We start from the raw sequence: 50,411 nt of genomic DNA, 5'->3' as shown, positions 1-50,411 counted from the left end.
TCTTGACTATTTTGTATTGCTCGACGCACTGCCTGTGTCGTTGTGGCGCTGCTGTGTAGAACTTGTCCCATAGTGCTTCCTTCCATTTATCTGAGAATATTGCACCATTAAAATCTGGGACTAAACACCCTAGCGCGTACATAATTATCTACTGATGTGTTTACGCTGTTTGTTCTGACTTTTGGCGCTTAACCCAAAATACAGCGCTATAGTGCATGCATTATGTGACACTATTTTTAAAGTATGAATAAACTAAGTTTTCACCTTTTGCTGTGCTCGAGGATGCGTCTGATCATACACTTGAGCCAGTCTGTCAAAATCGACATGGGTATAAATTTGGGTGGTACTTAAGTTACTGTGGCCTAACATTTCCTGCACTGCGCGTAAGTCACCACTGTTTGACAGCATGTGACTAGCAAAACAATGACGGAGTAAATGCGGATGCAGATCGATATTTACGCCTGCGCGCTGTGCCTGAAACTTGACCCGATTTTCAATCTGGCGCATCCCCAAAGGATTGCCCTTTTGAGTAATAAAAACTTGTGCATCGGGCACAAAATCACCATTCCACAGCGGATAAATGCTCAGCCATTTCATTACTGCATCTTTGGCTTTAGAACCAAAAGGTACAACCCGAGTTTTATTCCCCTTACCTGTAATACGCAGTAACTGTCGGTTAAAGTCGATATCTTTAATTCTTAAGCCTTGCACTTCCGCTAAGCGTAATCCACTGGCATAAAGTAGCTCAAGCAAAGCTTTGTCTCGATACCACATTTGCTGTTCGACTTCTTTCTCAGGCAAGGCCTGATCCAAAATTTGATTGATAGTTTCAATGTCCACTAGCCCTGGTAAAGGGCGAGGTTTACGTTTGAGTTGAAAGTCATCGGCAGGATTAAAAGCCAAATGTTGCCCCTGCTCAGCCCATTTCATAAACTGACGAATAGAAGATAACATCCGCTGTAAACTACTGGAGCTCAACTGTTGATGTTCAACTTTTTGTGCAATAAATTCGCGTAAATCAGTGGCTTCAACATCGCCCAACTCAAGCTTTTTCTGTTCGCAAAATAGCAGAAAATCAGACACATCTCGTTCATAAGCCTGCAAAGTATGGGCAGACTGATTTTGTATTTCTCGTTGTTTTAACCACATCGCGAGCAGTTGCATCGGCTCAAAAGTCACAAGTCAGCCTCTATAGTTCTATTCTGTGGAAGATTGATTTTCTTTTGCATAGTAGCACTGTCTCAGCTCTTTATATGCCTATTTCATTTTTCATAAAAAAGCACTGATGAATCAGTGCTTCTTGTTTGACGCTAAACTTAGTTTTGATAGTAACTCAGATCGATACGTCCTTCGTAGACATTTGAGGTTGGTCCCGTCATCCAAACCACTTCACCTTCACGCCATTCGATATGCAACTTACCACCTGCCAATTCAATCTCAACAGATGAATCGAGTAAACCACGGCGCATACCTGAAATCGCAGCCGCACAAGCTCCTGTTCCACAGGCCAAGGTTTCGCCTACGCCGCGTTCAAACACACGTAAGCGCGCATGCTTTTCATCAATGATTTGCATAAACCCAGCATTCACACGCTGCGGAAAACGCTCATGCGATTCAACCTGAGGGCCCAGACGTGCAACATCAGCTGTAATCACGTCAGGAACGATAGTAACTGCATGAGGGTTACCCATATTCACCACATCAATAGTCAATTGCTCATTGTTCGCCAAAGCAATGTCATACAAAGCTTCAGGAGCATCCGCAATAAATGGAATTTCCTGTGGTAAGAATTTTGGATAGCCCATATTCACGCGTACCCAGCCATTTTGACCGAGTTCGGGTTCTACAATCCCTGCCTTAGTTTGCACTTTAATCTTGGTCTTTGTCGTGAGCTGACGCTCATGTACAAAGCGTGCAAAGCAGCGCACGCCATTACCACATTGTTCAACTTCAGAACCATCAGCATTAAAAATACGGTATTTGAAATCGACATTGGGTAAATCAGGTGGCTCAACAATCAATAACTGATCAAAACCGATGCCGAAATGGCGATCCGCCAAGCGCTGAATCGTAACAGTATCAAGGAATGCTCTTTGACTGATTAAATCGACCACCATAAAGTCATTGCCTAGACCATGCATTTTGGTAAATTCTAATAACATCTTGAATTATCCTTCAGGCAATAAACGTTCTTTGTCCCAAAGCGACTCAATGGTTTCACGCTCACGAATCAAATGTGCGTTTTCACCATCCACCATCACTTCAGCGGCGCGACCGCGACTGTTGTAATTTGAACTCATGACAAAACCATAAGCGCCAGCACCCAATACAGCCAGTACGTCATTTTCTTGGAGTGCAAGCACACGCTCTTTACCTAAGAAATCACCTGTTTCACAAATCGCACCAACCACATCCCATTCTTTTGCCTCGACATCCGAGCGCGGTGTAACGGGCTGAATATCCATCCATGCTTCATACAGTGCAGGACGAATCAAGTCGTTCATGGCTGCATCAATAATCGCAAAGTTACGGTGAATGGTCGGTTTGAGTAAATCAACTTTGGTCAGGAGTACTCCTGCATTTGCCGAAATACTGCGTCCCGGTTCCATATACACTTTCAAGCCCAGTTTTTCTAAAGCGGGCTTCATTGCATTGGCATATTCAAAAACGGTAGGCGGCACTTCATCTTTATAGGTCACGCCTAAACCACCACCAATATCGATGTGTTTCAACTGAATACCCATGGTTTTCAGCTGATCGATCATCAAAATCACACGATCTAGCGCATCCACAAAAGGCTGTGTTTCAGTCAGTTGGGAACCAATATGGCAGTCGATACCAATAATGTCTAAATTCGGCAGCGTTGCAGCATATTGATAGGTTTCAAACACCGTATCTGACGGAATCCCAAATTTATTTTCTTTCAAACCTGTTGAAATATAAGGATGCGTTTTCGCATCTACATCTGGATTGACACGCAATGAAATGGGTGCTTTTTTGCCGAGCTTCGCTGCAACTTTTTGAATACGATCCAGCTCTGCATGAGACTCGACATTGAAGCATGCAATACCCACTTCTAATGCTTTTTGAACATCAATCTCAGTTTTACCTAAACCCGAAAAGACAATTTTAGAAGCATCGCCACCCGCTTTTAGTACACGAGCCAATTCTCCGCCCGTCACAATATCAAAACCCGCACCGAGCTTTGCAAGGACATTCAATACCGCAATGTTTGAGTTTGACTTAACCGCAAAACAAATTTGATGATCGATAAAGTCAAAAGCACGATCCATCTCTGTAAAGTGTTTTTCAAAAGTCGCTTTTGAATAAACATACAGTGGTGTACCAAATTGCTGCGCAAGCTGTTGCAGCGAGCATTGCTCAGCGTGCAAAACCCCATGATTGCGGGTAAAACTCATGAATGTATCCTTTCTATGAAGCGTTTAAGGTATTAAGGCTGATTGGTTTCAACTGAAGGTGCAGCAAACTCTTGCTTAACGGGCGCTGTATCTTCCTTTTGTGCAGACGGCTTAGATGCTGCATCTTTATAAAGCAAATATTTCGCTCGCTTGTCATAGTTTGGATCATTTGGCATATGTAATGTACCAGACTGACCACAACCGACGAATGCAGTACTCATCACCAAGACACTGATGCAGCAAATGACAGAACGCATCTGATCACCTATTTGATATTTTGAAGAAGTATAACCTGATCAACATGCATGACCAAACCACTAAGCGCTAAAGATTATAGTGAGTTAAAAAAAAACGCCAGTTAAAGACTGGCGTTTTTTTAAATGGTATCGATTATTTATGTTTCGGTTTGTAGAAACCAAAATAACCAATAATCAAAATGATGAACCAAATCGGACTCACCATTAAAGCTTTCATGGTATCGGCTTCTAGTGATAACACATAGATCACACCAATAAAGAAAACAATCACAAACCAACAAGTAAATAGACCACCCGGTAGTTTAAAAGTCGATTTTGCATGTAACTCTGGACGTGTTTTGTAATACACAATGTAGCTCCAGATAATCATAATCCAGACGCAGATAAACAAAATCGTCGACAGTGTAGTTGCCAAAGTAAAGGCTTCAACAGTATTTGGTACAAAGTACTGTAGTGCAGCACCTAACAGTAAACAAATTGCTGAAAAGTACAATGCATTTGCAGGAACAGCACGCTTGTTTAAGTGGCCAAATGCTTTTGGCCCTTGATCTTCACGAGACAAACCAAACAACATACGCGACGTTGAAAACACACCACTATTCATTGATGACATCACAGAAGACAATACCACCAAGTTCATGATGATTGCTGCTGCTGCAATACCCGCTTGACTAAACAAGTTCACAAAAGGCGAAACCGCCGGATCAATCACGTTCCATGGTGTCACAGACATTACAATCACTAAAGACAGCACATAGAAAACAATGATACGAATTGGAATCGAGTTCACCGCTTTAGGCAAATTCTTTTCTGGGTCTTTAGTTTCAGCAGCCGTGGTACCGACTAGCTCTACACCTACAAAGGCAAAGATCGCAATTTGGAAACCAGCAAGGAAGCCCGTCACGCCTGTTGGGAACATTCCGCCATGTGACCAAAGATGACTAAATGATGCAATTTCACCCGTTGTTGAAGTGAACCCTGTAAAGATCATCCATAAACCAACGGCAATCAACACCACAATGGCAATAATCTTAATCAGTGCAAACCAGAACTCCAGCTCACCAAACAGTTTCACCGTGACCAAGTTCAAGCCCATGATGAACACAATGGCCGCAACACTGATCATCACCCCTTCCCCAGGTGTGAACGGCATACCTCCATTAAAGAACTGAAGGTAATAAATAATGGCTGATAAGTCCGCAATACCAATCGTGATCCAACATAACCAATAGGTCCAACCAACGAAATAGCCTGCCCACGGTCCGATCAAATCGGTAGAGAAATCGATAAACGATTTGTACTTCAAGTTAGACAGCAGTAATTCGCCAAGCGCGCGCATGACCAAAAACACCATAAAACCAATAATCATGTAAATGATTAAAATAGATGGCCCAGCGAGACTAATCGTCTTCCCCGACCCCATAAATAAACCTGTACCAATCGCACCGCCAATCGCAATGAGTTGTAAATGGCGGTTGGATAAACTCCGTTTTAAATCGCCTTGTTCAGAGGTCGATTCTGTATTTTCTAAACTCATTCTTGATGTCGTCTTTTATTTCCAGTCGCCAAAATTACCCGAAAAGTACAAAAAAATAAAAATAAAATTGTATTAATCTATATTTTCAACATCTTTTGAAAAGTTAATTAATTTTTCTTATATTTAATACGACAAAGGACACGTGAAAGTTCCTGTTGAAAAAATCAGCAAAACACTTGTCAAAAATAAATTTCCGTGTAACAAATACAACAAGACTAAAAATCAATAAAAAATCGTGCAGGAAGCATGACTGTGGCATATCAATTGCTTAATAAAACTCAAAATTTTTCTAGAAATTTCAAGTTTTAAAACATAGAGGACTAAAAGAAAAATGAATACACAAAGTTTACAAACTTTTATGGAAACCATCAGTGGTTGGGTCTGGGGACCCTATATGTTGGTCCTCATTGTCGGAACAGGGATATTCCTCACATTACGCTTGTTCTTCTGGCAAATCCGCATGTTGCCTCTGGCCTTTAAACAAGTATTTGGCAAACATGACCAAGCACATTCTCATGCAGGAGATATCTCCCACTTTGCATCCCTCATGACGGCACTCTCTGCCACCATTGGTACGGGTAATATCGCCGGTGTTGCAACCGCTTGTGTCCTTGGTGGCCCAGGTGCGGTGTTTTGGATGTGGATGACAGCACTGTTCGGTATGGCAACCAAATATGGTGAAGGCGTACTGGCAGTTAAATACCGAATCAAAAATGAAAAAGGTGAAATGTCTGGCGGTCCAATGTACTACATTGAACGCGGCCTAAAATGGAAGTGGTTAGCCCTGATTTTTGCACTATTTGGCACCTTGGCGTCTTTTGGGATTGGCAGTTCAGTGCAATCCAACACAGTTGCGCTCGCTGTTGAAAACAGTACGGGAGTTGCAACATGGATCACAGGTATCGTCATTACGGTATTCTCCGCTTTGGTTATTTTAGGCGGGATTAAATCGATTTCTAAAGCTGCTTCTTTCATCGTGCCGATTATGGCGATTGGCTATGTCCTCGGTGGCCTCATTATTATCTTCAACCATCTTGAACTCGTCATGCCTGCACTTGAACTGATCTTCCGTGATGCCTTTACTGGTGAAGCGGTAGCAGGTGGCGCAATTGGTGCTGTCATTCGTTACGGTGTCGCTCGTGGCGTCTTCTCAAATGAAGCTGGTATGGGTTCGGCGCCGATCGCCGCAGCTGCTGCAAAAACCGACCACCCTGCGCGTCAAGGCTTAGTCTCAATGACAGGTACGTTTATCGATACCATTATCGTCTGTAGTATCACAGGGATCGTTTTGGTCATGGGCTTTATTATGGCGGGCAATAGTTTTGGTGGCGAAACAGGCGCGGTATTAACCACCCATACTTTTAACCAATTACTGCCGGGTGTCGGAGGCTGGATCGTAACTTTTGGTATTGTGTTCTTCGCTTATTCCACCATTTTAGGTTGGTGCTATTACGGCGAAAAATGCTGTACATATTTACTCGGTGAAAAGTATGTTCTGTTGTACCGTCTCATTTACATCGCATCAGTCTTTATTGGTTGCGTGGCATCTCTTGATTTAGTCTGGCTATTTGCCGATACCTTTAATGGTTTAATGGCGGTTCCAAACTTAATTGCTTTGTTATTGCTGTCGACGGTGATTGTGAAAGAGTCACGTGATTTTGTCGAAAAGCGTAAATCAGGTGAGTTGTACTAAGGTTATTTTCAAAGCAAGTTTTTAAAATCTGCAATCGTTAAGCCACCTTCGGGTGGCTTTTTGATTCAGAGCATTCATTTCAAATCAAATCCTCTGTATGCTGTTGAACCATCGAATACTCTAAATAGTGCATCAAATAAAGCATGGCAAAAGCAAAAAGTGTTTACCGCTGTGAACAATGTGGCGCTGACCATTCAAAATGGGCGGGTCAATGTTCTGAATGTGGAGAATGGAATAGTCTAGTTGAAGTCAATATTGCACCTGCAGTCACACATCGTGCGCAGCCCAAAATGGGGGGCGGCTATGCAGGTCAAGCTGCTGCTATTAGCACCTTAAATCAAATTTCAGTTTCACATGAGACTCGACTGGCTACAGGAATTGGTGAGTTTGATCGTGTGCTTGGCGGTGGTCTCGTCACGGGTTCCGTGGTGCTGATTGGCGGTGATCCGGGCATCGGGAAATCGACCATTTTATTGCAAACGGCAACGCATATGGCCGCGGCCAACAGTGCGGCATTGTATGTCACAGGTGAAGAATCACTCTCTCAAGTGGCTTTACGTGCAAATCGTCTTGATCTGCCTACAGATAAACTCAAAGTCATGGCAGAAACCTGTGTTGAGCGGATATGTGAAATGCTTGCCCACGAGCGTCCCGCCGTGGCAATTTTAGATTCCATTCAAACCCTATATACCGAAACACTCCAGTCAGCGCCAGGCGGTGTTTCTCAAATTCGCGAGTCCGCAGCTTTACTGACACGTTTTGCTAAAAATAGTGGTACAGCCTTGTTCATTGTCGGACACGTCACCAAAGAAGGTGCACTGGCTGGCCCGCGTGTGCTTGAACATATGGTAGACTGTGTTCTGTACTTTGAAGGTCAGTCCGACTCACGTTATCGGATGATTCGTGCCGTTAAAAATCGTTTTGGTGCAGTCAATGAACTCGGGGTTTTTGGCATGACTGATAAAGGATTAAGAGAAGTGGCGAATCCTTCAGCCATTTTCCTAAGTCGTTATGATGAAGCCATTGCAGGCTCAATCGTGATGATCAGCCGTGAAGGCACACGTCCTCTGTTGGTTGAGGTTCAAGCTTTGGTTGATGATGCACATGGTCAACCGCGCCGAGTCGCCTTAGGTTTAGAACAAAACCGTTTAAATATGCTCTTGGCGGTAATGCATCGCCATGGTGGCGTGCAAACATCTGGACAAGATGTCTATGTCAACGTTGTCGGTGGTTTAAAAATCACGGAAACAGGCTCTGACTTGGCCGTCCTATTGGCCTGTGCCTCTAGCCTGCGAGGTAAAGCACTACCACAACAATTGGCTGTTTTTGGCGAGGTAGGACTCTCTGGAGAAATTCGCCCAGTCCCCAATGGACAGGAACGCTTAAAAGAAGCCATTAAACATGGTTTTAAATACATTATTCTACCGCGAGGCAACGCACCGCAAAAAGACATTGCTGGGGTGAAGGTCATCGCTGTGGCGCGCTTACATGAGGCACTCACTGAAGCCATGAGCTTAAGTGACGAACTCAACTAAGCTAAATTCCATTCAATTGGATTTCTCATAAAATAAACACGTTTTTTATTGAAATTTAGGATGAAAGACTGCATAAAGGTAGAGTTAAAATTTATTTTTTATAGAGTAGGAAAATTTGATGGAAGTTCGACAGCGTGGTTTGATTGCTGGTTTTTTAACAGCGGCTCTTTTAGTTGCACCCTTAGCCGCAGAAGCTAAACGTGCAGGTGGTGGTAAAAGCCACGGCATGAGCCGTCAAGCTGCACCAACTCAGTCTTATCAACAACCTCGTCAAGCAACTCCAGCTCAACAACCTACCGCGCCCGCTACAGCTCCAGCTAAATCTGGTCCAGGCGTCGGTGGTATGGTTGCGGCTGGTGTAGCGGGTGCTGCAATTGGAGCTGTAGCTGCAAATGCATTGGCAGATGACAACTCTGCTTCTCAAGCGCAAGCACAGGAAGAAAAAGGTGGTATTCCGAGCTGGATTTGGATTCTTCTTGCCGCTGCTGTTGCCTTCTTCATTTTCCGTAAAATGGGCGCAAAAAAAAAAGTAGCACCTAATCCATACGCGCCAAACAATGGTTCAACTCAAGCACCGTTTGGCCAACAAGCTGCACCACGTACATCAAATGACAACAGCAATATTTTTGGTCAGTCTGTAGGTGGTTCAGCTGCTACACCACAAAACAATGCACCTTTTGGCGCTGCCTATACCAATAGTGGTAGTCAGCTTCCAGACGGTACAGAACCTGCGGCTTTCTTACGTATTGCTCGTCAACGTTTCAATCATATTCAGTCGATGAACACGGCAAGTAACATTTCTGAAATTCAGCGTTACTTGACACCTGATCTTTACCAGTCTATGTATCAAGACATTATGGCAAACCAAGATCAAGATGTAGCTGAGTTTTCAAACCTGAATGCGATGGTTGCAGACTTTGCGACAGAAAATGGCCAATACGTGGTTAGCGTACGTTTTACTGGTACAGTAAGTGAAGACCTCAACAGCTTACCGCAACCTTTTGCTGAAGTTTGGCACTTTGTAAAACCTGCGGGTTCTACCCAAGACTGGCTCGTTGCGGGTATCCAGCAAGAAGCTTAATCTCTAAAGATAAAAAACAGCGACTTCGGTCGCTGTTTTTTATTGTGCAGATTCAACAATTAAATTACGGATAAATCGCTATACAACTTTTCAATACAAAATAGCATCCACAAAAACTGAACACCTATTTCAATAAATTTCCTTACCTAATAAATTATAGTATTCATATTCAGAATTCTATTTTGCGCTTAGGCTATAGCCATATCACAAATAGTTTCGCATTTTGAACACTCTGTAAATAATGTTACTGAGAAAGAAAATATGAAAAATTTAACCATGCTTTGCATTTCACTATTTATCAGCTCCCATAGTCTCGCCTGCGAGCCAGCCTCCTTAAATTGGGAACAGTTTCATAAGACCTATGATCTAAATAAAAATAAAACCTTCGAGTTAAAAGAATTTTTAAGCGTTAAAGATTTTGACCCGCTTCCTTGGCCCGATGACAAACGCTTCCAAGCTAAAGATAAAAATTTTAAATTATTTAAATATCTAGATAAAAATAAGGATGGTAAACTGGCCGATGAAGAGCTTGGAGAAATTCATAGCTTACTCCCTAATCCTTGTGCAAATTGGCCCCCACGATAATTTCTCAATCATAAAATTCTAAGCAATAAAAAACCCTGAATAATCAGGGTTTAATATTTTTAAATAATGATTAACGTTCTGGTAATGGGATAAATTGAGAGTCCTGATTTTGCTCTTTTCTTTCCCCAACAACCACAGCAACATCTAAAGGTTTGCCATCGCGCTCAAGTGAAATCTGAATGGTGCTATTTGGCGGTTGTAGAGCCACAAAATTAATCAAATGTGAGGTTGAAGCAATCACTTCATCATTCACTTTCACAATCTTGTCGCCTTTCTTTAAACCAGCTTTTGCAGCAGGTCCCGTTTTTAACACGTCCGCGACAACCACACCTGGCCCTTTAGGCTCTAAGATATTGACTTGTTCAACAGGCAATAAACTAATACCTAGCCAACCACGTACCACACGACCGTCTTTAAGAATAGAGTTCAGTACTTGTTGGCAAATTCTTGCAGGAATGGCAAAACCAATACCTAAAGACCCACCTGACTGAGAGAAAATCGCAGTATTAACCCCAATCAAATTCCCCGCCACATCAATCAAAGCACCACCAGAATTACCAGGATTAATTGCAGCATCAGTTTGAATGAAGTCTTCATAAGTGTTAATGCCCAGGTCAGAGCGTCCTGTAGCAGAGATAATACCCTGCGTAACGGTTTGACCTACGCCAAATGGGTTGCCAATGGCCAAGACCACATCACCCACTTCGTTGCCACTGAGCTTAAAGGGTAAAACAGGCAGATTTGCCAGCTCAATTTTAATCACAGCCAAATCGGTATCGGGGTCGGTACCAATCACTTTAGCCACTGCACGACGGCCATCTTGTAATGCCACAACAATTTGATCGGCTTGAGCAATCACATGATTATTCGTCAAAATATAACCATCAGGGCGAACAATCACACCTGAACCCAAACTGTTTTCATTTTTATTTTGGCTAAACTGATCTGGAATTTGATTGCCAAAAAATTCACGGAACGCAGGATCATTGAGTAATGGATGGTCAAGTTGTTTGACTTTTTGCGTGGTAAAAATATTTACTACTGCTGGTGCAGCCACTTTCACGGCAGCGCTATAAGAAACTACCCCACCGGTACGCGTGGTGTTAATTAAAGGTTCAACCTTTTCAGCAGGCATCTTAATACCATCGGACGCCACAGGCGCTTTTGGCTTTTGATACTGCTGCCAAGCAAAAAATCCAGCAATGACTAAAATGAGTAATACCCAAGGTAACCAGGAAAAGGTCCTGCGCACGATTTCACCCTCTAAAATGTTTTAATTCATTGATGACTATGTAATTTATGCCTATTGTAAAGCGAAATTCAAGCCGAAGCACAAAAATAAGCAAGAGTTTTGTCATGCTTTAGTTACAATAAACAATAGGTTCCGATGTAATCAATTTAAAAGAGTTTTTAAGTCGATATGGCAAAATTACAAGACATTATTCAGTGGTGTGATCAAACCCTCAAATCACCTGAGTTTAAGGACTATGCACCGAATGGCCTTCAAATTGAAGGAAAGACCGAAGTACGTAAAATTTTAGCTGCGGTGACAGCATCGCAAGATGCCATAGATGCCGCGATCCGAGAAAATGCGGATCTTTTACTAGTGCATCATGGTTATTTTTGGAAAGGTGAAGCCTACCCCATCACAGGTATGCGTGGTAAACGGATCAAGAGTCTGATTCAACATGACATTTCTTTGTTGGCATATCACCTCCCCCTCGACAGCCATCCGAGTCTTGGAAATAATGCAGCTATTGCAGATTTGCTCGAACTAGAACGTATTGAGGCGCTTGACCCATCTGAGCGTCATCCTATTGGCAATATTGGTTATTTAAACCAGCCTATGCCTGTGGAAGAGTTTAAAAAGTTTGTGTCTGAGAAATTAAAGTTTGATGTCACCCATCTTCCTGCGGACAAGACCATGATTGAAAAAGTCGGTTTTTGTACCGGTGGTGCACAAGATTTTATTGTAAAAGCCGCAGAACAAGGATGTGATGCCTATATTTCAGGCGAAGTCAGTGAACGTACCTTCTATGAAGCTAAAGAATTAGGCGTACATTATTTTGCTTGCGGACATCATGCGACTGAACGCTATGGCGTGCAGCGATTAGGTCAAGCCATTTCAGAACAATTTAATATTGAATATGTTTATTTCGAGTTAAACAACCCAATCTAAGCAATCACTGGGATGAGACCTCTTTCATCCCAGTCCTTTCAATGCGCTTACATCGCATGGCATCCGACATTACCTCCATTTAAGCAAATTATTACTTTCTAAAATATTATTCCTAGTCTTTCATCTTTTTAAATCAAAACATAGCATCAGTTCAAAAACGCTTTGCATTTGATCTTTGTTATACATACTGAACTTCCAACCCAATATGAACAATAAAACTTGTTATCTTCTACCTTAAAATTGCAAATAATAAACATATTGATTCTCATTAACTTTTAAGTAGATAATGAAACTGCTTTAAAAAATCCCAATAAAACAATTTTGATGATTAAAGGAATCAAACACATGGCTTATTCTTTACCCGCTCTTCCATATGCCTATGATGCACTCGAACCCAATATTGATGCGAAAACGATGGAAATTCACCACAGTAAACATCATCAAACCTACATCAATAACATTAATGGCGCGATTGCAGGCACAGAATGGGAGAAACTGTCTGTGGAAGATTTGGTTGCCAAAGTCAATGAAGTCCCTACTGATCTTAAAAATATGGTGATCAATAATGCAGGTGGTCATGCCAACCACTCACTGTTTTGGACGGTCATGAGTCCACAAGGTGGTGGCCAACCGACTGGAGCTGTGGCAAAGGCTATTGATGAGCAACTCGGTAGTTTTGATGCTTTTAAAGATGCATTTACCAAAGCCGCGATTAGCCGTTTTGGCAGTGGTTGGGCATGGCTGAGCGTGACACCTGAACGCAACCTGATTGTTGAAAGCAGTGCAAATCAGGATTCCCCACTGATGCACGGTCATACCCCTATTCTCGGTTTAGATGTATGGGAACATGCGTATTATCTAAAATACCAAAACCGCCGTCCTGAATATATTAATGCCTTTTATAATGTGGTCGATTGGGATGAAGTAAATCGACGTTACCATACTGCGTTACAAGCTAAAAATTAATCAACCACCTCAATCCATCTAGAGCTTAGAGTCTTTTAAAATGAATATATTCTGTACGAAAGGCTCTAACGATATCTTGTGTATCGTATATGTCTCCTTGCGAAGTTTTTTGCATATTTTGTGTATTAAAAGACTGCCCTATTGTCTATAGAATCATTTACAATAAATGCACTTAAAGTAAAACCCAGCAAATCTGCAAGGAATGAAACATGACAACCATTACTTTACCTGCACTTCCATATGGCTACGAAGATCTTGCTCCGCACATCAGCAAAGAAACTTTAGAATTCCACCACGACAAACACCATAATACTTATGTTGTTAACCTAAACAACCTAATCAAGGGTACTGACCTTGAAGGCAAAACTTTAGAAGAAATCATCACAGCTTCTGCTGGTGATGCAGCTAAAGCAGGTATCTTCAATAACGCAGCACAAGTTTGGAACCACACATTCTACTGGAACTGTATGGCTAAAAACGGTGGTGGTAAAGCAACAGGTGCTTTAGCTGCTAAAATTGATGAAGCGTTCGGTTCTTACGAAAAATTCGCTGAAGAATTTGCTGCTGCTGCAACAACTCAATTCGGTTCAGGTTGGGCTTGGTTAGTTGCTGACGAAGTAAATGGCAACCTTTCTATTCTTAAAACTTCAAATGCAGACACTCCACTTGCACACGGTAAAGTTGCAGTGTTAACCATTGACGTTTGGGAACATGCTTACTACATCGACTTCCGTAATGCGCGTCCTGTTTACATCAAAACTTTCCTTGAAAGCCTTGTAAACTGGGATTATGCAAACGCGAAATATGCAGGTCAAGCTGCTGGCGTTGAAAAATAAGATTCGTCTTGTTTAAAAAACCGCTCTTTTTGAGCGGTTTTTTTGTTTTTGCTGCCTAAACGCATATTTATAAAGCAAACAATTCATTTCTCAATATTTTTTGCTTGACCCATTTTCCTTTCCTCCCTAAAATGCGCATCAGATTCTCCAATAGCTCAGTCGGTAGAGCGACGGACTGTTAATCCGCAGGTCCCTGGTTCGAGCCCAGGTTGGAGAGCCACTATTCTTCCATAGCTCAGTCGGTAGAGCGACGGACTGTTAATCCGCAGGTCCCTGGTTCGAGCCCAGGTGGAAGAGCCAAGATTCTAAAAAGCCCAAGCATCGTGACTTGGGCTTTTTTTATCGCTCATTATTCTGATCCACAAACATATACCATTCTGGTATACAGCTATGACATATCAAATTGTTTATAAAAAAAACATTTAATCTAAAATTCGACTTTTTTTAGAATTGTAACTTGACCGATGTGTAATTTTCTCTATACTGCATTTCAGATTCTCCAATAGCTCAGTCGGTAGAGCGACGGACTGTTAATCCGCAGGTCCCTGGTTCGAGCCCAGGTTGGAGAGCCAAATTTTAAAAAGTCCAAGCATTATGACTTGGGCTTTTTTCTATCCATATAGATGATATTCACCTAATAAGTAAAACCAAAATCACTCCAAAGCAGCTCTCCATACAGGCCCTCCTCATCTTGACTCCCCCAAAACATCTTCATGAAAAGTGTGTGGCTGAATCAAATCGCACCAATAAAAGCTAAACCGTTTATTTTTAAATCATTTAAAGCAAATTATATAAAAATATCAGGCCAAAGACTTGACCCTTTGAGCTTTGCCACATAGAATGCGTGCAGATTCTCCAATAGCTCAGTCGGTAGAGCGACGGACTGTTAATCCGCAGGTCCCTGGTTCGAGCCCAGGTTGGAGAGCCAAAATTCTAAAAACCCACTCCATTTGAGTGGGTTTTTTCTTTGCACAAGAAAATATAGTGTTCGATCTTAGTCAAATCATCTTTTTTATCATCGGCTGCCTCGCCACTATTACGTTAGTGATGATGGTCTACCCTGACCTGTTTCGCCGTAAACAAAAGTTTTATGCCAAACACGTCATTACGCCGTTTGAACGTAAAATGTTTATTCGCTTAAAAGAAGCCTTTCCACGCCATCATGTTCTAGCTCAAGTTTCATTTAGTTCACTGATTACCAGTGATCACTATAAAATGCGGGCCAAATTTAACCGTAAAGTCACCGATTTCGTTTTATTAGATGAACAATTAGCAGTCGTGGTGATTATTGAACTTGATGATCCTTCCCATATCGGCAAGGAACAAGAAGATGCAGAACGTGATGCCATGCTCAATGAAGCAGGTTACATCGTTCTGCGTTTTACTGAAATTCCAAGCATTCGCCAACTGCACAAACACATTGGTATCACACCTGCAATGCGTGCTTGAATTATTTTGAGACCGCACTGCTCGCTTCCTGCTGTGTGAATTGCTTTTCGGCAGCCAACTTTTCTTGAATACGCTGCTGTTGTTCTTCTTTAATACGCTGATATTCCGCTTGGTTTTTTGCATCGCTTTTTACCGCTAAAAAAGCAATTCCTAAAATAAGCAATGGAATCACAATACCAAGACTCGCCAAAAACATCACTTTCGACGTTAGTTTTTTAGTTGATTTCGTCATAGCCAGCCTATTTCCAATATCTAGATTTTGATGGGCCAATACTATAACAAAAAAAGAACCTCAACCATGAGGCTCTGTCTTCAGTTTAAATGGTTAATTTTATGTCGGTGCTATACCTGTACAATTTTCATTGGTGCTGGCATCTTTTTGTGCATCAGTTAGTACAATACCCGTACCCGCAGACATATAGGTCTGAATAAAATCCACAGCCTCCTTATTTTGACATACGATTGCCTGCGTATGCGTCGCCTTCGGTACAATAGTTAGTTTATAACCATCAGCATATCCATTTTGCGGGAAGTATGTGGTCGCTTTTGCTTTCATATTCGCATATAACAGTTTCGTCATATCAGGCAGTACCGCTTGATCATTCGCACCTTGAATAATAAATACAGGGGTTTTAATGACTTTCGCAGCAGTGGCATTGGTTGCTGGTTGATTATCCGCCAAGAACTTCTGAACCACTGGATCTGTTTTAATTTTATTTAAATCAACACCATACTGAGAAGTCCAGTGTGTCGGATCTGCCAGAAACTCAACAACACCCGCTTTAAATTGTTCTTGTAAGCCATTTGCACTATTCGGTGCTGGATAACCTAAACATGCACCATCATCGCCTGTACGCCCATTGGTTTAGGTTGACCATTTGCGTCAAGATTATATTGTGGATCGAGATAAATTTGAATAATTTGTCCTAAACTGGATGCAGGTGCACCAGCCACAGCTCCTTTATAAGTCGTATCTGTATTAGCAAACTCGGCTGTACCCAATGATGCATGCCCACCTTGTGATTGACCAATCGACATCCATGCCCCATTTAACTGGGTGCCATAATGCTCTTTTACGGCCTTAACGGCCGCAATTGCTGAGTTTGCAGCACTAGATAAATTCAAATAAGGATGTACACCTGATGTACCTAGGCCTTCATAATCTGGAGCAACAATGACATAGCCTGCAGCCAATAATGTATTCGCTAAAATTTTAAAGCGTGGATGAATCACATTTTTACTTGGCGCACAATCATCTCCGCCTCCAACCGTTCCATGCTCCCAAACCACTACGCGATAACCATCTGTAGGTGGTGCTACTTTAGGGAACATCACCAGCGCCGTTGCTTTAGCGGTCTGACCTTGAACATTTTCCATGTTATACGTCATTACCTTAATAGAAGCTGCAGTGGTTAATGTGTCTTCTGAATAGGTACTTTCAGAAACATAGGTCTGTTTTTTGATTTGAAGCGGGCGAATCATCATCGTCATTACAAGCAGTTAAAGACAGCATTGAAACGGCAACTGTAAGGGCTAATGCTATTTTCGAGCGTTTCATAAAATATCCTTTTATTCGTTGTTTTTTTAAGCATGAAACTACATGCCGTTTTATTAAGACATAAAAAAGCGCCCTGTACAGGACGCTTTTTCAACCAATATATAAATTTAAATAATTAATTCTAAAAAGATTCCAGCAAAAACAATCAATCCCACCCAACGATTGTGACGGAATGCCCAAAAACAACGCTGTGGATCTCTGTCTTTGGTTTTTGACCATTGATAAATAAAATCAGCCACGACTACAAGCAATGCGATTAGACCCAATGGCATCAATAAATTTTCAAGGTAAAGCGCCGTACCGATCAAAACGACACTCATCGCCTGTAAAAGTGCAATGATTTGAATATCAAAACGACCGAATAAAATGGCTGTCGACTTCACCCCAATTTTTAAATCATATTCACGGTCGGTAATCGCATATTGAGTATCGTATGCCACAGTCCAAGCCAGATTGCCGAAATACAGCAACCAACAGGTTAAATCTAATGGTTTACCCATAGCCGTAAATGACATCGGAATTCCCCACGAAAAAGCCATGCCTAAAACAACCTGAGGCAAATGGGTATAGCGCTTCATGAAAGGATATATAAATGCGAGAACAAGCCCACCTAAAGCACAATAAAACGTTTCAATCGGTAGAAACAACAACATACAAGCACTAGCAAAGACTAGAGCTAGAAACACATAAATGGCTTCTTTGGCCGTGATAATCCCTGTTGCTAAAGGCCTTGTTTTCGTGCGCTCTACATGCGCATCGACCTTACGATCAGCAAAATCATTAATTGCACACCCAGCCGCACGCATAAATATCGTGCCAAGTACCATCGGAATCAGAATACCAATTGGCGGTATGCCCTCTGCTGCAATCCACAGTGCCCACATGGTGGGCCAGAATACCAATTCTGTGCCAACAGGCTTATCAAAACGACATAAATAATAATAGGCTTCTAAACGTTCACGCCAAGTAATTTGATGCGCAGTTGTCATGACTGTCCTTCAGATGCTGAATTCTGCTTTTGCAAAAATTGCTCAAAACTCGCTAAAAAAGTTTCTTGAACAATAAACTTGCAGCCGTGCCAAGTATAACAGCTCTGTCTAGTCCAGCCATCTTCTAGCCAAATCACACGACGTTCACATGCTGGATTGGTGCGCTGAAACAAGAACCAGCCAATCGGTTTTTTACCAATATGTTTAAAAAGCCGTGCACGGCCTTGCAAACTTAAAATCGGGAAAATGCTTTTGGCTTTAACCCAAGGCTCTACATCACTACCATATAAAAAACTTTCTCGTACCCATGACGTATGCTGAAACGGCATGCCCATCCATTTTGCATCGATAAACTGAAGACGCTGAAAATGCTCTTTGGTTGGTTGAACCCTAAATGTTCCATCAGCCAAATCCTTCAGTTGCTGAGTAAGTGAACCTGAAGCATATAACCATGTTTTCAGTTCAGCTGGAATCTGCTGCATAAGCCTACCTGTACCATTGATTTACTGTGCGCTTAAACGCTTTTTGAGTTATGCAGAATGTCATTGATTCAATTCTAAGATCAATCTTTAGCAATTATCTGTTTTTGCAATGGTTTCAAATTTACCCTGCGGAGTTTTTACCAAAATAAAACCTTCAGCACTCAAGTAAAAACTTTGAGGATAATCATAATCCAGTGCTAACTCAGGGCTTTTCAATGCAACAAATTCTGCCTGCTTGTAGCCTTCAGGGGTGCGACCAACTTCGATATAAATCACCATCGAAAAATTTAGCTTAAAACCTTTGTCGTGATCTTTAGGGTCAATCCAAGGATAAAAACTGGTGTGCTTCTTACGCTGTGCCATTGCTCTCATCAATTTTTTTCAAGTTAAACAGATGATACAAAAAAACCCGCGGCTAGCGCGGGTTTTTTGCAGCGAAATTCAGTTCAGAATTACAAGCTGTAGTACATATCAAATTCAACTGGGTGAGTTGTCGTGTTCAAACGACGCACTTCTTCAGTTTTAAGTTCGATATATGCATCAAGCATTTCTTTAGTGAATACACCACCTTTAAGAAGGAACTCGTGATCCGCTTGAAGCGCTTCAAGAGCCATATCTAGGCTGTGCGCAACTGTAGGGATTTTCGCTTCTTCTTCAGGAGGAAGGTCGTATAAGTTTTTATCAGCTGCTTCACCTGGGTGAATCTTGTTTTGGATACCGTCAAGACCCGCCATTAACAATGCAGCGAAACCTAAGTACGGGTTCATCATTGGATCTGGGAAACGAGCTTCGATACGTTTGCCTTTCGGGCTAGAAACGTAAGGAATACGGATAGAAGCAGAACGGTTACGTGCTGAGTAAGCCAACATAATCGGTGCTTCGAAGTGCGGAACTAAACGCTTGTACGAGTTTGTAGATGGGTTCGTAATTGCGTTCAATGCACGAGCGTGTTTGATTACACCACCAATGAAGTAAAGCGCCATTTCTGACAAACCAGCGTATTCATCACCAGCAAACAAGTTCTTGCCATCTTTAGAGATTGACATATGAACGTGCATACCAGAACCGTTATCACCAACCATTGGCTTAGGCATGAAAGTCGCAGTTTTTGCATATTGGTGCGCAACGTTCCAAACCGCATATTTGAACTGTTGTACTTCGTCAGCTTTACGAACCATTGTGTTGAAGCTTACACCAATTTCTAATTGGCAAGATGCAACTTCGTGGTGATGTACTTCTACACGACCTGGGCCCATGATGTCTTCAATACGCGCACACATATCAGCACGCATGTCATGTGAAGAGTCAACTGGAGGAACTGGGAAGTAACCGCCTTTAACACGTGGACGGTGACCAGAGTTTCCGCCTTCGTAGTCTTTGTTTGTTGACCAAGCAGCTTCTTCAGCAATCAATGTATGGCGCGCGCCAGACATATCAATTTCCCATTTTACTTCGTCAAATACGAAGAATTCTGGTTCTGGACCAAAGAATGCAGTATCACCAATACCTGTCGATTTTAGGTATTCTTCAGCACGGCGAGCAATCGAACGCGGGTCACGGTCATAACCTTGACCTGTTGATGGCTCAATAACGTCACAAGTAACAACTACTGTCGGCTCAGCGAAGAACGGGTCGATAAAACCAGTTGCAGCATCTGGACGTAAGATCATGTCAGATGCTTCAATGCCTTTCCAACCAGCAATAGAAGAACCATCAAACATTTTACCGTCTTCAAAAGTATCTTCGTCGATAGTATCTGCTGGGTAAGTTACGTGTTGTTCTTTACCCTTAGTATCCGTAAAACGGAAATCGACCCATTTTGCGCCACTTTCTTGGATGAGTTGTAGGACCTTGTTCGCCATGCTCATTTTGCTCCGATGAATTTTTGTTGCACTCTTTAGTGCGTGTTAGTAGTTGGTTGTTCTAAAGCAATTACCGTACCAACTTTAAAAAGCTTAGCTAAAATATTGAATTCATTATCAGAATAACAGTTTTAAGCTGTTTGCTTTGGCTCTATTATACTGAGCTAAAAAGTAAATGCACCATATTCAAGCACGCTTCTTCACATTTAATCTAAAAGATTTTGAGTGTGGATCATAATGGTGCATTTTTAAATATTACGGGTCGATTTACACCCGTTTTTTATAAATTAGAGCACTTTTTAAGCTGTTATTTTCGTCTTGATTTGACTTCCACACCTCATATCACGGCGAGCGATATACCTGAAATCAAATATAAGCAGCGTAATCAACTGTTTTTATTTGATTTTTAAAAAACAAAAAACCTCTCCTTTCAAACTAAATATAAAGCCGACATCTCAGATGTGAGCAAGCAAAAAAATATGCTCTGTTTTGGTGACATTAGGGGAGTTTTTGGCTCACAACATCAGAAGATATTCTTTTTATATTCATTGAATATGCATGCTTCATGACATTTATACATAGTCCACGAGGCTTCTCGTTAGGATTTGAATCTGAGATATTCATAAACTCTATATCAGTTAGTAACAAAACCCATTGTAATTTTTAGACCCACAAAAAAATGTCGCGCCCTAGCTGTGTATTTTTTGCTATGATAATTTCGGTTTTGTGCCTCCATTCAAGTCATTGAATGAGAAAAATAATTTACTTATAGCTTTATAATGTAAACGCACGAATACCATAGGACTCTTCAAGCACATTTATGTGCATAAATTTCAATAGGTTAAGCTCATGCTTTTAATGATCGACAACTATGACTCTTTTACCTACAACATCGTCCAGTATTTTGGCGAGTTAAATCAAGAAGTAAAAGTAGTACGTAATGATGCCGTGACATTGGAAGATATTGAGCGATGGCAACCTAAGTATCTTGTGATTGGCCCTGGTCCATGCTCACCTTCGGAAGCAGGAATTTCTATTCCAGCCATTCAGCATTTTGCTGGAAAAATTCCATTATTAGGGGTGTGCTTAGGACATCAGGCTATTGGTCAAGCATTTGGCGGTGAAATCATTCGTGCCAAAAAAGTGATGCATGGGCGTTTGTCTGACATGCACCACTCGAATAAAGGCATTTTTAGCAACCTCCCTTCTCCGTTTTCAGCAACGCGTTATCACTCACTGGTGATTGATCAAGAAAGCTTGCCTGAATGCTTAGAAGTGACTTGCTGGACCAATGAAGCAGATGGCTCAATTGAAGAAATCATGGGTGTAAAGCATAAGACGCTTGCCGTTGAAGGCGTGCAATTTCACCCTGAATCAATCTTGAGTCAGCATGGCCATCAAATCTTTAAGAACTTTTTAGAAATTTACGCATAAATGAGTGCAGTGAAAAATGAATATGCAACAAGCTTTAAATAACATCACTAAAAATATTGAGTTGACGCAGCCGCAAATGGAAGACGTCATGCGTACCATCATGAATGGTGAAGCAACAGATGCCCAAATTGGTGCACTGATGATGGGTCTTCGCTTAAAAGGTGAAAGTATTGATGAAATTACCGCAGCAGCTCGTGTCATGCGCGAGTTTGCCATCAAAATTGATGTCAGTGATGTGCCTTATTTAGTCGATATCGTCGGTACAGGTGGTGACGGTCAGAACTTATTTAACGTCTCGACTGCGTCTGCTTTTGTGATTGCTGCGGCAGGTGCAACCATTGCTAAACATGGTAACCGTGGTGTTTCAACCAAATCGGGTTCCTCGGACCTGTTAGAACAAGCAGGCATCCAACTTGACTTAAACATGCAACAAACTGAACGCTGTATTCGCGAAATGGGTGTCGGTTTCTTGTTTGCCCCGAATCATCACAAAGCGATGAAGTATGCGGTTGGCCCACGTCGTGAATTAGGCATTCGCAGTATTTTTAATTTACTTGGCCCGCTTACGAATCCGGCTGGAGTAAAACGTCTAGTGATTGGGGTGTTTTCGACTGAATTGTGCCGTCCTATTGCAGAAGTGATGAAACAACTGGGCGCAGAACATGTCATGGTGGTTCATTCTAAAGATGGTTTAGATGAAATTAGCCTTGCATCAAGCACTTATGTGGCTGAACTTAAAAATGGCGAAGTCACCGAGTGGGAAATTCAACCTGAAGATGTCGGAATCGAATCGCAAACTTTAACAGGTTTAATCATTCAAGATTCTGCTGAAAGTTTAAGCTTAATCAAAGATGCCTTAGGCAAAAATAAATCCGATAAAGGCGAAAAAGCAGCCAACATGATTGCTTTAAATGCAGGTGCTGGTCTGTATGTCTCTGGACTTTGTACTAGCTATAAACAAGGCGTGGCTTTAGCACATGACATCATCTACGGCGGACAAGCCTTAGAAAAGATGAGCATCCTTGCTGAATTCAGCAAAACCCTTAAACAATACGACGCTTGATAGACAGGACTTTGTCATGGTAGATATCGCAAATACGATTTTAGGCAAAATTGTGGATCGCAAGCAGGAAGAGTTTGCTGCACGCCTCAAACAACGTAGCTATAAAGATGTTGAAGAATGGGCACTTGAGGCAACTCCTGTACGTGGTTTTGCAAAGTCTTTACTGAGCAAACAACCGGGTGTAATTGCTGAAATTAAGAAAGCATCACCATCTAAAGGCATTATTCGTGAAAACTTTGATCCTGCTGAAATCGCGCAGCAATATGAAGCCGCAGGTGCAGCATGTTTATCGGTTTTAACCGATGTCGATTTTTTCCAAGGTGCCGATGAAAATATTCAAATTGCACGTTCTCACTGTGCCCTGCCTGCATTACGTAAAGACTTTCTGATTGACCCTTATGGGGTGATTGAAGCACGTGCTTTACATGCGGACTGTATTCTTCTGATTGTGGCATGCTTGTCCGATCAGCAACTCGAAGAAATGTCGAAAACGGCTTTTGAGCAGAATTTAGATGTCTTGGTTGAAGTACACGATGAAGCAGAACTTGAACGTGCTTTACGTCTATCTGAGCGTTGCGTATTGGGTGTCAATAACCGCAATTTAAAAACCTTTGATGTGGACTTAAACACCTCGATTCGACTGAAAAAACTGCTTGAACCATCTCGTCTACTGGTGACTGAAAGCGGCATTGCGACCCCAGCGGATGTTGCAATGATGCAAGAGCATGACATTCATGCTTTCTTGGTCGGTGAAAGTTTTATGAAGCAGCCGCGTCCAGACCACGCCTTTACTGAGCTGTTTGGAACACCTAAATCACTTTAATGGCATATTCAGGGTAAGGCATGCCCTTGCCCTGAATACTTTGTGATATGTTCTTTCAAAAAGCCGTTGAAGATCTCGTTAAACAGTAACATATAAAAAATTATTCAATCTTAAATTACTCAATTAAACCCTGCTTCTTGGCTTCATTCACCGCTTCCATTCGAGAGCGGACCTGCAACTTGTTATAGATTTTACGCAGATGCCATTTCACCGTATTGATGGACAAAAAGATCGACTCGGATATTTCAGCATCAGTACAGCCACGGCTTAATTTTTCTAAAATTTGGACTTCACGTTTTGATAAAGCCTCAAGGCCAGAACTTCCGATCAAAGCTTCAGCACTGCTTTCAGCTTGATTGAGCTTTTGAAGTTGCTGAATATATTCTAATAACACAACTGTATGCTTTTGCTTCTGTCGACTTAAATGCTGACTTAGCCCACTTAATATATCCCAAATTAAAGGGTCTTCATCTAGAATCACCCGCACCGCCTGAGTCGGCATGAGGGTTTCAAGCGCTTGTTGTAGCGCCTCAAAAGCCTGTTCATGTTGTTTCAGCTGATACAGGGCCAGTGCAAACAAAATTTGAACACGCGCAAAACGTATCGGATAAATCCTAAAAAATGCTAACTGCTGGCTTAAATATTCTTTAGCTTGCTCGGCTTGCCCCATGAAAATTTGCTGACGCACCAGCATTAAATCATCGCCACGCAGCAAATTCGTAAAATTTAAATACGGCTGAAATGCTGCCTGTTCAGTATCAGCTAATGCAGAAAGCGGGCTTGATTGTTGCACATAGGCTTGTATGGTTTGTGCGAGTCGAGGTAATGACCATTGGCTACTACGGGTATGTGCTTGGTGCAAACACGTTTGTATCGCACTTTGATCTTGATGCAAGGTCGCTAGTCGCATTTGTAAAATATAACCGACTATCACCATATCAGGCATTGCTAGATTACCGCCGCCCTTAAAGTCCATTAATGCAACTTCGACTTGCGACATTTGGTTCATTTCATAATACAAGTCTGCTTTAAAGCTGCTCAGAATATTCATAATGGCTGCTTTATTGTCATCATCTAAGCCTAATTTACGATATTCCTCGCTCTGTCCAACTTGTGCAAACTTTTCTGCTGCGAGAGTCAAATCTCCTAATAAATAATCACATAGGGCATCAATACAATCAACCATTGCCATACCATATAGGTTATGCCCTTGCAAATAGATAATACGCGTTTGTAGCAGCAACTTTCGTGCTTCGCTCATTTGCCCCAAACAAATGTGATACAACCCCACAATTCCTATGAGTGGAGCACGGACAAAATAAACGGTACTTGGCAGTTGTGCTAAGTTTTGTTGCACTAAGCTATAAGCCACATCTAACTTGTCTTCTAACACTGCAATGAGAGGGGGGCTAAACCTAATTGGTCCTCATGTTGTAATAAGGTTTCATGTTGATCCACACTATGCCAGAGCTGTAAATAATGATTGGCTAGGGTCACTTGATGGGTCAGCACCAAGGTCCAAATAATGTCATAGAGCAAATTTGGATTTTGCACCAAAACAGAATCTGGTATCTGTTTGACCAACTCCAAGAAAGTATAGTGTCGGCCTTCTAAAATCAGTTCACGACACACCGAGTTAAGCAATGACAAAATCAACTGCTGATCTTCTGCTTGTTGGGCGTGATAAATCGCCTCCATCAGATAACGCTGTTGTTTGAACCATTCTGCCGCTTTACTATGCATTTTCTGATATGCATCAGGTTGTAAAAGTTTAAACTTCGATTGTAAAAAGTCTCGAAATAAATGATGCACGCGATACCATGTACGCTGTTCATCTATCGCTTGAATGAACAAATCTTTTTGACTGATGACATCGAGAATTTGCTGTGCAGCAGGATTACCCGTTAAAGCGATGACCAAAGCTGGATTAATTTTTCTCAGTACACTAATTTGCAATAAGAATTGCTGAATTTCAGGGTCTTGTTGTAAAAAACCTGCTCACTGAGGTAATTTACAATCTGATGGTGCGCACCACTTAAGTTTTGAATAAAGCCATGAATATCTTGATGTTCTTTCAAATATAAATTGGTGAACTGAATGCCTGTAAACCAGCCTTCAGTTTTATCAATCAGTTGTTCTGCAAGCTCCGTGCTTAAAGCAAGCTGGTCAAAGTTTTGTTGTTGTAAAAACTGAATGAGCTCACTGCTTTCTTGCTGTTTGATACTAAACTGAGACTCTGTGACCCACTTTAAACGACCTAGTAGATATTCTTTCGCGAAACTCCAGTTGGGTTTGACCCTTGAAGCAATCACCAAATGACAATTTTCAGGTAAAGACTGGTACAACCACCAAAAGATATTTAAACATTCTGGGTTTGTTAATGCTTCAAACTCATCGATAAATAAAACAGTGTCAGCATCCACTTCTGCAACTTTTTGTGTCAGCTCAATGATGTGTTGTTTATAGATCTGTCCATAAGAGAGGGACTGCGGCGGTTCTAAATCCAAAAGCGCCAAACGCAAGTATTGATAGAGTCGAATCGGATCATTGTAATCGTCATCCAAGGTCAACCAACAGACTTTGTTTCCCTTTGCTAAAAGAGACTCTGAGAGTTGATTCATCAGTGTGGTTTTTCCATAACCCGCCGCGGCGTGGATAAAAACCAAAGAAGACTGACAATAGTCCACCATCTGACTTAACAGTTGGGGACGTTGCATTGCCCTGCCATTTTGCACGCTCGGACGACTGAGTTTAGTCTTCAACACTTGCATGTATATTCATCCAATCGTTTTTTATTCAACTTCATCTGCAATGTTCATTTCCCTGAATTTTGCATTTGGCAAAACATCATCCTCAACCAATCATGTTATGCCATTTTCCAGTCTAAAACACTTATAAATTAGTCGGGGAACTACAGTTAGGCAATGTGAAATTGCATCAAAATCATGCTTTCAGATACCCCAACCTCAAACTATTCATTCGCATATTTATCAAACAATGTGAATTCCATTCTTTCGAGTGGTTTGTGATCTTTGAAACATTGCTATGCTCAAGCTCAAGGAAATCTTAGGTATTGATATCTCATATCATATTCTAAATCAAAGATATATAAGGAGTTTGTCATGAGCATCGCACAATCAGTTAAACATCAGGATCGATTATTAACGATTAACATCAAAGATGGCGAAATCAAAAATGCACTACCGGGTGTGCATGTCACGCCTTACTTTTTAGACCCTGATAATGGCGTCTGGGTCATTCATGCCCGTTTTGAACCAGGTACTATACTTCCTTCCACGTCACTTCCATACCGGTGTTGTACATTTCTATACAACAGCAGGTTCATGGCATTATGTCGAATATCCTGAAGATGTTCAAACGGCTGGCAGCTATTTATTTGAACCAGCAGGTTCGATCCATACTTTAGCAACCCCAGAAGGTGCTGAAGGGTTCATGGTCATTAATGGCGCGAACGTCAACTTAAATGATGATGATTCACTGATGTTTATTATGGATGCAGGTTGGATCGAGCGCACCCTTCACGTCGTGGCTGAACATACAGGGCAAAAAATGCCGCGTTATATTAAACCGGGTTCGGATGTTGTATTTAGCGACAAATAAATTCCAAAAGGCTTTTGGCTTCGGCTAATAGCCTTTTTTATTAGAAAAATAGTCACCAAGGATGAATGAAATGTTTGGCAAAATGATGCACCAATCTTTATTGATTAGTAACTTAATCGAGCATGCAGCAAAGTACCACGCAGATACTTCTATTTTTTCACGTGAAGTAAATGGTCAAATGACCACCACCAATTGGTTACAGGTCCAACAGAATAGCAAACGTTTAGCCAATGCTTTCACGTCATTTAATCTTAATCAAGGTGATCGTCTTGCAACAATCGCGTGGAACAACCACCGTCATTTAGAATCTTGGTATGCTATTTCAGGGAGTGGTTATGTTTGCCACACCATCAACCCTCGCTTATTCCCAGAATAACTGGTGTTCATTATTAACGATGCACAAGATAAAGCGATTTTCTTTGATTCAACTTTTCTACCGTTAATTGTCGCAATCCAAGGCAAAGTACCAACCGTTGAAAAATTTATCTGTTACGGTGCACGTGATGAAAAAGTCATTGCAGCACTTCCAGATGTTATTTTCTATGATGATTTAATTCAAAACCAATCTGCTGAATTTAACTGGCCGCAATTCGGCGAAGAAACCCCAAGTTCTTTATGTTATACCTCAGGCACAACAGGTAATCCGAAAGGCGTACTGTATAGCCACCGCTCTACCCTATTACACACCATGGCAATTAGCTTGCCAGACTCATTAAACCTGTCGGCAAATGATGTGGTCATGCCTGTTGTTCCAATGTTCCATGTCAATGCATGGGGTGTGCCATATGCCGCAGCTATGGTCGGTAGTAGCGTGGTTTTACCGGGACCAAATCTAGATGGTGACAGCCTTGTTGACCTGATAGACAACTATAAAGTTACTGTGGCTTTAGGTGTTCCCACCATCTGGCAAGGCTTACTTGCAGCTGCGAAAAAACGTGGGACAACTTTAGAAAGTATGAACCGTAATGTCGTGGGTGGCGCTGCATGCCCACCGTCGATTATTCGTGATTTCAAAAACAACTATGCTTGCGACACCATTCATGCATGGGGAATGTCTGAAACCAGTCCACTGGGAACAGCGAACCAACCGAAAGCAAAACATGCCACGTTGAGTGCTGAAGACTTTGAAAAGTTACGCTTAACCCAAGGTCGTCCACCTTTTGGTGTTGAATTACGTATCGTTGATGAAAGCACCAATCAAGTCTTAGCTAATGATGGTCATACTCAAGGGAATTTACAAATTCGTGGCCCTTGGATTGTCGATCATTATTTCAACCAAGAAAAAAGTGCCACCACAGCAGATGGTTGGTTCGATACAGGCGATATTGCAACATTAAATGCAGACGGTTATATGACCATTTGCGACCGTGCCAAAGACTTAATCAAATCGGGCGGTGAATGGATTTCTTCGGTTGAACTTGAAAATATTGCCGTAGGTCACCCTGAAATTCGCATGGCAGCTGCTATTGCAGCACGTCATCCAAAATGGGATGAGCGCCCAATTTTGATTGCCGTAAAACAGGAAAACTCAACACTGACTGAAGAAGAAGTGCTGGCTTACTTTGATAATAAGATTGCCCGCTGGCAGATTCCTGACGTGGTGATTTTTGTAGATGCACTGCCAATCAACGGTACAGGTAAAATTGTGAAAGTAGAACTCCGCAAACAATTTGGTCATGTTCTACTTCAAGACGAAGTCGTTTAAGGCTCATTCAAAACATTCAAAAGGATATTGATGTGAAGAAGATGAAAACAGCTTGGGTGACAGGCGGCAGTAGCGGTATCGGCCTTGAGTTGACTAAACGTTTACTCAAAGACAACTTCCAAGTGTGTATTTTTGCCCATGCTGGGATTGAACAAGTGGTTGCTGATTTGCAAAAGCGTTCTCCTGCTGTCTGTGGTTTTGAAGTCGATGTACAAAATGAAAGTACAATGGAGGCAAAATTTGCTGAAGCAGTGGCTGCATTCGGCACACCAGATTTGTTGATTAACTCAGCAGGCATTGCAATTGCAAAATCATTTGAAGACATGACTTCTGAAGAATATTTACGACAAATTAATATCAACCTAGTCGGTAGCCGTAATGTAGCCCATGCTGCCTTACCGCATCTCAAGCAGGCGGTTCAACAAGGCAAATCACCAAAACTGGTTTTAGTTGCATCAGCAGCGGGCTTGGTCGGTTGTTATGGTTATACGGGTTACTGCTCATCTAAATTTGGCGTGGTCGGTTTGGCTGAAGTGCTACGTATGGAACTGCGTAGTCAGAAAATTAAAGTTGCCGTGGTTTGCCCGCCAGAAATTGAAACACCGATGGTATTTGACGAACGTAAAAATGGTTCACCAGTCACAGCGGCATTAAAACAACTTGGCGGCAGCCTCCCACTAGAGAAGGCCTGTCAGGAAATTTACAGCGGCATTTTCTCATCCCAATTTATGATTATTCCAAGTACTCAAGCACGTATTCTTGCCAAACTTTCGCGTGTCTTGCCTGACCTTTATCGTAACCAAATCGATAAAAAACTGGATAAAATCATCCGTACTTTACGTGCAAGTTAAGTCACGACTGACTTAGCATGCCAAACCTGAACCCGAGTACATCATTTGTCTATCTAGATAGAATGGTTGCTCGGGTTCAATCATTTTAAGTTCTTACAGAACAGCAGTTCTCTTGAGCACCCCGCAGAATACTATTAGCCATTTGATATGCAATTTTTTGCAAATCTCTATGAATGCAATTCAGTTCAAATATAGGGAAAATCAGACTATAATTATCGCCTAATTTCTTATTTTGCGTATTTTTCTGACACTATGAGCAAACATGATTCATCGCTTTCTAAAGAACAGTTTAATTTACTGAAAGACTTTAAAAAGCAAATCACCAATCCGCATTCGACTGCCATCAAACAGTCTGAGGCCCAAGCTCAAGTTGCTCCGCCCGAGCCAGAAGATGATTTCGCGTTGTTTCAAAAGCAAATGCAAGGTGTCCAAAAGATGGAGACCGCGAACATTGCCAAAATAGAAAAAAATCCAAAGAAAAAAATCGATGCACAAACTTTAGCAAAACGTGCAGCGGCTGAAGGCCCTATGCATACCGATGCAACTGAGCTGTCCGATACTCAAGCGATGCTCAACCCTGTTGCGAGCCAAGCCGCGCTCAGTTATCGCATTGCTACGCTGCAACACAAAGTATTTGAAGATTTAAAAGCGGGTAACATTCGTTGGTTTGAAGCAGTCGACTTGCATGGTTGCACCGTTGAAGAAGCCCGTGTCGCAGTTTTACAAGTCATTCAAATGGCCAAAGATGAAAATCAAAATGTCATTAAAATTGTACACGGCAAAGGTCCAGAAGCCATTTTAAAAACATATGTGAATGGTTGGCTGCGTCAACACCGCGATGTATTGGCTTTTGTGAGTGCACCAGAGAAACAAGGTGGCACAGGTGCAGTTTTAGTGTTGCTAAAACGTGCTGAAAAGAACCCAAAGTTTAAACAGTAATCGGATTTTTGTCCAAAATAAGGCATTGGAATAGTTTTCTGCTACAATGCCGTCCTTGTTCAATATCAGTGTAAGTGAACACGTCTTATGTCTATGCAGCAATCCTACGCTAACATCTTAACTGCCGTTGGTGAAGACCTAACCCGTCCAGGTCTCCTCGATACGCCTATGCGTGCTGCTAAAGCTTTTTCGTATTTAACGTCTGGTTATAGCAAAAGCTTAGAAGAAGTGACCAATAATGCGGTGTTCCCATCGGACAACCGTGAAATGGTGCTGGTTAAAAATATCGAATTTTATTCACTCTGTGAACACCATTTATTGCCTTTTTATGGTCGCGTACATATTGCGTATTTACCTGAAGGCAATGTCCTTGGACTCTCTAAATTTGCACGCATCACCGAAATGTTTGCACGTCGTCTACAGATTCAAGAAAATCTGACGCAGCAGATTGCAGAAGCGGTTGCAGAAGTGACAGGTGCACGTGGCGTGGCGGTTATGATTGATTCTGCACATATGTGTATGATGATGCGCGGCGTCGGCAAGCAAGAATCGACTACACGTACCGTTTCCTTTATTGGTGACTTTAAAACCAATAAAGAAGAGCGTCGTGAGTTTTTAAGTGCAGTCCCTGAAAGCTATTAATTGAAACATAAAGCCTCAACCTCTGTTGGGGCTTTTTTTATGCATATATCATTGAACGATTCATTTTTTGTTTAGAGGAATACGCAATGTCAGCAATTTGGTTAGCAGGTCATGGTTTGACCCAAGGCGAACAGAGTATTGATTTTCCACGTTCAGACCGTTTAGTTCAAGGTAACCCACAGCGCTTGACCTATAATCTGTACGAGCATCCACACATGGGCTGCGGGATTTGGCACTGTGAAGTTGGCTCATGGAATATTCAATTTGCTGACAACAAACAAGAATTCTTTCAAGTGATGGAAGGCTGCATCCGTATTCATGATGCCCACACTCAAAACTTCATTGAAGTCAAAGCAGGTCAGGCAGGAATTATTCCACCGAGTTTTATCGGCACATTTGAAGTGATTGAAGCTGTAAAAAAATACTATGTGATTGTTGAGGTATAAGCACCTCAACAACCGATTTGAAACGTCTTAGAACAGTTCGTGTTTAAGTCTGAGATTTAAACACTCAGGACTTTTTCAGTCACATGAATACAGTTACGCCCTTTATTTTTGGCTGCATAGAGTGCCGAATCGGCAGTGTCTAAAAAGCGTTGATAGTCAGGATGACCATTATAAACCGTACAGCCAATACTGACGGTAAAACTAAAACTTTGCCCATGAGCGGTACGAATTGGGGTTTCTTGTATCCGCATGCGAATCGTTTCAGCGATTTGTAAAGCACGCGTGAGATCACTGTCGACCAACAGCAATAAGAACTCTTCTCCACCGACACGGAAGGCATAGTCACTACCCTTCGCTACATCTAACAAGACTTCAGCAATAAAACGCAGTGCCAAGTCCCCTGCGGTATGCCCATATTTATCGTTGATACGTTTGAAATAATCTGCGTCGATTGCCAATAGGCTCAGCGCTGCATCATTTTTACGGGCAAAATTAATTTCACGCGACACAATCGTACTTAAATAACGACGGTTTAACAGCTGAGTCAGCGAGTCATTGCCTGAATCTATATATTCAGTCACTTGAAACAGTTGATCGACCAAATGCTGAATCTGTCGGTTCACATCACGAATTTCCTGAATGCGTTCCACCTTCCGAGCCTGATCCTGACAGTCGAGCACGTCAAAATTGAGAGTATCGACCTGTTGAATTAGCCTGATAATGGTCTCCACCTGCTCTGCACCCGTAAAGGCATACGCTGCTTTATGCACAAACCATAGACCAAATTCTGACTTAGACAAAGCAATGTGTTGCAACTGCGGATGCTCGGAGAAGACTTTGAACATCAACTCATTTTCCCAGTCGAGTAAAATGCTGCGCTGCTTATCTTTTTGTACCGCGACATCTTGCATTGCAGAAAATAAACGATAGCTATGCTTAACTTCGTGGCTTCGCTCAGTATTGGCTTCATAGGATCTGCACATGATTTCTGTCGCAAAGCCCATAATTTGCAGCATATAACTCAGCATGTGGTGGTTATTTTCTAGCGGAAGTTCAGCCAAGAGTTCCAAGATCTTGTTCTCAATCTCACGAATACCGCGCATGATCAACCAAGAAGGAATGCCCACCCGCGCATGTACCTGACCAACTTTTTGTTGTTTTTCAACTGCTGCATAATAAGCTTCATTCACAGCTACGTCGAAACTTTCAATGAGCCATTGGTTTAAACTGTTTTTTAAACGTTGTTGAATGATGTCATCTTTAAAAAAATCTGCAGCCTCAGGCTCCAAGACAATATTGCTATAAAATTCATTAACCAATACAGACGAATGCTGCTGAATAAAATTTTGCGCTTTAACGTGATCATTCACTGAATAATGTTGGCAAATTTTCCCCCATTGCTCGGCCAATTTAGCCATGCATTCATCATTCATAAAACTTACCTATTTATATATTTTTGAGACTTACTAGACATTTATGTGATTAATATAACAAATTTCAATACTTATTTTCACCATCAGCTTTCATTTGCAGCACTTTATAAAAAGTAAGGCTCACATTTGGTTGTTTTAACAGCAATGATTTTCAAAAAAAAAGCCCCATTAATGGAGCTTTGAAAAGAGGATCGAACTAAAAGAAATGGAGATAACTCAAACCCGTCTGATCCCAATCTTTGCCTTTTTGCTGTTGATACTGCCAATGAAGCCTCAACGCATTTTGCTGATTGAATAAATATTGCAACTGAGTATTCAGTCTGACTTGCCATTGATGGCTATCTTCCCAATATGGCAGCTCGACCTGTACCAAACTATTGATATGTTCGCTCCAGATGTTCTGGCAGCCTACCGTTGGCCCAAGTCCCACGCGCCAACCTCGGTCTAAAGCTTTGCCTGCTTGAATATGATTTTGCAATTGTGCATAGCATAAATGTTGATGCTCTTGATCTGCCACACTATAGCCAAACTGACTGGATAGATTGAATACACCGTGTTGATCCTGTTCACTAAATGCACCATCTCGATTTAGTGCCTCTTGTTGCCAACCCATGTTAAAACCCCAGCTTAATGGTGTTTTAAAGGCAGTCAGTGGACTGTAGGCATTGACCTCCAGCACATTTAGTTCTTGCAGTTTTAGTCGATCATCACGGTATTCGAGACTGCCTTCTAGAAACTTAAGCTGTGTACCCAAACGGAAACCGCCTTGTGGGTCAATCAAGTCATGATAGGCCTGACGATGGCTCAGTCGGAAATAAGTGTCACCTTGTATTTCACCCGCTTCAAACTGAACGGTTCGCGCATGGTGGCCTTTTACCGGATCTACTTTTGGCGCTTCGACCACTTGACGTTGCTTTTCCAAGTCAATCTGACTCCGCAAACCCAGCAGTTGTCGAATACGCGGTTGGGCGTCTTCTGCCGCAATCTTTTGTGCAATTAGCTGTAAATACACATGGTCATAGGCCATTTCTAAAATACGTGCCTGATCCACCAACGCATAGCGATTCAAATAATCTTGCATTTGAGCAGGTTCAAGTTGCGCAACCTGATGCGCCGCAGCCGCCAAGGCTTGTCCGTGTTGTTTGGCTTGTGCCAACAACTGAGTTTCTAAAGCTGGACGGTAAACACTCTCTGCTATTAGATGGTTTTCATAGACCGCCTTAATGGTCTCAACAGGAATCGCAGCAGTTTTAAATTGTTTTTGTAGGTTGACCTCAGGGCGCACCAAATCAATTAAACCCAGTAACCGATAGGCACAGTTATCACTGATAAAATAGTAAGGAAATTGCACATGCTTGAGTTCCCAAATATGCTCAACCATGGTTTTGGTTTCTTCTGGCGTCAGGGCTAACTCGTACTCCCACAAATCGCGGCTTTCCAAATCACCATATTCTTTCACTTTTCGATAGTACGGCATGAGTGAGTACTCACCTGGGTACTGCCCGGTTAAGCCCTTCCATGCAAAAGAAAAGCTGTCACTATTGGCCACTGTCGCTGCATAATTCACTGCATAAGAGACTAAGCTCAGCTGTTTTTGGTCTTTAGGATCGAGCCTTAACAGGGTATGCCCAAACATCGAACTGGGATTGCCCATAAAGTCCGTGGCGTAAATTAAAGTCGCCTTATACGGCTTAATTTGCCCAAGCCACTCATCCAACTCAGGACATGAAGCTTTAGGCAGTTGGTTTGATGCAATATTCAGTTGTCCTATGAGCCATTTTGAACGTGCCGGAAAGCGACACTGAATCGATTGATTGGCTTCGGCTGGGGTAAAAAGTGCTGCAATATTGGCATCAAGCTCTTGTTTGAGCTGAGTTTGTCCGTGTTCGCTATAAAAAAATGGGCGATAAGTGACTTCACTTTGTCCTGAAGCGTTGGCATACATTAAACGTTGCCAAGTCACATTTGAGGCTAGCTTCAGCTGCTGTGCTTTTTCAATATAAAACTCTGCTGAGCTAGGTGCTTGAGCAAAGATGCTGGTGCTGAATAGCACACTAAAGAGGAGGACAACAGATTTCATGCAGTGTTAGCTATTCTTCTTTTTTAGATATGAAAAACCCTGCCTGAATGGCAGGGTTTTATGGTGCAATTAAACGTATGCTTTTAATACGCTATCCGTTGCCATGACTGCTTGTAAAGATGCTAATACTTGAAGCGCATCTTGGTTTTCAGCTGAATAGATTTTTGCGAAGTTTTGTTTAGACACTTCAAAGAAACGTGCTTTATCTTCAGACTGGATGTTCAGTAATTCAGCCAGTACATTTAGACTTTCGCCCTCACCGACTGCCATATCACGCGCCAATGCTTCCGCATTTTCGTTGGTAAATGTTACTGCCTGAGCAGTCACTGTACCTGTACCGCTACAACCTAAAGTACCAAAGGTAATACCGAAAAGTTGGTTAGCAAAAAGACCATTGGTTGTACCCGCTAAAATTTTAGCGACTTTACCAGACTGTCCAGCCCAAATTTGTGAACCAATACCACAACCGACGTCATTATCTGCAAATGTAGCGGTAGAACCAACAGCCAAAACCGCAGCCAATGCTATTTTTTTCAACATAAGGTTTCTCCAGACTCGATTATCTCCGAGTATTTTTATTGTTCCTATTGTGTGTATTTTGAGCTACACCCTTGTAAGATAGCGGTAACAAGCGCATAACGCAAAACAATTTATACTAAAGTGAAGTGAATATTTAAAAATGTGCTTTAGCGGTATAAGGACCAACTGCCACGTAGATCTCGTTTCCCTAAAATCTTTAGCACCAACACCAGACTGAGCAGTAGCAATAAATACCAAGAACCCAACTTACCCCAACCGACCATATGCCATGCATCGACTTGACTTGGGTACAACCAGATTTGGTAAAACGTACTGATATTTTCCGCAATCCAAATAATAAAAGCCAACAGTAAAAGTACGGGTAACATCGGCAGTTGAAAACGGTGCTGCTGTAATTCAAAGCCAATCTTGGTTTTCCAAAATAGCACTATGCTCCACCCAAACAAAAGATAGCGAATATCGGGAACAAAAAATTTGGACATAAAGTTGATATAAGACAACACCGCCAAGGTTAGCATGGCGGAGAAACGGGGCAAGTGCTGAAAAGAAACATGATAAAGACGTAATGAACGCGCAAAAAAACTGCCCACAGCCGAATACATAAAACCTGCAAACAAAGGCACTGTTAAAATTTTAAACACGGCGGGATGCGGATACTGCCAAGATGCAATTTGCGGATGAGTCAAAAAGATTTCCATCACCATTGCCATCACATGAAATAATGCAATCACTTTGGCCTCGGCCCAAGACTCAAGTTTTAAATACAGCAGACAAACTTGAATCAGCACGGCATAAAACAATAGATAGTCATAACGGAAAAAGCCGCAATATTCCTGACTTCCCATACTGGCTGTGAACGCAAAAGCCAATAACAGCAATATCCCAAATAAGGCAGCCGAAGCTGCCTTAGATGAGAACTCAAAACATGATTTTAAAATCGTGATCACGCATGAACCCTAATTGAATTGAAGCTGTGAAACTTAGAGATATTTGGCACTGTATTCATGCACAGTATCAATAAAGGCTTTCGGGTTTTCAGGGTCAACCCACTGAGTAATGCCGTGACCTAAGTTTGCAACATAACCTGTTTTCTCACCGCCTGCATAAGCGTCATCTAACATGGCTTTGGTGGCTTTCATGATGGTGTCATGCGAACCATATAATGTTGCAGGGTCTAAGTTACCTTGTAGTGCCGCACGGCCAGCCACCGTTTGGCGAGCCACATTTAATGGCGTAGTCCAATCTAGACCGAAAGCATCCGCCCCTGTTGCCACCATTGGCTCTAACCATTGACCACCACCTTTGGTGAATAAAATGACTGGGACTTTACGTCCTTCATTTTCACGTTTTAAACCTGCAACAATTTTTTGCATGTATTTTAAAGAAAATTCTAAATATTCACGGTGCGCCAATGCTCCGCCCCAGCTATCAAAAATCTGTACGGCTTGAGCACCGGCATCAATTTGCGCATTTAGATAGTCAATCACTGCGTCAGCCAAACGATCGAGCAGCGCATGTAAAACTTCGGGTTGCGCATACATCATTTGCTTGGTGAAACGGAAATCTTTGCTCGAACCACCTTCAACCATATAAGTTGCTAGCGTCCAAGGACTGCCTGAAAAACCAATTAAAGGCACTTGGCCGCCAAGCGCTGAACGGATCGTCTTGACTGCATTCATCACATAGTCGAGATCAGACGCGGAATTAAACTTAGGTAAATTCGCTACATCTTGTTCAGTACGAACCGTTTTATGAAATTTAGGCCCTTCCCCAGCTTCAAAATAAAGCCCTAAACCCAAAGCATCGGGCACAGTTAAAATATCTGAAAATAAAATGGCAGCGTCGAGCTCATAACGACGTAAAGGCTGTAAAGTCACTTCACAAGCGAATTCGTTATTTTTACACAGCGAAAGGAAATCACCCGCTTGAGCACGGGTTGCACGATATTCAGGTAAATAACGCCCTGCTTGACGCATCATCCAGACGGGTGTGGTATCTACAGGTTCACGTAATAAAGCACGTAGAAAACGATCATTTTTAAGCGTCGTCATTTACTTTCCCATCTCAATTAAATTTGCCCACCATCATAACAAAAAGGTCGAATTTTTAATAACTTCTCATAACACTAAAATTCGATCGGGACAAAGATGCAAACGAATATTTACACAAAACAAATACTGCATCTCCATCTTTTTTCTGTAATACTTCACTAGTTTTTACTTTGTAAATGAATAATTCTTAAGGTTGAATTACATGTTCGTTCGCACAATACTCGCGATGAGTTTAAGTTGCATTCTTGCTGGTACAGCGTTTGCTGCATCTACTACTGAACAACCCTTGACGCCAAAAAAGATCATTGATACTTCAGTTCAAGATCCTATTGATCCTTTAGCAACAGATGTCGCTTCAGCTTCTACTGCGGTTGCAAACAGCCAAATTACAGCAAAAGAACAAGCAGACTTAAACCAAGCTTCGCAAACTTTAGATCAACTTGAACAATCTGAAGATAAAACCGCTGACGTTGGTGCTGCACCAAGCACCCCCCCCCCTGCACCGACCACCACGACGACCAATTCTGCTGCAGCAAAAGCATCGTGGACATTGAATGGTTTAAACAGTGCAGAATGGTTCGACAACATTGGTAAAGGCCAATTCCCTGTCTATGCACGTGCTCACGTTATGCTGAATAATGCACACGCGTCTCCGGGTGCAATTGATGGCATGAGCGGTAAAAACACCCTCAAAGCCATTGCTTCGTTCCAGCAAATGAGCGGTTTAAAAGCAACAGGTACCCTAACCAAAGAAACTTGGGATGCTCTACTGGCAAGTCAAGGTTCTAAGCCCGCATTTATTGAATACAGCATTACCGAAGCAGACCTAAAAGGTCCTTATGCCGCATCAATTCCACGCGATTATGCACTACAATCCAAAATGAAAGGTTTGTATTACACTCGCGTAACTGAAATGTTGGGTGAAAAGTTCCATATGGATGAAGACTTCTTGCAGAAGTTAAATCCAAAAGCAACCTTCAAAAAAGCGGGCGAAAAAATTATTGTGGCCAATATCCGCAATGAAGTGCCAGAAGACATTCATTTGATCGTTGCACATAAAGGTGCAAAACAGCTGTATTTATTTAACAGCCGCAACCAAATGATCGGTTCTTTCCCTGCAACCATTGGTAGCTCAGACACTCCGTCTCCAACGGGTACTTATAAAGTCACTGGTGTTGCGCCAAATCCATGGTATAGCTACTCGCCAAGTAACTTTGTACAGGGCAAAAACTTAAAACCACTTTCTCTACCACCGGGTCCGAATGGTCCTGTAGGGAATATCTGGATTGGTTTAAGCAAAAAATCATTTGGTATTCATGGCACACCAAACCCTTCTGCTATTTCTAAAACAGCATCACACGGTTGTATCCGTTTGACCAACTGGGATGCCAATGATCTTGGCAAAAAAGTGAAGTCAGGTGTTACGGTTAAATTCTTAGAATAATTGGCTTTCTAAGGTATTTACGCTATAAAAGGTGCTCTCTTGAGAGCACCTTTTTTTCAATTACAGCAATATAAAAATGACGATGAACGCTTTAAAAATAATACTGCCCGTAGCCTGCTTACTATCTGTCTCAACTTATAGCTTTGCTGAATTAGATGAAGAAATCGTGACCAGCGTGGATGCTTCTGCTTATGCGGTGGAATCTGACCATCCATTTGAGAGTCTGGATGATCATGAAAAAATCCGCCATCCCCAATACATTCCAGAGCAAGATAGTCTCAGAGAGCCACTTTTGAATGCACGCTATTACGTCATCGCAGGTAAATCTCCGATTCACTATTACGCGATTCGAACAGGAGCAAAGCCTAAACTACTTTATTTAAACCAGCCCCACTCGGCAGTTTTTTCAATAGGCGAGGCTTATGCTGAAAATCGAGAAAAAATCACCCTACAGCCTCAACTCGACAATACAGTCAAAGATCATGAGCTGTTTTCGATTATGCCCGTCGCGAAGCATCTCGCACTGATTTTTCGTACTCGCTATGCCTATACTCCTACAGAGTTAAAAGCCAATGCGGCCATGAACGCCATCTATGCCAACAATCGCTACCGATACAGCTATGAAATTATTGAAATCGACACGAATGGCAAACAGCTCCACCGCGTGCAATTTGTGGCTCCAATCATTGAAGATGGAATGAGTTTTGGCCCCAAATGGGATGAAGACTTATCAGATTATAATAATGCAATACTTGAATACAGTACCAAGTCCCCGGGCGACTACCAAACCGTGCATCCTTATAACATTGAAACCCGTTATGAATACAAACAAGGTCAATTGAAGCACTTTGAACAAAAAATTCTGCTCACCGCCAGTGACAAAGTGTTCTTAAAGAATTCACCGAACTCTATTAATTATGAAAATTATCTCGATGATCAAAATGTACCACTCTCCGTTGAAAGCAGTACTTGCCTTGATGACTATTTTGTTTTTAAGGACAAAGCGGCTCCACTCGGTGTGAAATGGGGCAATAACTGGATGCAACAGCAGCCGAAGCTACATCAACAATTTTTAGCTGAATATGCGCAGGGCAAAAACTACGTCTGGAAAGATTTCCGCGTACGGTATTGTGATTTAAACTAAGGCTGCAATGTTGTGTTTAATCATTCCAATATTGAAACGCAACATTGCAAATTCACTATTTTAGCGATAAATATAAAACGCTAGAATTACTCCATAGATTAAAAATAAGATTGGAGTTTAAAATGGATGCATTCATTCATCGCAGTCAAGACCGTGGTCATGTCAATATCGGCTGGCTAGAGTCGAAACACAGCTTTTCTTTTGGTAGTTGGTATAACCCTAAATATATGGGCGTAAGTGCTTTACGTGTCATCAATGACGACGTGATCGCGGGTCATCAAGGTTTTGGTCAACACCCCCATGACAATATGGAAATCTTGACCTGTGTGCTTAAAGGTACCATCACCCATAAAGACAGCATGGGCAACCATGGTGGTATTTCTGCAGGTGAATGGCAACTGATGAGTGCAGGTACGGGTGTACAACACAGTGAAATGAATCAGGGTGATGAGCCGGTACATTTGCTACAAATTTGGATTAACCCAAATCAAAGAGATACAGCGCCAACCTATCAACAGATTCGTCTTGATCCGCATGAGCAACCAAATCAATGGCATGTGATTTGTGGTCCAAATGACAATGCTGCAATGCATATCCGTCAAGATGCAGAAGTCAAAACGGCTGTGATTGAAAAAGATCAAATGCTAGAAGTTAAAGCTACACAGCATATTAACTATGTGCATGTAATTTCAGGTTCAATCCAAGTTGCAGAACACACCCTTCATGCAGGCGACGCGATTGCTTTTTTAGACGCAAGCGAGGTTAAAGCCTTAGAAGATACACAAGTGATTTGGTTTGATTTGCCTGAAGTCAAATAAGTCATCACTCACATTAAAAAAGCCAACGTCTCGACGTTGGCTTTTTTAATGTAGAACTCAAGCAATTTTTTCTCTTGGCTTAGAGAAAATTCACCGCAAGTAATGCCACAGCCGCAGGTAAGGCTTGGATGTAGATAATTTTCTTACTGGCGGTCAGGCCTCCATAAATCCCAGCAACCAAAACGCAGCCTAAAAAGAAATTGGCCAGTGGCAGTGCATAAGTTTCAGGTGCACATAGCGCCCAAAATAGACCTGCAGCCAAGAAACCATTATATAAGCCTTGATTTTTCGCCATGACTTTGGTCAGCTGTGCTTTTTCAGGCGTATTGCCAAAGGCTTTTAAACCATAGGGCTTATCCCATAAAAACATCTCTAAAACTAAAATATACACATGCAACAGTGCAATTAAAGCAATCAAAATTTGTCCCATCATACGCTTTATCCTTATTTTTGATGAATGATGCTAGATCAGCTTCACAGCTGATCTAGGTCGAAAAACAGTTAAGGTTTCAAAAGTACTTTACCCTGACGCGCGCCTTGCGTCGCTTTGAGTGCCGCATCTTTAATTTGTGTAAAGCTGAAGATACCTTCAACAGGCAGCAGTAATTTTTTCTGTGCAGCAAGCGTCAATAACTCCACAATTAACGCCTTTTTGCGTTCAGCAGACAATTGCTTATTCACCACACTCGCCCAAAAACCTTTGACTGTGGCTTGTTTAAAAATCAGATCTCCCGAAGAAATCTGCATGGTCTCACCCGTCATGCTACCAAATGAAACCAATAGACTATTTTCACTCAGCAAAGCCAACATTTCACCACTGGCCTGACCACCAATAGAGTCTACACCCGCGATCAATGGCTGATCTGCATGAATCGCTTTGACTTGTTCTTTCCAATCGGCTTGGTCTGTTGCCACCACATTTTGAATGCCTAAGGCCTGCATTTCAGCTACAGCCTCAGTACGGCGAACCAAATGAATCACCTTTTGACCACGCGCTTGTGCAATCATTGCAACGGTTTTACCCACTGCACCATTGGCAGTGTTCTGAATCAACCAAGAATCTGCCGGCAAGTCGATAAAATCTAAAAGCATCAGTGCACTGATCGGCATCCCAATCAACTGCGCTGCCGTTTCATCATCAATCGCATCAGTTAAAGGCACAACGCCATGCGCTGGCGCAATAAAATACTCAGCCCAACTACCATGAATTCCTGCAACCGCTACACGCTGCCCTATCGATACGCCTTGTACACCCTCACCAAGCGCATCAATCACGCCCACAGCTTCGCTGCCACCAATCGCAGGCAGTGTCGGTTTATAACCATAACTACCACGCACTGTCCACACGTCATGGTTATGGATTGGCGATAGAATCATTTTAATACGCACTTCACCCGCTTTCGGTTCAGGTTGCAGCATATCCGCAGCTTCCAAGACGTCAACAGGTTCACCAAAATGGTGATGAATAATACTTTGCATTTGCTATTCCTTTATCGGCTGTAATAGTTGTTGGGTAGTGTCCATAGCGAGGTAAAGGGGCTGCTTATCTCGGGCCAGTCTTGCCAATAAAGCTGCTCCCAACCACAGTTGATACATCGTCTGTGCCATTTTTTCAGCATCAATATGCGCTGGAATTGAACCGTCTTGCTGCCCGGCTTGGATTAGACCCGAAATACGTTCTGTTAACTTACGCACCCCGAAGTTCAAAATCTGACGCATATCTTCAGATAAATCTGAGACTTCTGCTGCCAACTTGACGATCAGACAATTCTCCGCCCATCCCCCATCGCTATGATGTTCAACTCCACTTTCAATATGTGATGGATTATCAATCCATGCTTGCCAAAGTGCCACGAGACTTGCATAGGCGCTTCGCTGTTCTTGCTGTATCAGCTGATCGATTTTGACTTTATAGTCGGCCAGATACTGCTGAAGTAGCGCACAGCCGAAAGCCTCTTTCGAAGCAAAGTAATAATAGAATGAACCTTTCGGCACATCACAATTCTTTAGAATTTCCTGTAAGCCCACTCCGACAAAACCTTTATGTAATACCAGTTGAAAACTGCTATTTAAAATGTGTAGTCGTGTTGCTTCACTTTTATCTGATCGTTTCATATCCACACTATAAATTAATAATAGACCAGTCGTCTATAAAATAATGCATGTTTTCGATACTTTATCTCGAACCATTGGATTACATATAAATTTTACTGATTAAATTTCAGATATAAATGATTGACATAAATGTTACATAATACCATAACACTAATTTTCAATTCATCTTATGTCTACACCTTCACAACGTTTACAAGCGATTGACGCCCTCAGAGGATTGGTTATTCTGATTATGATGGTCGACCATGTCAGAGAAACTTTTTATCTGCACCAGCAAGTCCCCGACCCGATGCTGATTCCAGGAACCGAAGAATCCCTTTTCTTTAGCCGAATCTTGGCTCACTTATGTGCCCCTGTTTTTGTGGTATTAACAGGCTTATCGGCTTATCTTTACCAAGCAAAAAACAACAGTGTTCAAATGACACGTGAATTTTTACTCAAACGCGGTCTATTTCTGATTTTTCTCGAACTAATCATTATCAACTTCGCTTGGACTGGACAGTTCCCGCCCGATGTCATCTATTTACAAGTGATTTGGGCCATTGGTCTCAGTATGGTGGTTTTAGCAGGCTTGATTGGGCTATCACAAAAATGGCTCTGGGTGATCAGTCTCAGCATTATTTTTGGACATAATGCGCTGGATCAAGTGTCATTTTCACAAATACCTATCCTGCAAAATCTGTGGTTTATTCTACATGAACGTGGTTGGATCGAATTTGGAGATCTGATTCGCTTTAGAACCTCCTACCCAGTACTGCCTTGGATTGGGGTGATTGCCCTCGGCTATTGCATCGGTCATACCGTATTTAACAGCACACACGATGTCGCAAAAAGAAATCAAATCTTGTTAGGCTTCGGGCTTGCCAGTATCAGCTTATTTATCATTTTAAGAATGATCAATCTCTATGGTGACCAAGCATGGTCAATCATGTCGACCAGCACTGAAACCGTTATGAGTTTTTTGAACTTGACCAAGTACCCTCCATCGCTGCTGTTTATTTTGTGGAATGTCGGGCTAGGCTTAGTCCTGTTAGTGTTACTTCAAAAGATTGAAAGTAAACCTTGGACCAAACCCTTGATTGTCTTTGGTTCCGTGCCGATGTTCTTCTATATCGTACACTTATATGTGCTGAAAGCCCTCTATCTCACTGCGGTCACACTGTTTGGCACGACCCATGGCGAATACTTCGGCGTCGATCATGTCTCCACCCTCTGGCTCATTTCGATTATTTTAACTGTGGCTCTCTATCCGTTGATGTTAAAATTCTCAGCCTTTAAACATAAAAACAAACACATTCGCATTCTTAAATACCTCTAAGGATTTAAGGTGTATAGCCAATTTCACTGAAATAAGATTGATGCTTAGTTCCACTAGGCATCAATATCGATTACATTTCATCAAATCAATAATCAAAATTCAAAATTCAAAATAAGGCCAAAAGTTTTACACCCCTCCTCTTATCAAAGACCAACCTAGCCACTGTATTTGCAAAGTTTAGCTGATAACCATCTGCTTTTTGAGACAAAGCACTGTTTAACCATCCCTTATAAGAAAATTTACTTTGCTTTGGTGAGTAATGCTAAGCAGATTGAAATTAAAACCATCCCAATCCAACCGATTGGTGCAAGTTGTTCTCCCACCAACAGGATTGCAAAAACAGCAGCAACCAAAGGTTCAAACAATGTCAAAGTAATGGCTTTACTGGCAGGCACAGTTTTTAAGCCATATCCAAATAAAACATAGCCCAAAAACATTGGAATCAACATCATATAACCCACGACATAAAGGTTGATGTTTTCTTCAAACAAGTTTGAACCCGTTATCCATAAAGTCGGAAGTAATAATAAAGAGCCAAGTCCGAAGATGAGCCCCATAGACGCTTTTGCATCCATTCCTTGGTCAATCATTCGTTTTGCCGCCCAAGAATATAAAGCATAGGTCAATCCCGCAACCGCCCCTAAAGCAATACCCAACATTGGTCGGTTTTGGGATAGATTTTCCGTGGTTGACACAGCATGTGATTCCCCGAGTGAAAGTAGCGCAACGCCCGTCACCCCCAAGATAAAACTCATCAGCCATGTCATTGAAAGTGCTTTTCGGTCAAACACCCTTTCTAAAAGTGCGGTAAATAAAGGCGCCGTACCAATCGACACGACTGTCCCAATGGTGATGCCTGCATAGTGCATAGATGAATAAAAGGCCAACGGATAAATAAAAACCGCAATTACACCTACACCGAGCATCACTGCATTGGCTTTGATATGTGCCAGATGGTAGATAATACTTTTTCGTGCCAAAAGTGCCTGCAACAGTCCACCACCGCCCATGGCGGCAGCGCCAACAGCCAAAGGACTCAAATTAGGTGCAAAAGATGCGACTGTGCCCGTCGTTCCCCATAGAAAAGCAGCGAACAGCACCGCGATCAAACCATAATTCGGTACCGCAGAAACAGACCGATTCACGTACTGATTTCCTGTGTTAAAAGTGTTTTCACCATCGCCGTTGCAGCTTGTACTTTTTCACTCGAGCTTTCCAAGCCTGCTCGCGCAATCGATCCCTCTAGAATAAAAGACAACAACAAAGCCATTTGTTTGACCTTGTCTGCGTCCGAAATAACAAGAGCAAGCTGTGTAGAGATAATGTTTTCAATTTCATCCTTATGCGCTTTCACAGCCAAACGTTCGGCGCTGTGCGCTGGGAACTCAGCAGCAGCATTCAACAAACCGCAGCCCCGAAAACCTTTTTCATAAGCAAACTCGGCATGGTCTTGATAGGCTTCAAAAACCGCGACAATTTTATCAATAGGAGTATGGGCTTGTTGGTTTCGAAGCGCATACAAATCTAACCACTCTTGATGCCGTGCTTCTATATAAGAGGTAATCAAGTCAGCCTTAGTCGGGAAATTATTATATAAGGACATTTTGGCAACTTTGGCCTTATCTGTGATGCTATTAATCCCTGTACTGGTAATGCCGTCGTTATAAAACAAAATCGCGGCTGCATCTAAAATTTTCTGTTTCGCGGTTTTCGTATTCATCATACTCAACTAAGTAGACCGATCTACCTAATTTATAGAATCTGTAAAAATATGCAAGTCACCTTTGCCTATTTAATGAAGGAAATATCAGATGAATCAAAAACGGGAGAATACCCTTCAATCACCCCATTACAATGGCGGTGGGTAAAAAGCGAAACAGAACAATCGCACTATACTTTTATACGGCATATGTAGTTCCAACTTATAGGTAATGAGCTGCTAGATAAACCAAACGAAGGATGCTAAAAACCACTCAGATGAAATTAAAAAACTGATCTACAGAAATGACTGCTATACAGTACAACTGCATAGTCTCTATAACTGCTTGTCTGAAACGAATAGTGAATCTAAAAGGAATTGAGTTGGGCAACTCAAGCTATAATTGAATAGTTATAAAAGAAGGCTTAAATGCCTTAAATAGAAAAAGCAGCAAGAGAAGGTCTGACTGCTTTTTTTAGAATTTGATCACTGCCGATCTATGTGGTGTGCCCCACACTACTTGACGTAATGGCCCAACTTAAACTTGGGTTATCGATTAATTTTAATTTGTATTTAAAAATAATTTGGCGGAAGCGGTGAGATTCGAACTCACGGAGGACTCACACCCTCGTCGGTTTTCAAGACCGGTGCATTAAACCGCTCTGCCACGCTTCCATGGGCGCTATCATATAAATAAAAATATTTTTTGGCAAATATTTTTCATCTCACGGCCTTCAAAAAGCCACTATTCAGCTAAAAAATGTTCAATCTCAATAAGATATTAACTTTACAGTCTGCATATCCCGAAAAATTGAGCGATAACTTTGGCCTCTTTTAGAAATTAATTTAAAAAAAGGCATAAAAAAACCCCGACTCAGTCAGGGTTTTTGAATTTGGCGGAAGCGGTGAGATTCGAACTCACGGAGGACTCACACCCTCGTCGGTTTTCAAGACCGGTGCATTAAACCGCTCTGCCACGCTTCCATGGGCGACATCATATAAACATTCAATCTACTTGGCAAATACTTTTCTTCAAAAATCACACCAAGTGGCTAAAATTAAAACAAAATCTTTTAGTTCTCTGAACTTTCAGGTCTGTCATAACGAATTGAATTGACATACCAGTGTTTTTTTCCAGTTGGCGTCAACACTTCAATTTCATCATCGACTTGTTTGGACAGTAAAGCACGTGCCATCGGCGAGTCGATGGAGATGTGCTGCGGGTGATGATCGTAAATTTCATCTACTCCGACGATGCGTAAGGTTTTTTGTTCCCCTGCGTCATTTTCAATTTCGACCCAAGCGCCAAAATAAATCTTGCCAGCCTGCTCTTCAGAAAAGTCGATAATACGAAGTTCTTCGAGGCGTTTTCCCAAGTAGCGAACCCGTCGATCAATCTTACGTAAGATCTGTTTGTTGTACTGATAATCCGCATTTTCACTACGGTCGCCAAGGCTCGCCGCCCAGTTTACTTTCTTGGTAATTTCAGGGCGTTCTTCATGCCAAAGCTGCTTTAATTCCGCCACCAATTTGTCGTGACCTGCACGTGTAATTAAGTTTGATTTCATGATGAATGCCGTCTAAATCCGCTTATTGATTTACAACAAAGGATTATTTTATCCCTTATTTCTTCACAACAGAAGTTTATAAAATAAATTCCTGAATTAAATTAAATTGTTATGTTACATTTTTCAAAAAAATATTGCACAAAATTTGACACTTTTAAAATTGCTATATATTATGCGCACATCTTAAATTAGTTGCCTATTTTTTAATCTATGTAGTTTTTCTACATAATCTTCTTAATCCCATGTCATTTTGAATGACGTCATGAATGCCCAACCTCTTATTGAATTTAGACAACTTGAACTCGTTTTAAGGCATGTTTTTGCCTTTGCGTTCTAGGGCATAAATTACTTGTAGCGGAGACAACATGCACAGTAGTTCAACTTCTGGATCGAGGCTTTGCCTTAATTCATTAACTTTCTCTCTCCCGTTGAAAGCCCTTGCTTTAAGTACTTTGTTAATTCCATTTCATAGTATTAATGCAAGTAAGACCTACCAGTATGATAACGTCGTCAATCATAATAAATTGACTGTCGTTTCAGTGGAAAACCCAACGACCGTTTTTAAAGATGGTCAGCATTTGCATGGTTTTGGTTATGACCTTGCACGTAACTATGCAGACAGCTTAAATGTAAAGCTAGACTTCAAAACCGTCCCCGATAATGCTACAGCACTGAAATGGGTAGCACAGGGCAAAGCAAATTTTGCAATGACGACGGCAAGTGTTCAAACGATTGAACAAAAAAGTCTCGCAACCTTTTCTGCAACTTGTGGTGATTTAAACGTTTTACGTAAAAATGGCCTCAATACTGAGCTGAACTGGGTATTTAAACATGCGAATGATCCATTAACGCAAACGGCGAGCGGATTTGTCTGCCGTGGTAAACAATCTGGTTCAATTGGTCAATTGGCCTCTTTTTACAACCGTAATGTCGTGAAGCCTGAAAACTGGAATACGATTCAACGCGATTTGCGTCAGCGTATGCCAATCTATAAGGCCAGTTTTAAAAGCACAGCGCAAAAGTACGATTTAGATTGGCACTTATTGGCAGCGATTGGTTATCAAGAGTCTTATCTTAAACCGAACTCCATTTCTCCCACGGGTGTTCGTGGTTTGATGATGTTGACCAATAGCACAGCCAAAGCCATGGGTGTGAGTAACCGTACCGATCCAGCGCAAAGCATTCAAGGTGGTGCCAAGTACTACGACCAAATGCTGAGTCGCTATGATGATATCCCCTTTCCTGACCGGAACTGGTATGCACTGGTTGCGTACAATATGGGACCGGGTGCGGTGAATCAGATTCAAAAACGCATTCAGGCACAAGGTAAAGACCCAAATAACTGGCTCAATTTGTATGCTTACTTAGAGCATAACCAAGCGAAGAATGGTCGCTACCGCCAAGCACTTCAGTATGTGACGCGTATCCGAGCTTATCTTGAGCACATTAAAACCACGCCGCAGTTGGTCAATATCTAAAAGATCCTCTCTATCGGCATAAAAAAAAGCTTACCTATAAAGGTAAGCTTTTTTTATTTCAGAACACTTAAGCTGTTTGCTCAAGCACTTTCTTAAATAAATCTTTTTGCTCTTGGCTTGGCTTCGCTGTTTGCAATGCCATCAACTGTGACATATCACCTTGAACTTTTATTTTACCCGTCATGAACGCTTGCATTGCTGCAGCCATATCAAACTCAAGGAACACTTTACGTAGTGTTTCAGCATCCATGTTCAAGGTTGTTTTCGCGTTTGAAGACAAGCCTTTTTTAATTGCGCCGCCATCTAAAGATAATTCGGTATTACCCGCATTGTCAGCAACAACTAAGTTAATTGCAAGATTCGCAAGTGCTGGCGGCAGGTTCAGATTCCCCGCTTGAGCAGTTAATGTTTCTACAGTTGAAAACCAATCATCAGTTAAAAAAGCAGGCATGATGTTTCCTCAATTCTTTGTTCGTTGTGTGCTGCCTATCCAGACGGCATCATTGTGAAGCTAAATATGCTCGGAGATTGTTATAGCATGTATATCCTACATGTGCCTAAAGTTTTTTGTACGTACCGTTCATATTTTATATTTCTTATACAAAGTTTATCAAAATCATCCACATAAAAAAAACACCAATCATTGATTGGTGTTTTGCATTGGCTTAACTGACAAAATTAGTCTGCTGCAAAGCCAAGATTAACCATGTTAATGCGTTTGTTCTCTGGTTCATCTTCCGTTGAACAACTTTCACCTTTAAAGTCGAATTC

At 41.7% G+C, this 50,411-nt stretch carries 48 protein-coding genes, 6 tRNA genes and 2 pseudogenes (1 of these 56 only partly in view); 26 read left to right on the top strand and 30 right to left on the bottom strand.

Annotated features, from left to right (window positions below; all coding sequences use genetic code 11):
• Positions 1 to 252 precede the first annotated feature (252 nt).
• From MF4640_RS02930 to MF4640_RS02910, 5 genes are all read right to left on the bottom strand, one after another.
• Positions 253 to 1,164 carry a tyrosine recombinase XerC gene (locus MF4640_RS02930; protein WP_062033935.1) on the bottom strand — a complete coding sequence of 304 codons (912 nt, stop codon included), beginning with the start codon at positions 1,162 to 1,164 and terminating at the stop codon, positions 253 to 255.
• Positions 1,165 to 1,316: 152 nt separating this feature from the next.
• The gene (gene dapF, locus MF4640_RS02925) at positions 1,317 to 2,162 is read right to left on the bottom strand and encodes a diaminopimelate epimerase (protein WP_078388629.1); all 846 of its coding nucleotides are present in this window, start codon (positions 2,160 to 2,162) and stop codon (positions 1,317 to 1,319) included.
• A gap of 6 nt (positions 2,163 to 2,168) precedes the next feature.
• Entirely contained in the window at positions 2,169 to 3,419 is a 1,251-nt protein-coding gene (gene lysA / locus MF4640_RS02920) for a diaminopimelate decarboxylase (protein ID WP_078388628.1), read from the bottom strand.
• A 32-nt stretch (positions 3,420 to 3,451) separates the two neighbouring features.
• Positions 3,452 to 3,676, bottom strand: coding sequence for a hypothetical protein (locus tag MF4640_RS02915; protein ID WP_004982578.1), 225 nt, complete (start codon positions 3,674 to 3,676; stop codon positions 3,452 to 3,454).
• Between the two features lie 133 nt (positions 3,677 to 3,809).
• Positions 3,810 to 5,213 (bottom strand): amino acid permease, encoded by a 1,404-nt coding sequence (locus tag MF4640_RS02910; protein WP_004695775.1) that lies wholly within the window; start codon positions 5,211 to 5,213, stop codon positions 3,810 to 3,812.
• 331 nt (positions 5,214 to 5,544) lie between these two features.
• Between MF4640_RS02910 and MF4640_RS02905 the strand changes: the two genes are divergently transcribed.
• The 4 genes from MF4640_RS02905 (at position 5,545) to MF4640_RS02890 (ending at position 10,107) form a co-directional block, all read left to right on the top strand.
• Complete coding sequence (locus MF4640_RS02905; RefSeq protein WP_004695773.1) at positions 5,545 to 6,906, top strand: alanine/glycine:cation symporter family protein; 1,362 nt, start codon at positions 5,545 to 5,547, stop codon at positions 6,904 to 6,906.
• Between the two features lie 143 nt (positions 6,907 to 7,049).
• Complete coding sequence (gene radA, locus MF4640_RS02900) at positions 7,050 to 8,441, top strand: DNA repair protein RadA (protein ID WP_004695771.1); 1,392 nt, start codon at positions 7,050 to 7,052, stop codon at positions 8,439 to 8,441.
• Between the two features lie 118 nt (positions 8,442 to 8,559).
• Positions 8,560 to 9,522 (top strand): Tim44 domain-containing protein, encoded by a 963-nt coding sequence (locus tag MF4640_RS02895; RefSeq protein WP_078388627.1) that lies wholly within the window; start codon positions 8,560 to 8,562, stop codon positions 9,520 to 9,522.
• A 261-nt stretch (positions 9,523 to 9,783) separates the two neighbouring features.
• Positions 9,784 to 10,107: a hypothetical protein gene (locus MF4640_RS02890; protein WP_004695767.1), complete on the top strand. Its 324-nt coding sequence runs from the start codon at positions 9,784 to 9,786 to the stop codon at positions 10,105 to 10,107.
• A gap of 70 nt (positions 10,108 to 10,177) precedes the next feature.
• Here the strand turns inward: MF4640_RS02890 and MF4640_RS02885 are convergent, their stop codons facing one another.
• A complete protein-coding gene (locus MF4640_RS02885) occupies positions 10,178 to 11,359 on the bottom strand; it encodes a S1C family serine protease (RefSeq protein WP_004695766.1) in 1,182 nt (393 codons plus the stop codon).
• Between the two features lie 168 nt (positions 11,360 to 11,527).
• Between MF4640_RS02885 and MF4640_RS02880 the strand changes: the two genes are divergently transcribed.
• The 8 genes from MF4640_RS02880 to MF4640_RS02845 all read left to right on the top strand — a co-directional run bounded on the left by MF4640_RS02880 (position 11,528) and on the right by MF4640_RS02845 (position 15,537).
• Positions 11,528 to 12,286 carry a Nif3-like dinuclear metal center hexameric protein gene (locus tag MF4640_RS02880; protein WP_078388626.1) on the top strand — a complete coding sequence of 253 codons (759 nt, stop codon included), beginning with the start codon at positions 11,528 to 11,530 and terminating at the stop codon, positions 12,284 to 12,286.
• A 345-nt stretch (positions 12,287 to 12,631) separates the two neighbouring features.
• Positions 12,632 to 13,252 (top strand): superoxide dismutase, encoded by a 621-nt coding sequence (locus MF4640_RS02875; protein WP_078388625.1) that lies wholly within the window; start codon positions 12,632 to 12,634, stop codon positions 13,250 to 13,252.
• Positions 13,253 to 13,461: 209 nt separating this feature from the next.
• Entirely contained in the window at positions 13,462 to 14,088 is a 627-nt protein-coding gene (locus tag MF4640_RS02870) for a superoxide dismutase (protein WP_058870028.1), read from the top strand.
• A 144-nt stretch (positions 14,089 to 14,232) separates the two neighbouring features.
• Positions 14,233 to 14,308: transfer RNA gene (locus tag MF4640_RS02865), tRNA-Asn, on the top strand.
• Between the two features lie 4 nt (positions 14,309 to 14,312).
• Positions 14,313 to 14,388, top strand: a tRNA-Asn gene (locus MF4640_RS02860).
• 196 nt (positions 14,389 to 14,584) lie between these two features.
• A tRNA-Asn gene (locus MF4640_RS02855) sits at positions 14,585 to 14,660 on the top strand.
• A 280-nt stretch (positions 14,661 to 14,940) separates the two neighbouring features.
• Positions 14,941 to 15,016 (top strand) — tRNA-Asn (locus tag MF4640_RS02850).
• A gap of 56 nt (positions 15,017 to 15,072) precedes the next feature.
• Positions 15,073 to 15,537, top strand: a complete 465-nt coding sequence (locus MF4640_RS02845; protein ID WP_078388635.1) for a DUF2726 domain-containing protein — start codon at positions 15,073 to 15,075, stop codon at positions 15,535 to 15,537.
• Position 15,538: 1 nt separating this feature from the next.
• On the opposite strand, the gene MF4640_RS02840 is transcribed toward MF4640_RS02845, so the two are convergent.
• From MF4640_RS02840 to glnA, 6 genes and pseudogenes are all read right to left on the bottom strand, one after another.
• Positions 15,539 to 15,769 (bottom strand): hypothetical protein, encoded by a 231-nt coding sequence (locus tag MF4640_RS02840; RefSeq protein WP_078388624.1) that lies wholly within the window; start codon positions 15,767 to 15,769, stop codon positions 15,539 to 15,541.
• Between the two features lie 99 nt (positions 15,770 to 15,868).
• Positions 15,869 to 17,095 (bottom strand): annotated as a pseudogene (locus MF4640_RS02835) (alpha/beta hydrolase family protein).
• Between the two features lie 107 nt (positions 17,096 to 17,202).
• Positions 17,203 to 18,084 carry a 4-hydroxybenzoate octaprenyltransferase gene (gene ubiA, locus MF4640_RS02830; protein WP_078388623.1) on the bottom strand — a complete coding sequence of 294 codons (882 nt, stop codon included), beginning with the start codon at positions 18,082 to 18,084 and terminating at the stop codon, positions 17,203 to 17,205.
• Positions 18,081 to 18,566, bottom strand: coding sequence for a chorismate--pyruvate lyase family protein (locus tag MF4640_RS02825; RefSeq protein ID WP_078388622.1), 486 nt, complete (start codon positions 18,564 to 18,566; stop codon positions 18,081 to 18,083). Before MF4640_RS02825 ends, ubiA begins: the two co-directional genes overlap by 4 nt.
• Before the next feature lie 87 nt (positions 18,567 to 18,653).
• Positions 18,654 to 18,929, bottom strand: coding sequence for a hypothetical protein (locus tag MF4640_RS02820; protein ID WP_078388621.1), 276 nt, complete (start codon positions 18,927 to 18,929; stop codon positions 18,654 to 18,656).
• Between the two features lie 89 nt (positions 18,930 to 19,018).
• Positions 19,019 to 20,434 (bottom strand): type I glutamate--ammonia ligase, encoded by a 1,416-nt coding sequence (glnA, locus tag MF4640_RS02815; RefSeq protein WP_005400480.1) that lies wholly within the window; start codon positions 20,432 to 20,434, stop codon positions 19,019 to 19,021.
• Between the two features lie 843 nt (positions 20,435 to 21,277).
• Here glnA and MF4640_RS02810 point away from each other — a divergent pair.
• Genes MF4640_RS02810 through trpC form a run of 3 tightly spaced genes read left to right on the top strand, consistent with a single transcriptional unit; the run spans position 21,278 to position 23,748 of the window.
• Positions 21,278 to 21,862, top strand: a complete 585-nt coding sequence (locus MF4640_RS02810; protein ID WP_005400479.1) for an anthranilate synthase component II — start codon at positions 21,278 to 21,280, stop codon at positions 21,860 to 21,862.
• Positions 21,863 to 21,878: 16 nt separating this feature from the next.
• Positions 21,879 to 22,925 carry an anthranilate phosphoribosyltransferase gene (gene trpD, locus MF4640_RS02805; protein ID WP_005400478.1) on the top strand — a complete coding sequence of 349 codons (1,047 nt, stop codon included), beginning with the start codon at positions 21,879 to 21,881 and terminating at the stop codon, positions 22,923 to 22,925.
• A gap of 16 nt (positions 22,926 to 22,941) precedes the next feature.
• Complete coding sequence (gene trpC / locus MF4640_RS02800) at positions 22,942 to 23,748, top strand: indole-3-glycerol phosphate synthase TrpC (protein ID WP_062034010.1); 807 nt, start codon at positions 22,942 to 22,944, stop codon at positions 23,746 to 23,748.
• 115 nt (positions 23,749 to 23,863) lie between these two features.
• On the opposite strand, the gene MF4640_RS19670 is transcribed toward trpC, so the two are convergent.
• Genes MF4640_RS19670 through MF4640_RS19660 form a run of 3 tightly spaced genes read right to left on the bottom strand, consistent with a single transcriptional unit; the run spans position 23,864 to position 26,519 of the window.
• Positions 23,864 to 25,120, bottom strand: coding sequence for a LuxR family transcriptional regulator (locus tag MF4640_RS19670; RefSeq protein WP_264754353.1), 1,257 nt, complete (start codon positions 25,118 to 25,120; stop codon positions 23,864 to 23,866).
• Positions 25,121 to 25,134: 14 nt separating this feature from the next.
• Positions 25,135 to 25,704, bottom strand: a complete 570-nt coding sequence (locus tag MF4640_RS19665) for a hypothetical protein (RefSeq protein ID WP_227518616.1) — start codon at positions 25,702 to 25,704, stop codon at positions 25,135 to 25,137.
• A complete protein-coding gene (locus MF4640_RS19660; protein ID WP_227518615.1) occupies positions 25,686 to 26,519 on the bottom strand; it encodes an AAA family ATPase in 834 nt (277 codons plus the stop codon). The genes MF4640_RS19665 and MF4640_RS19660 overlap by 19 nt, the downstream gene beginning before the upstream one ends.
• A gap of 490 nt (positions 26,520 to 27,009) precedes the next feature.
• Here MF4640_RS19660 and MF4640_RS02785 point away from each other — a divergent pair, with 490 nt between their 5' ends.
• The 6 genes and pseudogenes from MF4640_RS02785 to MF4640_RS02760 all read left to right on the top strand — a co-directional run bounded on the left by MF4640_RS02785 (position 27,010) and on the right by MF4640_RS02760 (position 31,952).
• Positions 27,010 to 27,369, top strand: coding sequence for a 2,4'-dihydroxyacetophenone dioxygenase family protein (locus MF4640_RS02785; protein ID WP_264754352.1), 360 nt, complete (start codon positions 27,010 to 27,012; stop codon positions 27,367 to 27,369).
• A gap of 70 nt (positions 27,370 to 27,439) precedes the next feature.
• Positions 27,440 to 29,074: pseudogene (locus MF4640_RS02780) on the top strand (long-chain fatty acid--CoA ligase).
• A 41-nt stretch (positions 29,075 to 29,115) separates the two neighbouring features.
• Positions 29,116 to 29,925 (top strand): SDR family NAD(P)-dependent oxidoreductase, encoded by an 810-nt coding sequence (locus MF4640_RS02775; RefSeq protein ID WP_078388620.1) that lies wholly within the window; start codon positions 29,116 to 29,118, stop codon positions 29,923 to 29,925.
• Between the two features lie 252 nt (positions 29,926 to 30,177).
• Entirely contained in the window at positions 30,178 to 30,864 is a 687-nt protein-coding gene (locus MF4640_RS02770; protein ID WP_004695682.1) for a Smr/MutS family protein, read from the top strand.
• 93 nt (positions 30,865 to 30,957) lie between these two features.
• The gene (folE, locus tag MF4640_RS02765; protein WP_171054237.1) at positions 30,958 to 31,506 is read left to right on the top strand and encodes a GTP cyclohydrolase I FolE; all 549 of its coding nucleotides are present in this window, start codon (positions 30,958 to 30,960) and stop codon (positions 31,504 to 31,506) included.
• A gap of 86 nt (positions 31,507 to 31,592) precedes the next feature.
• Positions 31,593 to 31,952 (top strand): cupin domain-containing protein, encoded by a 360-nt coding sequence (locus MF4640_RS02760; protein WP_004695678.1) that lies wholly within the window; start codon positions 31,593 to 31,595, stop codon positions 31,950 to 31,952.
• Positions 31,953 to 32,008: 56 nt separating this feature from the next.
• On the opposite strand, the gene MF4640_RS02755 is transcribed toward MF4640_RS02760, so the two are convergent.
• From MF4640_RS02755 to hemE, 5 genes are all read right to left on the bottom strand, one after another.
• Positions 32,009 to 33,385, bottom strand: coding sequence for a diguanylate cyclase (locus MF4640_RS02755; RefSeq protein ID WP_078388619.1), 1,377 nt, complete (start codon positions 33,383 to 33,385; stop codon positions 32,009 to 32,011).
• 196 nt (positions 33,386 to 33,581) lie between these two features.
• Positions 33,582 to 35,465 carry a DUF4105 domain-containing protein gene (locus MF4640_RS02750; RefSeq protein ID WP_078388618.1) on the bottom strand — a complete coding sequence of 628 codons (1,884 nt, stop codon included), beginning with the start codon at positions 35,463 to 35,465 and terminating at the stop codon, positions 33,582 to 33,584.
• 69 nt (positions 35,466 to 35,534) lie between these two features.
• Positions 35,535 to 36,005 carry a DUF3015 family protein gene (locus tag MF4640_RS02745; protein WP_004695672.1) on the bottom strand — a complete coding sequence of 157 codons (471 nt, stop codon included), beginning with the start codon at positions 36,003 to 36,005 and terminating at the stop codon, positions 35,535 to 35,537.
• A gap of 146 nt (positions 36,006 to 36,151) precedes the next feature.
• Positions 36,152 to 36,949 (bottom strand): DUF817 family protein, encoded by a 798-nt coding sequence (locus MF4640_RS02740; protein ID WP_171263843.1) that lies wholly within the window; start codon positions 36,947 to 36,949, stop codon positions 36,152 to 36,154.
• A gap of 36 nt (positions 36,950 to 36,985) precedes the next feature.
• The gene (gene hemE / locus MF4640_RS02735) at positions 36,986 to 38,056 is read right to left on the bottom strand and encodes a uroporphyrinogen decarboxylase (protein WP_078388616.1); all 1,071 of its coding nucleotides are present in this window, start codon (positions 38,054 to 38,056) and stop codon (positions 36,986 to 36,988) included.
• Between the two features lie 202 nt (positions 38,057 to 38,258).
• On the opposite strand from hemE, the gene MF4640_RS02730 reads away from it, so the two are divergent.
• From MF4640_RS02730 to MF4640_RS02720, 3 genes are all read left to right on the top strand, one after another.
• The gene (locus tag MF4640_RS02730; RefSeq protein WP_078388615.1) at positions 38,259 to 39,500 is read left to right on the top strand and encodes a L,D-transpeptidase family protein; all 1,242 of its coding nucleotides are present in this window, start codon (positions 38,259 to 38,261) and stop codon (positions 39,498 to 39,500) included.
• 76 nt (positions 39,501 to 39,576) lie between these two features.
• Positions 39,577 to 40,644 (top strand): hypothetical protein, encoded by a 1,068-nt coding sequence (locus MF4640_RS02725; RefSeq protein ID WP_078388614.1) that lies wholly within the window; start codon positions 39,577 to 39,579, stop codon positions 40,642 to 40,644.
• Positions 40,645 to 40,766: 122 nt separating this feature from the next.
• Complete coding sequence (locus MF4640_RS02720) at positions 40,767 to 41,462, top strand: pirin family protein (RefSeq protein ID WP_078388613.1); 696 nt, start codon at positions 40,767 to 40,769, stop codon at positions 41,460 to 41,462.
• Positions 41,463 to 41,541: 79 nt separating this feature from the next.
• On the opposite strand, the gene MF4640_RS02715 is transcribed toward MF4640_RS02720, so the two are convergent.
• From MF4640_RS02715 to MF4640_RS02705, 3 genes are all read right to left on the bottom strand, one after another.
• Positions 41,542 to 41,895 (bottom strand): DUF1304 domain-containing protein, encoded by a 354-nt coding sequence (locus MF4640_RS02715; RefSeq protein ID WP_010327250.1) that lies wholly within the window; start codon positions 41,893 to 41,895, stop codon positions 41,542 to 41,544.
• Between the two features lie 68 nt (positions 41,896 to 41,963).
• Positions 41,964 to 42,941: a zinc-binding dehydrogenase gene (locus MF4640_RS02710; RefSeq protein ID WP_078388612.1), complete on the bottom strand. Its 978-nt coding sequence runs from the start codon at positions 42,939 to 42,941 to the stop codon at positions 41,964 to 41,966.
• Between the two features lie 3 nt (positions 42,942 to 42,944).
• The gene (locus MF4640_RS02705; RefSeq protein WP_078388611.1) at positions 42,945 to 43,577 is read right to left on the bottom strand and encodes a TetR/AcrR family transcriptional regulator; all 633 of its coding nucleotides are present in this window, start codon (positions 43,575 to 43,577) and stop codon (positions 42,945 to 42,947) included.
• Positions 43,578 to 43,746: 169 nt separating this feature from the next.
• Between MF4640_RS02705 and MF4640_RS02700 the strand changes: the two genes are divergently transcribed.
• Positions 43,747 to 44,895, top strand: coding sequence for a DUF1624 domain-containing protein (locus MF4640_RS02700; RefSeq protein ID WP_078388610.1), 1,149 nt, complete (start codon positions 43,747 to 43,749; stop codon positions 44,893 to 44,895).
• A gap of 239 nt (positions 44,896 to 45,134) precedes the next feature.
• Here the strand turns inward: MF4640_RS02700 and MF4640_RS02695 are convergent, their stop codons facing one another.
• From MF4640_RS02695 to greB, 5 genes are all read right to left on the bottom strand, one after another.
• On the bottom strand, positions 45,135 to 46,040 hold the full coding sequence (locus tag MF4640_RS02695) for a DMT family transporter (protein WP_078388609.1): 906 nt from the start codon (positions 46,038 to 46,040) through the stop codon (positions 45,135 to 45,137).
• A complete protein-coding gene (locus tag MF4640_RS02690) occupies positions 46,037 to 46,615 on the bottom strand; it encodes a TetR/AcrR family transcriptional regulator (RefSeq protein WP_078388633.1) in 579 nt (192 codons plus the stop codon). Before MF4640_RS02690 ends, MF4640_RS02695 begins: the two co-directional genes overlap by 4 nt.
• Before the next feature lie 564 nt (positions 46,616 to 47,179).
• Positions 47,180 to 47,269, bottom strand: a tRNA-Ser gene (locus MF4640_RS02685).
• A 219-nt stretch (positions 47,270 to 47,488) separates the two neighbouring features.
• Positions 47,489 to 47,578 (bottom strand) — tRNA-Ser (locus MF4640_RS02680).
• Positions 47,579 to 47,667: 89 nt separating this feature from the next.
• On the bottom strand, positions 47,668 to 48,162 hold the full coding sequence (greB, locus tag MF4640_RS02675) for a transcription elongation factor GreB (protein ID WP_004695648.1): 495 nt from the start codon (positions 48,160 to 48,162) through the stop codon (positions 47,668 to 47,670).
• A 365-nt stretch (positions 48,163 to 48,527) separates the two neighbouring features.
• Between greB and MF4640_RS02670 the strand changes: the two genes are divergently transcribed.
• Positions 48,528 to 49,640: a transglycosylase SLT domain-containing protein gene (locus tag MF4640_RS02670; protein WP_078388608.1), complete on the top strand. Its 1,113-nt coding sequence runs from the start codon at positions 48,528 to 48,530 to the stop codon at positions 49,638 to 49,640.
• 67 nt (positions 49,641 to 49,707) lie between these two features.
• On the opposite strand, the gene MF4640_RS02665 is transcribed toward MF4640_RS02670, so the two are convergent.
• Complete coding sequence (locus MF4640_RS02665) at positions 49,708 to 50,091, bottom strand: SCP2 sterol-binding domain-containing protein (protein WP_004695646.1); 384 nt, start codon at positions 50,089 to 50,091, stop codon at positions 49,708 to 49,710.
• A 227-nt stretch (positions 50,092 to 50,318) separates the two neighbouring features.
• Positions 50,319 to 50,411, bottom strand: partial view of a tRNA 2-thiocytidine(32) synthetase TtcA gene (gene ttcA / locus MF4640_RS02660; RefSeq protein ID WP_004695645.1) — the 3' end only. It continues 831 nt past the right edge of the window; only the last 93 of its 924 coding nucleotides appear in the window; its start codon lies off the right edge, out of view — the gene reads right to left on this strand; the stop codon is at positions 50,319 to 50,321.

The sequence above is a fragment of the Acinetobacter sp. MF4640 genome, from assembly GCF_002018895.1.
Taxonomy (GTDB): Bacteria; Pseudomonadota; Gammaproteobacteria; order Pseudomonadales; family Moraxellaceae; genus Acinetobacter; species Acinetobacter johnsonii.
The sequence above is the reverse complement of the archived record's forward strand: the minus strand, read 5'-3'. Positions and strand labels throughout refer to the sequence as shown.

What these genes read in the sequence shown, in the direction of transcription:
- MF4640_RS02665 (WP_004695646.1), bottom strand. Translation starts at nt 50,091, where the DNA reads ATGCCTGCTTTTTTAACTGATGATTGGTTTTCAACTGTAGAAACATTA.
- MF4640_RS02715 (WP_010327250.1), bottom strand. Translation starts at nt 41,895, where the DNA reads ATGATGGGACAAATTTTGATTGCTTTAATTGCACTGTTGCATGTGTAT.
- MF4640_RS02710 (WP_078388612.1), bottom strand. Translation starts at nt 42,941, where the DNA reads ATGCAAAGTATTATTCATCACCATTTTGGTGAACCTGTTGACGTCTTG.
- MF4640_RS02755 (WP_078388619.1), bottom strand. Translation starts at nt 33,385, where the DNA reads ATGAATGATGAATGCATGGCTAAATTGGCCGAGCAATGGGGGAAAATT.
- MF4640_RS02905 (WP_004695773.1), top strand. Translation starts at nt 5,545, where the DNA reads ATGAATACACAAAGTTTACAAACTTTTATGGAAACCATCAGTGGTTGG.
- greB (WP_004695648.1), bottom strand. Translation starts at nt 48,162, where the DNA reads ATGAAATCAAACTTAATTACACGTGCAGGTCACGACAAATTGGTGGCG.
- MF4640_RS02890 (WP_004695767.1), top strand. Translation starts at nt 9,784, where the DNA reads ATGAAAAATTTAACCATGCTTTGCATTTCACTATTTATCAGCTCCCAT.
- MF4640_RS02910 (WP_004695775.1), bottom strand. Translation starts at nt 5,213, where the DNA reads ATGAGTTTAGAAAATACAGAATCGACCTCTGAACAAGGCGATTTAAAA.
- MF4640_RS02875 (WP_078388625.1), top strand. Translation starts at nt 12,632, where the DNA reads ATGGCTTATTCTTTACCCGCTCTTCCATATGCCTATGATGCACTCGAA.
- MF4640_RS02770 (WP_004695682.1), top strand. Translation starts at nt 30,178, where the DNA reads ATGAGCAAACATGATTCATCGCTTTCTAAAGAACAGTTTAATTTACTG.
- ubiA (WP_078388623.1), bottom strand. Translation starts at nt 18,084, where the DNA reads ATGACAACTGCGCATCAAATTACTTGGCGTGAACGTTTAGAAGCCTAT.
- MF4640_RS02785 (WP_264754352.1), top strand. Translation starts at nt 27,010, where the DNA reads ATGCCCGTTTTGAACCAGGTACTATACTTCCTTCCACGTCACTTCCAT.
- MF4640_RS02760 (WP_004695678.1), top strand. Translation starts at nt 31,593, where the DNA reads ATGTCAGCAATTTGGTTAGCAGGTCATGGTTTGACCCAAGGCGAACAG.
- glnA (WP_005400480.1), bottom strand. Translation starts at nt 20,434, where the DNA reads ATGAGCATGGCGAACAAGGTCCTACAACTCATCCAAGAAAGTGGCGCA.
- dapF (WP_078388629.1), bottom strand. Translation starts at nt 2,162, where the DNA reads ATGTTATTAGAATTTACCAAAATGCATGGTCTAGGCAATGACTTTATG.
- MF4640_RS02775 (WP_078388620.1), top strand. Translation starts at nt 29,116, where the DNA reads ATGAAAACAGCTTGGGTGACAGGCGGCAGTAGCGGTATCGGCCTTGAG.
- MF4640_RS02690 (WP_078388633.1), bottom strand. Translation starts at nt 46,615, where the DNA reads ATGAATACGAAAACCGCGAAACAGAAAATTTTAGATGCAGCCGCGATT.
- MF4640_RS02745 (WP_004695672.1), bottom strand. Translation starts at nt 36,005, where the DNA reads ATGTTGAAAAAAATAGCATTGGCTGCGGTTTTGGCTGTTGGTTCTACC.
- MF4640_RS02730 (WP_078388615.1), top strand. Translation starts at nt 38,259, where the DNA reads ATGTTCGTTCGCACAATACTCGCGATGAGTTTAAGTTGCATTCTTGCT.
- MF4640_RS02705 (WP_078388611.1), bottom strand. Translation starts at nt 43,577, where the DNA reads ATGAAACGATCAGATAAAAGTGAAGCAACACGACTACACATTTTAAAT.
- MF4640_RS02670 (WP_078388608.1), top strand. Translation starts at nt 48,528, where the DNA reads ATGCACAGTAGTTCAACTTCTGGATCGAGGCTTTGCCTTAATTCATTA.
- MF4640_RS02915 (WP_004982578.1), bottom strand. Translation starts at nt 3,676, where the DNA reads ATGCGTTCTGTCATTTGCTGCATCAGTGTCTTGGTGATGAGTACTGCA.
- trpC (WP_062034010.1), top strand. Translation starts at nt 22,942, where the DNA reads ATGGTAGATATCGCAAATACGATTTTAGGCAAAATTGTGGATCGCAAG.
- folE (WP_171054237.1), top strand. Translation starts at nt 30,958, where the DNA reads ATGCAGCAATCCTACGCTAACATCTTAACTGCCGTTGGTGAAGACCTA.
- MF4640_RS02810 (WP_005400479.1), top strand. Translation starts at nt 21,278, where the DNA reads ATGCTTTTAATGATCGACAACTATGACTCTTTTACCTACAACATCGTC.
- trpD (WP_005400478.1), top strand. Translation starts at nt 21,879, where the DNA reads ATGAATATGCAACAAGCTTTAAATAACATCACTAAAAATATTGAGTTG.
- MF4640_RS02880 (WP_078388626.1), top strand. Translation starts at nt 11,528, where the DNA reads ATGGCAAAATTACAAGACATTATTCAGTGGTGTGATCAAACCCTCAAA.
- MF4640_RS02725 (WP_078388614.1), top strand. Translation starts at nt 39,577, where the DNA reads ATGACGATGAACGCTTTAAAAATAATACTGCCCGTAGCCTGCTTACTA.
- lysA (WP_078388628.1), bottom strand. Translation starts at nt 3,419, where the DNA reads ATGAGTTTTACCCGCAATCATGGGGTTTTGCACGCTGAGCAATGCTCG.
- MF4640_RS02700 (WP_078388610.1), top strand. Translation starts at nt 43,747, where the DNA reads ATGTCTACACCTTCACAACGTTTACAAGCGATTGACGCCCTCAGAGGA.
- MF4640_RS02750 (WP_078388618.1), bottom strand. Translation starts at nt 35,465, where the DNA reads ATGAAATCTGTTGTCCTCCTCTTTAGTGTGCTATTCAGCACCAGCATC.
- MF4640_RS02870 (WP_058870028.1), top strand. Translation starts at nt 13,462, where the DNA reads ATGACAACCATTACTTTACCTGCACTTCCATATGGCTACGAAGATCTT.
- MF4640_RS19660 (WP_227518615.1), bottom strand. Translation starts at nt 26,519, where the DNA reads ATGCAAGTGTTGAAGACTAAACTCAGTCGTCCGAGCGTGCAAAATGGC.
- MF4640_RS02930 (WP_062033935.1), bottom strand. Translation starts at nt 1,164, where the DNA reads ATGCAACTGCTCGCGATGTGGTTAAAACAACGAGAAATACAAAATCAG.
- MF4640_RS02840 (WP_078388624.1), bottom strand. Translation starts at nt 15,769, where the DNA reads ATGACGAAATCAACTAAAAAACTAACGTCGAAAGTGATGTTTTTGGCG.
- MF4640_RS02895 (WP_078388627.1), top strand. Translation starts at nt 8,560, where the DNA reads ATGGAAGTTCGACAGCGTGGTTTGATTGCTGGTTTTTTAACAGCGGCT.
- MF4640_RS02825 (WP_078388622.1), bottom strand. Translation starts at nt 18,566, where the DNA reads ATGCAGCAGATTCCAGCTGAACTGAAAACATGGTTATATGCTTCAGGT.
- radA (WP_004695771.1), top strand. Translation starts at nt 7,050, where the DNA reads ATGGCAAAAGCAAAAAGTGTTTACCGCTGTGAACAATGTGGCGCTGAC.
- hemE (WP_078388616.1), bottom strand. Translation starts at nt 38,056, where the DNA reads ATGACGACGCTTAAAAATGATCGTTTTCTACGTGCTTTATTACGTGAA.
- MF4640_RS02820 (WP_078388621.1), bottom strand. Translation starts at nt 18,929, where the DNA reads ATGGCACAGCGTAAGAAGCACACCAGTTTTTATCCTTGGATTGACCCT.
- MF4640_RS02720 (WP_078388613.1), top strand. Translation starts at nt 40,767, where the DNA reads ATGGATGCATTCATTCATCGCAGTCAAGACCGTGGTCATGTCAATATC.